This window comes from Micromonospora sp. RTGN7 (genome assembly GCF_033804645.1).
Lineage (GTDB): Bacteria > Actinomycetota > Actinomycetes > Mycobacteriales > Micromonosporaceae > Micromonospora.
This window is the reverse complement of sequence record NZ_JAPZLF010000016.1, coordinates 1-57671: the sequence shown is the minus strand read 5'-3', so window position 1 is coordinate 57671 and position 57671 is coordinate 1. Positions and strand designations below refer to the sequence as shown.

General features: G+C 73.0%; 47 protein-coding genes and 1 riboswitch. Of the genes, 17 read left to right on the top strand and 30 right to left on the bottom strand.

Annotation, left to right across the window (positions count from 1 at the left end):
* Window positions 1-102 precede the first annotated feature (102 nt).
* Window positions 103-591: an SsrA-binding protein SmpB gene (smpB, locus tag SNR22_RS21845; protein ID WP_320068494.1), complete on the top strand. Its 489-nt coding sequence runs from the start codon at window positions 103-105 to the stop codon at window positions 589-591.
* Between the two features lie 191 nt (window positions 592-782).
* Here smpB and SNR22_RS21840 read toward each other — a convergent pair whose 3' ends face one another.
* Window positions 783-1982, bottom strand: coding sequence for an RtcB family protein (locus SNR22_RS21840; protein ID WP_320068493.1), 1200 nt, complete (start codon window positions 1980-1982; stop codon window positions 783-785).
* A 177-nt stretch (window positions 1983-2159) separates the two neighbouring features.
* A riboswitch (S-adenosyl-L-homocysteine riboswitch) is annotated at window positions 2160-2234 on the top strand.
* A gap of 15 nt (window positions 2235-2249) precedes the next feature.
* On the opposite strand from SNR22_RS21840, the gene metH reads away from it, so the two are divergent.
* Window positions 2250-5855: a methionine synthase gene (gene metH / locus SNR22_RS21835; RefSeq protein ID WP_413775682.1), complete on the top strand. Its 3606-nt coding sequence runs from the start codon at window positions 2250-2252 to the stop codon at window positions 5853-5855.
* Here metH and SNR22_RS21830 read toward each other — a convergent pair.
* From SNR22_RS21830 to SNR22_RS21805, 6 genes are all read right to left on the bottom strand, one after another.
* Complete coding sequence (locus SNR22_RS21830) at window positions 5843-6229, bottom strand: hypothetical protein (protein WP_320068492.1); 387 nt, start codon at window positions 6227-6229, stop codon at window positions 5843-5845. The genes metH and SNR22_RS21830 overlap by 13 nt on opposite strands.
* Before the next feature lie 92 nt (window positions 6230-6321).
* Entirely contained in the window at window positions 6322-7182 is an 861-nt protein-coding gene (locus SNR22_RS21825; protein ID WP_320068491.1) for a M15 family metallopeptidase, read from the bottom strand.
* Between the two features lie 46 nt (window positions 7183-7228).
* Window positions 7229-8044: a peptidylprolyl isomerase gene (locus SNR22_RS21820; RefSeq protein ID WP_320068490.1), complete on the bottom strand. Its 816-nt coding sequence runs from the start codon at window positions 8042-8044 to the stop codon at window positions 7229-7231.
* Window positions 8045-8185: 141 nt separating this feature from the next.
* A complete protein-coding gene (locus tag SNR22_RS21815; protein ID WP_320068489.1) occupies window positions 8186-9421 on the bottom strand; it encodes a D-alanyl-D-alanine carboxypeptidase family protein in 1236 nt (411 codons plus the stop codon).
* A 127-nt stretch (window positions 9422-9548) separates the two neighbouring features.
* Window positions 9549-9974 (bottom strand): protein phosphatase, encoded by a 426-nt coding sequence (locus SNR22_RS21810; RefSeq protein ID WP_320068488.1) that lies wholly within the window; start codon window positions 9972-9974, stop codon window positions 9549-9551.
* A 97-nt stretch (window positions 9975-10071) separates the two neighbouring features.
* On the bottom strand, window positions 10072-10671 hold the full coding sequence (locus SNR22_RS21805) for a hypothetical protein (protein WP_320068487.1): 600 nt from the start codon (window positions 10669-10671) through the stop codon (window positions 10072-10074).
* A gap of 492 nt (window positions 10672-11163) precedes the next feature.
* Here SNR22_RS21805 and SNR22_RS21800 point away from each other — a divergent pair, with 492 nt between their 5' ends.
* The 3 genes from SNR22_RS21800 (at window position 11164) to SNR22_RS21790 (ending at window position 14143) form a co-directional block, all read left to right on the top strand.
* On the top strand, window positions 11164-11556 hold the full coding sequence (locus SNR22_RS21800) for a hypothetical protein (protein ID WP_320068486.1): 393 nt from the start codon (window positions 11164-11166) through the stop codon (window positions 11554-11556).
* Entirely contained in the window at window positions 11553-12215 is a 663-nt protein-coding gene (locus tag SNR22_RS21795; RefSeq protein ID WP_320068485.1) for a nucleotidyl transferase AbiEii/AbiGii toxin family protein, read from the top strand. The genes SNR22_RS21800 and SNR22_RS21795 overlap by 4 nt, the downstream gene beginning before the upstream one ends.
* A gap of 134 nt (window positions 12216-12349) precedes the next feature.
* The gene (locus tag SNR22_RS21790) at window positions 12350-14143 is read left to right on the top strand and encodes a bifunctional metallophosphatase/5'-nucleotidase (RefSeq protein ID WP_320068484.1); all 1794 of its coding nucleotides are present in this window, start codon (window positions 12350-12352) and stop codon (window positions 14141-14143) included.
* Window positions 14144-14162: 19 nt separating this feature from the next.
* Here SNR22_RS21790 and SNR22_RS21785 read toward each other — a convergent pair whose 3' ends face one another.
* Window positions 14163-15326, bottom strand: a complete 1164-nt coding sequence (locus tag SNR22_RS21785) for a geranylgeranyl reductase family protein (protein WP_320068483.1) — start codon at window positions 15324-15326, stop codon at window positions 14163-14165.
* Between the two features lie 152 nt (window positions 15327-15478).
* Between SNR22_RS21785 and SNR22_RS21780 the strand changes: the two genes are divergently transcribed.
* Together SNR22_RS21780 and SNR22_RS21775 are read left to right on the top strand one after the other, a co-directional pair.
* On the top strand, window positions 15479-15715 hold the full coding sequence (locus SNR22_RS21780; RefSeq protein WP_320068482.1) for a hypothetical protein: 237 nt from the start codon (window positions 15479-15481) through the stop codon (window positions 15713-15715).
* Between the two features lie 85 nt (window positions 15716-15800).
* Window positions 15801-17294, top strand: coding sequence for an MFS transporter (locus tag SNR22_RS21775; RefSeq protein WP_320068481.1), 1494 nt, complete (start codon window positions 15801-15803; stop codon window positions 17292-17294).
* A gap of 59 nt (window positions 17295-17353) precedes the next feature.
* Here the strand turns inward: SNR22_RS21775 and SNR22_RS21770 are convergent, their stop codons facing one another.
* The 3 genes from SNR22_RS21770 to SNR22_RS21760 all read right to left on the bottom strand — a co-directional run bounded on the left by SNR22_RS21770 (window position 17354) and on the right by SNR22_RS21760 (window position 21132).
* Window positions 17354-17989: a hypothetical protein gene (locus tag SNR22_RS21770; protein WP_320068480.1), complete on the bottom strand. Its 636-nt coding sequence runs from the start codon at window positions 17987-17989 to the stop codon at window positions 17354-17356.
* Between the two features lie 13 nt (window positions 17990-18002).
* A complete protein-coding gene (locus tag SNR22_RS21765) occupies window positions 18003-19724 on the bottom strand; it encodes a DUF4012 domain-containing protein (protein WP_320068479.1) in 1722 nt (573 codons plus the stop codon).
* Window positions 19725-19878: 154 nt separating this feature from the next.
* On the bottom strand, window positions 19879-21132 hold the full coding sequence (locus SNR22_RS21760) for a glycosyltransferase family 4 protein (protein WP_320068478.1): 1254 nt from the start codon (window positions 21130-21132) through the stop codon (window positions 19879-19881).
* Window positions 21133-21324: 192 nt separating this feature from the next.
* Between SNR22_RS21760 and SNR22_RS21755 the strand changes: the two genes are divergently transcribed.
* Entirely contained in the window at window positions 21325-21879 is a 555-nt protein-coding gene (locus SNR22_RS21755; protein ID WP_320068477.1) for a low molecular weight phosphatase family protein, read from the top strand.
* Here SNR22_RS21755 and SNR22_RS21750 read toward each other — a convergent pair.
* The 10 genes from SNR22_RS21750 to SNR22_RS21705 form a co-directional block, all read right to left on the bottom strand.
* Entirely contained in the window at window positions 21860-23332 is a 1473-nt protein-coding gene (locus SNR22_RS21750; RefSeq protein WP_320068476.1) for a polysaccharide biosynthesis tyrosine autokinase, read from the bottom strand. The two genes, SNR22_RS21755 and SNR22_RS21750, sit on opposite strands and share 20 nt — an antisense overlap.
* Window positions 23333-23789: 457 nt before the next feature.
* Window positions 23790-23996: a hypothetical protein gene (locus tag SNR22_RS21745; protein ID WP_320068475.1), complete on the bottom strand. Its 207-nt coding sequence runs from the start codon at window positions 23994-23996 to the stop codon at window positions 23790-23792.
* Between the two features lie 202 nt (window positions 23997-24198).
* Window positions 24199-24552: a DUF1622 domain-containing protein gene (locus SNR22_RS21740; protein ID WP_320068474.1), complete on the bottom strand. Its 354-nt coding sequence runs from the start codon at window positions 24550-24552 to the stop codon at window positions 24199-24201.
* Window positions 24553-24590: 38 nt separating this feature from the next.
* Entirely contained in the window at window positions 24591-25178 is a 588-nt protein-coding gene (locus SNR22_RS21735; RefSeq protein ID WP_320068473.1) for a TMEM165/GDT1 family protein, read from the bottom strand.
* Between the two features lie 212 nt (window positions 25179-25390).
* On the bottom strand, window positions 25391-26356 hold the full coding sequence (gene egtD, locus SNR22_RS21730; RefSeq protein ID WP_320068472.1) for an L-histidine N(alpha)-methyltransferase: 966 nt from the start codon (window positions 26354-26356) through the stop codon (window positions 25391-25393).
* A 19-nt stretch (window positions 26357-26375) separates the two neighbouring features.
* Window positions 26376-27158, bottom strand: coding sequence for an ergothioneine biosynthesis protein EgtC (egtC, locus tag SNR22_RS21725; RefSeq protein ID WP_320068568.1), 783 nt, complete (start codon window positions 27156-27158; stop codon window positions 26376-26378).
* 64 nt (window positions 27159-27222) lie between these two features.
* Complete coding sequence (egtB, locus tag SNR22_RS21720; protein ID WP_320068471.1) at window positions 27223-28554, bottom strand: ergothioneine biosynthesis protein EgtB; 1332 nt, start codon at window positions 28552-28554, stop codon at window positions 27223-27225.
* On the bottom strand, window positions 28554-29783 hold the full coding sequence (egtA, locus tag SNR22_RS21715; protein ID WP_320068470.1) for an ergothioneine biosynthesis glutamate--cysteine ligase EgtA: 1230 nt from the start codon (window positions 29781-29783) through the stop codon (window positions 28554-28556). The genes egtB and egtA overlap by 1 nt, the downstream gene beginning before the upstream one ends.
* Before the next feature lie 215 nt (window positions 29784-29998).
* Window positions 29999-30889: a hypothetical protein gene (locus SNR22_RS21710; protein ID WP_320068469.1), complete on the bottom strand. Its 891-nt coding sequence runs from the start codon at window positions 30887-30889 to the stop codon at window positions 29999-30001.
* Complete coding sequence (locus tag SNR22_RS21705) at window positions 30886-31533, bottom strand: RNA polymerase sigma factor (RefSeq protein WP_320068468.1); 648 nt, start codon at window positions 31531-31533, stop codon at window positions 30886-30888. Before SNR22_RS21705 ends, SNR22_RS21710 begins: the two co-directional genes overlap by 4 nt.
* A gap of 544 nt (window positions 31534-32077) precedes the next feature.
* On the opposite strand from SNR22_RS21705, the gene SNR22_RS21700 reads away from it, so the two are divergent.
* Both SNR22_RS21700 and SNR22_RS21695 read left to right on the top strand, forming a co-directional pair.
* Window positions 32078-33481, top strand: a complete 1404-nt coding sequence (locus SNR22_RS21700) for a serine/threonine-protein kinase (RefSeq protein WP_320068467.1) — start codon at window positions 32078-32080, stop codon at window positions 33479-33481.
* 157 nt (window positions 33482-33638) lie between these two features.
* On the top strand, window positions 33639-34901 hold the full coding sequence (locus SNR22_RS21695; protein ID WP_320068466.1) for a nucleotide sugar dehydrogenase: 1263 nt from the start codon (window positions 33639-33641) through the stop codon (window positions 34899-34901).
* A 50-nt stretch (window positions 34902-34951) separates the two neighbouring features.
* On the opposite strand, the gene SNR22_RS21690 is transcribed toward SNR22_RS21695, so the two are convergent.
* The 4 genes from SNR22_RS21690 to SNR22_RS21675 form a co-directional block, all read right to left on the bottom strand.
* The gene (locus SNR22_RS21690; RefSeq protein ID WP_320068465.1) at window positions 34952-37435 is read right to left on the bottom strand and encodes an ABC transporter permease; all 2484 of its coding nucleotides are present in this window, start codon (window positions 37433-37435) and stop codon (window positions 34952-34954) included.
* The gene (locus SNR22_RS21685) at window positions 37432-38217 is read right to left on the bottom strand and encodes an ABC transporter ATP-binding protein (protein WP_320068464.1); all 786 of its coding nucleotides are present in this window, start codon (window positions 38215-38217) and stop codon (window positions 37432-37434) included. The genes SNR22_RS21690 and SNR22_RS21685 overlap by 4 nt, the downstream gene beginning before the upstream one ends.
* A 147-nt stretch (window positions 38218-38364) precedes the next feature.
* Window positions 38365-39030 carry a response regulator transcription factor gene (locus tag SNR22_RS21680; protein ID WP_320068463.1) on the bottom strand — a complete coding sequence of 222 codons (666 nt, stop codon included), beginning with the start codon at window positions 39028-39030 and terminating at the stop codon, window positions 38365-38367.
* Window positions 39027-40256 (bottom strand): sensor histidine kinase, encoded by a 1230-nt coding sequence (locus SNR22_RS21675; protein ID WP_320068462.1) that lies wholly within the window; start codon window positions 40254-40256, stop codon window positions 39027-39029. The genes SNR22_RS21680 and SNR22_RS21675 overlap by 4 nt, the downstream gene beginning before the upstream one ends.
* A 372-nt stretch (window positions 40257-40628) precedes the next feature.
* Between SNR22_RS21675 and SNR22_RS21670 the strand changes: the two genes are divergently transcribed.
* Window positions 40629-41630: a hypothetical protein gene (locus SNR22_RS21670; RefSeq protein ID WP_320068461.1), complete on the top strand. Its 1002-nt coding sequence runs from the start codon at window positions 40629-40631 to the stop codon at window positions 41628-41630.
* 278 nt (window positions 41631-41908) lie between these two features.
* On the opposite strand, the gene SNR22_RS21665 is transcribed toward SNR22_RS21670, so the two are convergent.
* Window positions 41909-42376: a DUF1203 domain-containing protein gene (locus SNR22_RS21665; RefSeq protein WP_320068460.1), complete on the bottom strand. Its 468-nt coding sequence runs from the start codon at window positions 42374-42376 to the stop codon at window positions 41909-41911.
* A gap of 299 nt (window positions 42377-42675) precedes the next feature.
* On the opposite strand from SNR22_RS21665, the gene SNR22_RS21660 reads away from it, so the two are divergent.
* A complete protein-coding gene (locus tag SNR22_RS21660; protein ID WP_320068459.1) occupies window positions 42676-45687 on the top strand; it encodes a carbohydrate binding domain-containing protein in 3012 nt (1003 codons plus the stop codon).
* 47 nt (window positions 45688-45734) lie between these two features.
* Here the strand turns inward: SNR22_RS21660 and SNR22_RS21655 are convergent, their stop codons facing one another.
* The 3 genes from SNR22_RS21655 to SNR22_RS21645 form a co-directional block, all read right to left on the bottom strand.
* Window positions 45735-47336 (bottom strand): asparagine synthetase B family protein, encoded by a 1602-nt coding sequence (locus tag SNR22_RS21655; RefSeq protein WP_320068458.1) that lies wholly within the window; start codon window positions 47334-47336, stop codon window positions 45735-45737.
* Window positions 47337-47339: 3 nt separating this feature from the next.
* Window positions 47340-48308 carry a hypothetical protein gene (locus tag SNR22_RS21650; protein WP_320068457.1) on the bottom strand — a complete coding sequence of 323 codons (969 nt, stop codon included), beginning with the start codon at window positions 48306-48308 and terminating at the stop codon, window positions 47340-47342.
* Between the two features lie 752 nt (window positions 48309-49060).
* On the bottom strand, window positions 49061-50668 hold the full coding sequence (locus SNR22_RS21645; protein WP_320068456.1) for a cellulose binding domain-containing protein: 1608 nt from the start codon (window positions 50666-50668) through the stop codon (window positions 49061-49063).
* Window positions 50669-51242: 574 nt separating this feature from the next.
* On the opposite strand from SNR22_RS21645, the gene SNR22_RS21640 reads away from it, so the two are divergent.
* The 3 genes from SNR22_RS21640 to SNR22_RS21630 all read left to right on the top strand — a co-directional run bounded on the left by SNR22_RS21640 (window position 51243) and on the right by SNR22_RS21630 (window position 53841).
* Window positions 51243-52967, top strand: a complete 1725-nt coding sequence (locus SNR22_RS21640; protein ID WP_413775681.1) for a DEAD/DEAH box helicase — start codon at window positions 51243-51245, stop codon at window positions 52965-52967.
* Window positions 52968-53031: 64 nt separating this feature from the next.
* Window positions 53032-53343, top strand: a complete 312-nt coding sequence (locus tag SNR22_RS21635; protein ID WP_320068567.1) for a hypothetical protein — start codon at window positions 53032-53034, stop codon at window positions 53341-53343.
* Between the two features lie 150 nt (window positions 53344-53493).
* Window positions 53494-53841, top strand: coding sequence for an Lsr2 family protein (locus tag SNR22_RS21630; RefSeq protein WP_320068455.1), 348 nt, complete (start codon window positions 53494-53496; stop codon window positions 53839-53841).
* A 696-nt stretch (window positions 53842-54537) separates the two neighbouring features.
* On the opposite strand, the gene SNR22_RS21625 is transcribed toward SNR22_RS21630, so the two are convergent.
* Window positions 54538-55431, bottom strand: a complete 894-nt coding sequence (locus tag SNR22_RS21625) for a DUF2726 domain-containing protein (RefSeq protein WP_320068454.1) — start codon at window positions 55429-55431, stop codon at window positions 54538-54540.
* A gap of 195 nt (window positions 55432-55626) precedes the next feature.
* On the opposite strand from SNR22_RS21625, the gene SNR22_RS21620 reads away from it, so the two are divergent.
* Together SNR22_RS21620 and SNR22_RS21615 are read left to right on the top strand one after the other, a co-directional pair.
* A complete protein-coding gene (locus SNR22_RS21620; protein ID WP_320068453.1) occupies window positions 55627-56769 on the top strand; it encodes a DICT sensory domain-containing protein in 1143 nt (380 codons plus the stop codon).
* Between the two features lie 215 nt (window positions 56770-56984).
* Complete coding sequence (locus SNR22_RS21615; RefSeq protein WP_320068452.1) at window positions 56985-57542, top strand: DoxX family membrane protein; 558 nt, start codon at window positions 56985-56987, stop codon at window positions 57540-57542.
* Window positions 57543-57671: the final 129 nt, after the last annotated feature.

Genomic DNA, 57671 nt, shown 5'->3' with positions numbered 1-57671 from the left:
GCCCGGCCGGCCGGGCCGCCGGCCGGGGAAAAACGGGGCCCGGGGCCGGGGCCGACTGCTAACCTCTCGCGTTGACGCGGAACCAGCACCGGGAGGCCGACCGTGCCCAGGGAGACCGGACGCACCCTCGTCGCGTCGAACAAGAAGGCGCGCCACGACTACGACATCCTCAAGACGTACGAGGCGGGGCTGGTGCTCGCCGGCACCGAGGTGAAGTCGCTGCGGGCCGGGCGGGTCTCGCTCGTCGACGCCTTCGCCCAGGAACGCGACGGCGAACTGCTCCTCTACGGCCTGCACATCGCCGAGTACGCCTTCGGCACCTGGACGAACCACCAACCCCGCCGGACCCGCAAGCTGCTGCTGCGCCGGATCGAGATCGACCGGATTCTCGACCGGCTGCGCGACGGCGGCCTGACCCTCGTGCCGCTGTCGCTGTACTTCTCCAACGGCTGGGCCAAGGTCGAGCTGGGCCTGGCCAAGGGCCGCAGGTCGTACGACAAGCGGCAGGTGATCGCCGAGCGGGACGCCGACCGGGAGATCGCCCGGGAGTTGGGTCGCCGGCTCAAGGGCGCCCGCGCCCGCCGCGCCTGACCCCGCGCCCGACGCCTCCTCCCCGGCCCCCACCGAGGGTGATGCCGGGCTTCCCATGATCCACTTTGCGCCACGATGCCCGACCAGAGGTACCCACCGGCCCCAGCACAAAACGGCATCTCTTCCGGTACGCGCTGTGCGGGCGACACCGCCATCCCTTCGGTGGTGTCAAGGCACCGGGGCGGTGCTTGTCAACCCTTCACGCAGACCACCTGCTTGAGGTGGGCGACCACCTCGACCAGGTCCTCCTGCTGGGCCATCACCTGCCTGATGTCCTTGTACGCGGCGGGAATCTCATCGACCACCCCGGCGTCCTTGCGGCACTCCACCCCGGCGGTCTGCCGCACCAGGTCGGCCGTGTTGTACGTCCGCTTCGCCTGCCCACGCGACATCCGCCGCCCGGCCCCGTGCGAGGCCGAGCAGTACGCGTCGGGGTTCCCCTTGCCGCGCACGATGTAGGACCCGGTGCCCATCGAGCCGGGGATGATGCCGAGGTCCCCGGCGCCGGCCCGGATCGCGCCCTTGCGGGTGACCAGCACGTCCAGCCCGTCGTACGTCTCCTCCGCCACGTAGTTGTGGTGGCAGCTGATCGGCTCGTCGAAGCCGACCTGCGGGAACTCGTCGCGAACCACGTTGCAGAGCAGTGCCAGCATCACCGCACGATTGCGGCGGGCGTACTCCTGCGCCCACCACAGGTCCCGCCGGTACGCCTCCATCTCCGGCGTGCCGGCGAGAAAGACCGCCAGGTCCCGGTCGGGCAGCCCGGCGTTGTGCGGCAGCCCTCGCGCGATGCCGATGTGCCGCTCCGCCAACTCCTTGCCGATGTTGCGCGAACCGGAGTGCAGCATCAGCCAGACCCGGCCGGCCTCGGGGCCGCCCTGCTCCAGGCAGACCTCGATGAAGTGGTTGCCACCGCCGAGGGTGCCCAGCTGCCGCTGGGCCCGGGTCTCCAGCTGGGCCACCCGCTTGTCGAGGGCGCCGAAGCGCTCCCAGAAGTCGGCCCAGCCGCGCTGCTCCAGCCCTCGCACCCGGCGCGGGTCGACCGGGTCGGCGCGCTTGGCGAAGCCGACCGGGATGGTGGCCTCGATCGCGGAGCGCAGCCCGGCGAGGTCGTCGGGCAGGTCGGCCGCGGTGAGCGAGGTCCGCACGGCCGACATGCCGCAGCCGATGTCCACCCCGACGGCCGCCGGGGAGACCGCCTGGCGCATCGCGATCACCGAGCCGACGGTGGCGCCCTTGCCGAAGTGGACATCGGGCATGACGGCGACGCCCTCGACCCACGGCAGGGCGCCGATGTTGCGCAGCTGCTGGGCGGCCTGCGGCTCGATGGCGTACGGGTCGGTCCAGACCCGGACCGGCGCCCGGGTGCCCGGAAGCGGGGTGAAGGACATGGGGGTTCTCCTCGGTGGGAGCGGGCCCGGTTTGGGCCCTGGAGAGCCCACCGAACGTAGGTGAGCGGCCCGACGCCCGCAACGGATATCGGGCTGCGGCCGGGTGCGCCGTCCATACTTCGGGCGGGTCGGCCAAGTGCGGAGAGCGACCGCCGCCAATCCGGTATCGTCGGCAACCGGAACGAGAGGCGCTGCGACGGGTACGGCCCGCCACGCTCGTCCCGGAACAACCGACAAGGGCGCCTCCGAGACATCGGAGGTGTCGGGATGGGCTTGTCATCCACTGATGTCGATGCAGCATCGGTGCTGCGTCGACTGCTGGGCGAGCGGATCGCGGTGCTCGACGGGGCGTGGGGCACGATGCTCCAGGACGCCCGGCTCGCCCCCGCCGACTACCGCGGCGACCTGATCGGCGCCGACCACCCGTACGACGTGACGGGCGATCCCGACCTGCTCAACCTGACCCGACCGGACCTCGTCCGGGACGTGCACCGGCAGTACCTGGCCGCGGGCGCCGACATCACCACGACCAACACGTTCACGGCCACCAGCATCGGCCAGGCCGACTACGGGCTCCAGGCACTGGTACGCGACATGAACGTGCGCGGCGCGCAGCTGGCCCGGGAGGCGGCCGACGAGGCGGGCGGACGGCTCGTCGCCGGCTCCGTCGGCCCCCTGAACGTCACCCTGTCGCTGTCGCCACGGGTCGACGACCCGGCGTACCGGACGGTCAGCTTCGACGAGGTCAAGGCCGCGTACGCGGAGCAGATCGAGGCACTGGCCTCCGGCGGCGTGGACCTGCTGCTCGTCGAGACGATCTTCGACACGCTCAACGCGAAGGCCGCGATCGCGGCCGCCCGGGAGGTGGCGCCGCAGCTGCCGCTCTGGATCTCGGTGACGATCGTGGACCTGAGCGGCCGCACCCTGTCCGGGCAGACCGTCGAGGCGTTCTGGCGCTCGGTCGAACACGCCGAGCCGCTGGTCGTCGGCGTGAACTGCTCGCTGGGCGCGGCGGAGCTGCGACCGCACGTGGCGGAGCTGTCCCGCCTCGCCGGCACGTACGTCGCCGCGCACCCGAACGCCGGGCTGCCCAACGCGTTCGGCGGCTACGACCAGACGCCGGAGCAGACCGCCGAGCTGCTCGCGGAGTTCGCCGCCTCGGGGCTGGTCAACATCGTCGGCGGCTGCTGCGGCACCACCCCGGCGCACATCGCCGACATCGCGGCGGCGGTGCGGGGCGGTGCGCCGCGCCGCGTGCCGCAGCCGGTGCCGGCGACCCGGTTCAGCGGGCTGGAGCCGTTCACGATCGGGCCCGACACCGGGTTCGTGCTGATCGGCGAACGGACGAACGTGACCGGCTCGGCGAAGTTCCGTCGGCTGATCGAGGCCGAGAACCACCAGGCGGCGGTCGACGTGGCGGTGGAGCAGGTACGCGGCGGCGCGAACCTGCTGGACGTGAACATGGACGCCGACCTGCTCGACAGCGAACGGGCGATGACCACCTTCCTGAACCTCGTCGCGACCGAGCCCGAGGTGGCTCGGATCCCGATCATGATCGACAGTTCGCGGTGGAGCGTGCTGGAGGCCGGCCTGCGCTGCGTGCAGGGCAAGGGGGTGGTCAACTCGATCAGCCTCAAGGAGGGCGAGGAGCCGTTCCTGGAGCAGGCCAGCGTCATCCGCGGCTACGGCGCCGGCGTGGTCGTCATGGCGTTCGACGAGCGCGGCCAGGCCGACACCGTCGACCGGAAGGTGTCCATCTGCGGTCGCGCGTACGACCTGCTGGTGCACCGGGCCGGGTTCGCGCCGGAGGACATCATCTTTGACCCGAACGTGCTGGCCGTGGCCACGGGCATCGCCGAGCACAACGGCTACGCGAAGGCGTTCCTCGAGGCACTGCCGTTGATCAAGCAGCGCTGCCCGGGCGCGCGCACCAGCGGGGGCATCTCGAACCTGTCGTTCGCCTTCCGGGGCAACGACGTGGTGCGCGAGGCGATGCACTCGGCGTTCCTGTTCTACGCCGTGCGCGCCGGGCTGGACATGGGCATCGTCAACGCCGGTCAGCTCGCCGTCTACCAGGACATCCCCGCCGACCTGCTGGAGCTGGTCGAGGACGTGATCTTCGACCGGCGGCCCGACGCCACCGACCGGCTGGTGACCTTCGCGTCGACGGTCACCGGCTCGGCCACCCGCCGCGAGGTCGACCTGGCCTGGCGCGACGCCCCGGTCGCCGAGCGCCTGACGTACGCGCTGGTGCACGGCATCGTCGACCACGTCGAGGCCGACACCGAGGAGGCGCGGCAACTGCTCGACCGGCCCCTGGACGTCATCGAGGGCCCGCTGATGGACGGCATGAAGGTCGTCGGCGACCTGTTCGGCGCCGGGAAGATGTTCCTGCCGCAGGTGGTCAAGAGCGCCCGGGTGATGAAGCGGTCGGTCGCCTACCTGGAGCCGTTCATGGCCGGGGAGAGGGCCGCCGGGCAGGGCCGGGGCAAGGTCGTCCTCGCCACGGTGAAGGGCGACGTGCACGACATCGGCAAGAACATCGTCGGGGTGGTCCTCGGCTGCAACAACTACGAGGTCGTCGACCTGGGCGTCATGGTCCCCGCCGCCAGGATCCTGGACACGGCCGTCGCGGAGGGCGCCTGCGCCGTCGGCCTCTCCGGGCTGATCACCCCGTCGCTGGACGAGATGGTCGCCGTCGCCACCGAGATGCGGCACCGGGGGCTGCGGCTGCCGCTGCTCATCGGCGGGGCGACCACGTCACGACAGCACACGGCGGTGCGGATCGCCCCCGCGTACGAGGGGCCGACCGTGCACGTGCTCGACGCGTCGCGGGTGGTCGGCGTGGTGTCCGACCTGCTCGACCCGGGTCGCGCGCAGGCCCTCGACGTTGCCAACCGCGCCGACCAGCAGCGGCTGCGCGAGCAGCACGCCGACCGGCGCTCCCGGCCGCTGCTCACCCTCGCCCAGGCCCGCGCCAACCGCGAGCGGGTCGACTTCGCCGACCTGCCCGTGCCCGCCTTCACCGGCGTGCACACCGTCGAGCCGACCCTCGCCGAGCTGCGGGGAATGATCGACTGGCAGTTCCTCTTCCTGGCCTGGGAGCTGAAGGGGAAGTTCCCGGCGATCCTGCGCCAGCCCGTCGCCCGCGAGCTCTACGACGACGCCACCGAGATGCTCGACAAGATCATTGCCGACGGGTCGCTGCGGGCGCGCGGCGTCCACGGCTTCTGGCCCACGCACGCCGAGGGTGACGACATCGTCATCGACGTCGACGGCGGGGTGCGCCTGCCGATGCTGCGCCAGCAGACCGCGAAGCCGGAGGGGCGCGCCAACCGGTGCCTCGCCGACTACGTCGCGCCGGCCGGCGACCACCTCGGCGGCTTCGCCGTCGCCGTGCACGGTGCCGAGGAGCTGGCCGCCCGGTACGAGGCCGAGCACGACGACTATCGCGCGATCATGGTCAAGGCCCTCGCGGACCGGCTCGCCGAGGCGTCCGCCGAGCACCTGCACCTGCGGGTGCGGCGCGCCTGGTTCGAGCCCGACGCCGACCCCGCCGTGGAGGACCTGCACGCCGAGCGGTTCCGCGGCATCCGCCCCGCGCTCGGCTACCCGGCCAGCCCAGACCACAGCGAGAAGAGGGAGCTGTTCGCGCTCCTCGACGCCGGGGCGGTCGGGCTCGGCCTGACGGAGTCGTACGCGATGACCCCGGCCGCGGCCGTCAGCGGCCTGATCTTCGCCCACCCCGACGCGCGCTACTTCACCGTCGGGCGGATCGGGCGCGACCAGACGGAGGAGTACGCGGCCCGGCGCGGCATGCCCCTCGCCGAGGTCGAACGGTGGCTGCGGCCGAACCTCGCCTACGAGGCCTGAACGCGGGCCGGCCGCACGGTGAGGAAGGGGAAGCGGGCGGCGAGGTCCGCCAGCGGCACGCCGCCGCGCCATACGTCCACGACCTGCACGACGGGCAGCAGGTCGCAGGCGTCGCCGTGGGCCTCGACCCGCCCGCCCTCCGAAAGGTTGATCATGAAGTAGCGGGCGTCGGAGCCGAGGCGCACGTGGACCGAGCCCCGGTCGCACGCCATCGCTGCCTGCGTGTACCGGCTGCGGCCGCTGTCTCCGGCGCTCAGCCGACCCACGTCGAGCCCGTGGCGGGCCGCCGTCGCCGCCAGCGCGGAGGCGAGCCCGCCCTGCTCCACCAGGTCCGGGTAGAGGCGTACACCCAACGCCGTCGACACGTCGCTCATCACTGACCACACTTCCTTGTGACGGAACCAGCAGCGCGGACGTTACCGCCTTGTTAACGACGGATCTACCCTGGTGGCCGCGCCCCCGTGGCTCAGATCGACGAGCGGGCCACCGGGACGTCGAAGTACGTGTCGGGGTACGGCTCGTCGACGTACCGGTAGTGCCACCACTCGCGCGGGTAGTTGGCGAAGCCGTTCTCGGTCATCAGCCGCTTCAGCAGCTCGCGGTTGCGCTGGGCGGTCTCGGTGATCCGGCGGTCGGCGGTGTGGGCGCGCGGGTCGAAGCAGTCGTAGCCGGTGCCCATGTCGACGCCGTTGTCCGCGAAGCGTTCGCCCGCCGGGGCGGTGCACGACACCAGGCGCTCGCCGGGGACGAACGGGCGCTGGGTGGGCGGCGGGTCGGCGACCAGGGTCAGGTCCACGGTGCTGCCCCGGCTGTGGGCGGTGGGCGCGCCGAGGTAGCCCTCGTCGAACAGCCTGGACTTCGCCACGGCGGGGTAGAACTCGGCCTTCATCCGCTCCTCGCCGGGGCGCTTCCCCCAGGCCACGAAGTCGTCCACGGCCGGCTGGGGGCGGTAGCAGTCGTACACTTTCAGGCGGTGCCCGCTGCCGCGGGCGTCCTCCTGCACCCGGCGCAGCGCCTCGGCGGCGGGCCGGGTGAGCAGGCACAGCGGCTCCCGGTAGCCGGCGATCGGCCGGCCGACGAAGTTGTGCGCGGTGGCGTACCGGATGTCGGCGTCGATCGTCGGATCCACGTCGGCGAGGTCGACGAACCCGGCCGGGGCCCGCGCCTGCGCGGGCGTCGCGGTGGGCGTGACCGGGGTCGGGGCCGGGGTCGGCGACGCCGCGCGCTCCGACGCCGGGCAGGCGGCCAGCAACGCGACGAGCGACACGGCGGCGGCGAGGGCGGCGGGCCACCCTGCCCGGCCCACCCGCCCCCGCCGCCGCCTCATCGGTCCTGTCTATCAGGGTTCGTCCCGGCGCGGCCGGCCCTCCGGCTCAGTGCCCGCGCTTCGCCTTGCGGATCTCCACCGGCAGGGCGGGCGCCCCGTCGACCGGGGCCGGGTCCTCGGCCGTGGGGGCGATACCGCCGGCCGCGATCCGGTCCAGGGTGGCCAGGCCGGCGGCGTCCACCTCGCCGAAGACGGTGTAGTTGGGGCGCAGCGCAGAATTGGCGTACACCAGGAAGAACTGGCTGCCGTTGGTGTCCGGGCCGGCGTTGGCCATCGCCAGCAGGCCCCGGGCGTAGACCCGGCGCACACCGGTGGGGTCCGTCGGGGCGGGCGGCAGGTCCGTGGGCAGCTCGTCGGCGTACCGGTAACCCGGCCCGCCCTCGCCCGTGCCCGACGGGTCGCCGCACTGGAGCACGCTCAGCGTCGGGTAGGCGGTCAGCCGGTGGCACGACGTGCGGTCGTAGAAGCGGTGCCGGGTCAGGTGCAGGAAGCTCTGCACCGTGCAGGGGGCCTGCTCGCGGTCGAGGGTCAGCCCGATCGGGCCCTGGTTCGTGTGCAGGGTGACCCGGACCGTGCCGTGGCCCGGCGTCCGGCGCGGGTCCGGCGGCAACGGCACCGGCCGGGCGGCCGGCTCGTCCGGGGTCTCGGTGTACGCGCACGGGCCGGGGGTCGTCCCCGGTGACACGGCGGGGGCCATGACCGGGCCGGCCGGAGCGGCGACAGCGGCGACAGCGACGACGCCGTTGCCGCCGACCAGGGCGGTGGCGAGCAGCGCGATGCCGGTGAGGCGGGACAGCGTCCGCGACCGGTAGGAACGGATCGGGTACGGCGGGGCCGGCCGCCGACGGGGTGACCTCGACACGGGGCGTCCTCCTGGGTGCGTGACTCCAGAAAGATCGCAGTCTATGGTTCGCGGTGCCCTCCTGTCGACGGCGACACCCGCCCACGGGACACGACGGAGCCCGGGCTGCTGCCGGCCAGCCGGTTGACTCCTCCTGATCCGTCAGGCCCGGCGGTGCCTACGGCGCAGGAACACGGCGGTGAGCAGGGCGACCACCACGACGACGAGCACCGCCGCGACCGGCCACGGAACGACCCAGCCGGCGCGGGCGGCCCGGTGGGCGGCCGCCGCGCGGGGCTCGGGGGTGACCGCCGGGCCGACCGACACCGACGCCGTCGGCGCGCCGTTGGTGGTCGTCTCTCCCGGGGAGACGAGGCGGCCGACAACGGCGTCCCGGGGCAGCGAGAAGCCCCAGTCCAGCAGGGTGGCACCCTGTTCCCAGCCGCGCATCGGACTCGGCTCGGCCCCGAGCAACGTGACCACCAGCCGGCGTCCGCCGCGCTGCGCCGCGCCGACGTACGTGTGCCGGGCGTAGTCGGTGAAGCCGGTCTTGCCGCCCAGCGCCCCCGGGTAGCGGTAGATGAGCTGGTTCTCGTTCTGAATCTGGAAGCCCTTCTTCCGCAGGGCCGGCTGGGCGGGAATCCGGGCACTCTCGGTCAGCGCGAGCCGGCGGAAGGTGGGGTCCGCGAAACAGACCCGGGCGATCAGCGCCAGGTCGTACGCGCTGGTGAACTGGCCCGGCCCGTCGAGCCCGGACGGCGTGACCGCGTGGGTCTGGAGCGCGCCGAGGCGCTGGGCCTCGCCGTTCATCGCCCGCACCCCGCCGGCCACGCCGTCGGTGCCGCCGACGAGGCGGGCCAGCACGTTGGCCGCCTCGTTGCCCGACTGCAGGAGCAGTCCCAGGAAGACGGTCTCGACGGTGTACCGGCCGCCCTCCAACAGACCGACGGCCGAGCTGCCGGGGGCGATGTCGAGGTCCTCGTGGGTCACCGTCACCACCTGCTTCGGGTCCAGCCTCGGCAGAGCGGTCGCCGTCAGCAGGAGCTTCTGCACGCTGGCCGGGGTGGCGTACTCGTGCGGGCCGCAGCCGCCGAGCACCTCACCGGTGTCCAGGTCGGCGACCAGCCAGGAGGTGGCGGTGACCGCCGGCGGGCCGGCCGTGCCGGCCGGCGCGACGAGCCCCCGCGTGGCCAGTGCGGCGCCACCCACCGTCTGCTGCTGCGGCACCGCCTGCGGCGGCGTGGGCCGCGGGGAGCGCGACACCTTCGGCGCCTGCGCCTTCGGGCAGGGCACCGTCGCCGCGGCCCGGCTGGCCGGCGCGGCGGTGGCCGGGACAGCCGGCCCGGCGCCGAACAGGAGGAGGACGACCGCGACGGCGGCCGGCACCGGGGCTCTCATGCCCAGCACCCTAATGCCCCGTCCGTCGGCGTCCGCCGGGGCGGTGACACGCCGGGCGGGGGAAACCGCGCCGGCTTGGCCGTCCCTGCACTGATCGTCGCGTCCGTCTCCTCCATCCGGGGTGCGGTCAGCGGCGTACCCGTCGCACCCACCGCCGCTGCCAGGGCGTCTCCACCGCCCGTGGGTGGTAGTGCTCCCGTACCCAGGCGACCGCGTCCGCAGCCGGCAGCCCGTCGAGCACGGCCAGCGCGGCCAACGCGGTGCCGGTCCGCCCGATCCCGCCCGCGCAGGCCACCTCGACCCGCTCTCCGGCGTACGCCCGGCGCAGCGCCTCGCCCAGCGCGTCCAGCGCGTCCGCCCGGTCCACCGGCAGCAGGAAGTCCGGCCAGCGGACGCGCCGGTGCGTCCAGGCCGGCGCGGGCCCGGGCGCCAGCAGCAGCGCGAAGTCGGCGGGCGAGGCCGGATCGTCACCGACCCTGCGTCCGCGCACCAACGCCCCGCCCGGCAGTACGACCACCCCGGGGCTTCCCGCCCACCCAGTCTTCTCACCCATCCGCCCATTCTCCAACCGGGACGCCGGGACACGGGTACGCCGCTGGCCGGGTCCCCGTCGTCGGGGACCCGGCCAGTGCTGTTCGGTTGGTCGGGGGTCAGCTGTTCCAGTGCTCGGCGACGAGGTCGGCGGCGAACTGCTCCCACTGGGCGTACGCGTCAGGGTACGCCGAGACCTGCACGGTCTGAGCGGCCTCGGTCAGCGGCATGTCCTGCCACCCGTCGACCTGCTTGAGGCCCTTGAGGAACGCCAGCGTCGAGTACTCCGCGTCGGTGATCTGCTCCACGGTGCCCCACCCACTGGACGGGCGCTGCTGGAACAGGCCCTGCGAGTCGTGGTCGTTACGGTCACCCAGGTGACCCAGGTTCTCCAACTTCGACTCCTGCAAGGCGGTACCGATGGAGATCACCGCGGCCCGCTCGTCCAGGCCGGCCTTCTTCGTCGCGGCGATGATCGCCGCCACGTTCCCCGTCTGCTCACTGTCCAGCGAGATCGTCGACTGCTCACCCTGCACACCGTGCGGAATGAGCTTGCCGGTGTCCACGGCCGGCTTGTCGGCCTGCGCCGCGACCGCCACCGGCGCCGCCTCGACAGCAGGACCGGCAGTGGTGGAGTGGTTCATCGGGCCGGCGGCGAGACCACCGGCGAACGCCAGACCAGCAATACCCAACACGCTCTTACGCAGCATCGTGTTCATCAGAAAAGCTCCATTCGGGGGTTCGACACCCACCACCCCGGGGGGGACCAGGGTCAAGCAGGTGTGAGCACCACGACCGGCGCCCAGAAGAAACAATCAGGGGGGAGAGAAACCCGGGGAGGCTCGAACGGCTCGTCGCCCGGACCATGTGTAACGACCGGCGCCCGCCCCGCATTCCACTGCCGGGCCACTACCGGGGCCCTTACGGGCTCCCGGCCGGGCCGGCCTCGGCGGGGGCGTCCTACTCGATCGTCTGCCAGGTATAACGACCCGGCCCCGCCCACGATTCCGCCCCCAGGATGTCCCCGGTCACCCGCAGAACCGGACATTCGGCACAACCAGCCCCATCCGTCACCGAGGATCCGGACGTACGGGACGCCCGATCGGGGCCAACCGAAGCGGTGCGGGCTGGGGTACCACCCCCGGCGGGTCGACCCGGATCGAACCGCCGGCAACGTCCGCGCAGCCCCGACCAGGCGTTACCCTGGCACCATGCAGGGCGTAGTCTCCCCCACCTCGACCGGCCTGGCCTTCCTGGCCCGACCCGGCCGACCCGCCGTCGTCACCGCGACCCTGACCGAGCTGAGCGGCCCCACCCGGGGGCTCGTCGAGCTGCCCGTGCGGTTGATGTGGAACACCGAGCGCACCTTCGACCTCGGTGACCCGGACGACCTGCTCTGGATGTACGAGAACGTGCTCCGCGAGACCACCCGCGCCGCCGACCTGCGCGAGCTGGTCAACGGCCGCCTGCTGCGCCAGGTCTGGTGCCTGCTCAACCTGCCCCGGGGCGTCCGCGACGCGTGGGAACACCGCCACCGGGTGCTGCGCGGCGACCCCGCCTCGTGGCGAAGCCGGCGCAGCGAGCCGGCCCTGCCGACGGCGTGAGCGACCCCGTCGCGCCGGACGAGTTCTACCGCGAGGTCGCCCGGGTGGCGCTGTCGGTCGCCGGCCGGCACCGGTTCGTGCTCGGCGGGGGCGTCGCGTGGGCGGCGCACGGGCTGCTCTCCCGCCCGACGGAGGACGTGGACCTCTTCGCCGACGTCGAGGGGGCGGCCGCGGCCGCGGCGACCGGGGTACGAACGGCGTTGGAGCGCGCCGGCTTCGAGGTGACCGACGCGGACCCGGACAGCGACCTCGGGGAGCTGTTCGCCGGGTTCGACCGGGACATGAAGGACTTCGTGGTGAGCCGGGGACCGCGACAGATCCGGCTGAGCCTGGGCCGGCTCGACCGGTACCGCAGCCCGGTGGTGATGGACCTCGGGCCGGTGATGGACGTGCGGGACCTGGTGGCGAACAAGACGGCCGCGCTGGTCAACCGGCGGGAGGTCCGGGACTTCATCGACGTGGGCGCCGTCATTGAGCACTATCCCGTGGCGGAGTTGCTCGACCTGGCCCGACAGTTGGATCCCGCGCTGGACCCGGAGGACGTGCGGGCCGCGGGTCGCTACCTGGACCGGCTGCCCGACCGGCGGTTCGCCCGGTACGGGCTGGACGCGGCGCAGGTGGCCCGGCTGCGGGCCAGATTGGCCGGCTGGCCCCGCTGAGGCCCTGGTGAGGCCCCTCTGGTGAGGCCCTGGTGCGCCTGGCACGTCTCGGGCTGCTGTGGCAGGAGGGACGAGGGCTCGTTATGGTGCGCGAGGGCGCCTCACGAGGCGCTTCCCCCATCGAAAGGCACCTCATGACCTCCTCCTCCGGCGCGTCGCGCCGCCAGGTGCTGGCCGTCGCGGCCGCCGCCGCGACCGCACCCCTGATCGCGGGCGCACCCGCGCAGGCGGCCGGGTCCAAGGGCCCGAAGACCTGGGACCTGACGATCCTGGGCACCTCGGACACCCACGGTAACGTCTACAACTGGGACTACTACTCCGACGCCGAGTACGACGACAGCAAGCACAACGACGTCGGCGTCGCGAAGCTGGCCACCCTGGTCAACCAGATCCGCGCGGAGCGCCGGGGCCGGGCGACGCTGGTTCTCGACGCCGGTGACACCATCCAGGGCACTCCGCTGGCCACCTACTACGCCAAGCAGGAGCCGATCACCGCCACCGGTGAGACGCACCCGATGGCCAACGCGATGAACATCCTGAAGTACGACGCGGTGACGCTGGGCAACCACGAGTTCAACTACGGCCTGCCGCTGCTGGCGAAGTGGATCGGGCAGCTCGGCTTCCCGGCCCTCGCCGCGAACGCGGTCAACGAGGCGACCGGTAAGCCGGCGTACCTGCCGTACGTGATCAAGGAGGTCCGGCTCGGCGGGCACGGTGCGCCGAAGCTGAAGGTCGGCATTCTCGGCCTGACCAACCCGGGTGTGGCGATCTGGGACAAGTCCAACGTCGAGGGCAAGCTGGTCTTCGCCGACATGGTGGCCACCGCCGCCAGGTGGGTGCCGGTGATGCGGGCGCGCGGCGCCGACGTCGTCGTCGTCTCCGCGCACGGCGGGGACAGCGGCACCTCCAGCTACGGCCCGGAGCTGCCGAACGAGAACCCCTGCACGATGATCGCCGAGCGGGTCCCGGGCATCGACGCGATCCTCTTCGGCCACGCGCACAACGAGGTCGTCGAGAGGTTCGTGACGAACACGCGGACCGGCGCGCAGGTGCTGCTTACCGAGCCGTCCAAGTGGGGCCAGCGCCTCACCCGGATGGACTTCGCCCTCACCCGGGAGCGGGGCCGCTGGAATATCGTCGGCAAGCACGCCACCATGCTGAACACCAACACCGTGGTCGAGGACCCGGCGATCCTCGCGGCCGTGCGCGGCCAGCACGGCAAGACCGTCACGTACGTCAACACGGTGGTCGCCCAGTCGACCGTGGAGTTGTCGGCGGCCGAGTCACGGTACCGGGACACCCCGATCCTGGACTTCATCAACCACGTCCAGACCGAGGTGGTCACGGCGGCGATGGCCGGCACGGCGTACGCGGGGCTGCCGGTGCTGTCGATCGCGGCGCCGTTCAGCCGCACCGCGGTCTTCCCCGCCGGTGACGTGCGCATCCGCGACGTCGCCGGGCTCTACGTCTTCGACAACACCCTCGAGGCCGTGGTGCTCACCGGCGCCGAGGTGCGGACCTACCTGGAGTACTCGGCGAAGTACTTCACCACCCTCGCCGTCGGCGCCCCGGTCGACCCGGCCACGATCAGTGACCCGGCCGTCCCGGACTACAACTACGACGTCTTCTCCGGCATCGACTACGACATCGACGTCAGCAGGCCGGTCGGCCAGCGGATCACCCGCCTGGTGCGGCCCGGCACCGACACCCCGGTCGCCGGCGACGCGCAGTTCGTGGTCGCGGTGAACAACTACCGGCGCAGCGGCGGCGGCAACTTCCCCGGGATCGTGAAGACCCAGGTCTACAACGCACAGCAGGAGATCCGCCAGCTCCTGATCGACTGGGCGAAGGACCGGGGCACCATCGACCCGGCCGACTTCTCCGTGCCGAACTGGAAGCTGGTCCGCGCGGGCGTGCCGGTCTTCTGACCCGGCGCGGAGCCGACGCTCACCGGGAGCCGACCGGTGTCGGGCGGACCTGGCGGGCTGGCGGGAGCCGGTCCAGCAGTGCCAGCGCCGCCCGCACCGGCGCCCGGTTCAGCGTCTCGTCGAAGCTCGCCCGCCCCTGGCAGAACCGGACGAACATCCGCCACCCGGGCGGGGTGGCCAGCAGGGCGTGGAAGACGTCCGGCCGGCGGGAGAAGACCTCCAGCAGCCGGTGTCCGGCCCGCATCGACGGGACCAGGTCCCGCTCCACGGCGCGCTGGTAGCCGGCCAGGTCGCCGTGGGCGACGGCCGCACCGGCGAGCGCGCCGGAGCGCAGCGCGTAGCTGATCCCCTCCCGACTCCACGGCTCCAGCAGGCCGGCCGCGTCCCCGGCGACCAGCACCCGGCCGTGGCGCAGCGGCGAGTCGTCCGCGCGGCAGCGGGTCAGGTGCCCGGAGTCGTGCTCCGGGGTCACCCCGGTCAGCCCGAGCCGGTCGACGAAGTCGCGCAGGTACTCCCGGGTCCGCTCCCCCTCGCCCCGGCCGGCGATCACCCCCACGGTGAGCCGGTCGCCCTTGGGGAAGACCCACGCGTACGAGCCGGGGACCGCGCCCCAGTCCAGCAGCAGCCGCCCGCGCCAACGGCGCTGCTCCGCCTCGGGCACCGTCAGCTCCAACTCCAGGCCGAGGTCGACCTGTCGGTACCGGACGCCGGCGTGTCTGGCGGTCACCCCGGACGAGCCGTCGGCACCGATCACCGCGCGGGCATGCACGGTGTCACCGTCGGCGAGCCGCAGGCGTACCCGATCGGGGTCCTGCTCCAGGGCGCGGACCGCGACCCGCTCGCGAACCTCGGCCCCGGCGGCGACCGCGGCAGCGCGCAGCCGGTCGTCGAACTCGTCGCGGCGCACCATCGCGATGAGTGGGCCGTCGGGGTTGTGGCGGGTGAACTCACGCCGCCCGTCCCGGGTGAAGGTCACCCGGTCCACCTGGTCGTGCGCCGGCACGTCGATCCGGTCGCCGATTGCGGCCAGGGAGGTGCCGATCAGGCCACCACCGCAGGTCTTGTACCGGGGGTGAGCGGCGCGCTCGACGACCAGGGTGCGCAGCCCGGCGCGGGCCGCTACGTGGGCGGCGGAGAGCCCGGCGGGGCCTCCACCGACGACAGCGAGATCCCAGATGATCACGGATGCAGCCTAGGGCACCGGCCCACGGGCGGCCCGGCGGCGCAGCGGGCGCGGCTCGCGCGGAAGCGTCCATCCGACGGGCATCAACGGCGGGGCTGCGGGTACCCGGAGCGCAGTCCGCCCCCTCACGGGGGCCACGTCGAGGAGGAACCATGCAGCAGGTACGGCTGTCGGACGTCGAGGAACGGGTATACCAGGCGGTGGCCACGCTGGAGGCCCGGGGGCAGGTTCCCTACCCCGACCTGATCGCCCAGGAGTCGGGGTTGCCGCAGGACGCGATCCACGCGCCGCTGCACATGCTGACCGAGAAGAACCTCCTGCACCGGGAGGACTCCCCCATGGCAGGGCTGGACTTCGGCCCGCGCTGGTGTGCCCGCCAGATGGCGTGAACGGGCACCGGGGTGGCGGTTTGCCCTCCGGCGCCCCGGGTAGCGATCGGGAATGCGTGATCGACGGCCGGCGGAGGGCCCCGCCATGAGCGCCGCACGGCCGGACCGGCCGACGGACGAGGGCGAGCGCGCCGACCGCATCGACGACCGCCGACGCTGGCAGGCCCTCGGAGTCGGGCTGGTCGCCTCCTTCATGACGCTGCTCGACGTGAGCATCGTCAACGTCGCCGTACCCTCCATCGACCGGGCGCTCGGCGCGAGCCCGAGCGACCTCCAGTGGGTCCTGTCCGGGTACGCGCTCACCTTCGGCCTGGTCCTGGTGCCCGCCGGGCGGTTCGGCGACGCCCGCGGGCGGCGCAACGCCTTCGTCCTCGGGATCGCCCTGTTCACCCTGACCAGCGCGCTGGCGGGCCTGGCCCGCTCGCCGGAGTGGCTGATCGCCGCCCGGCTGTTGCAGGGCGCCGCCGCCGGCATCGTCAATCCCCAGGTGAGCGGCCTGATCCAGCAACTGTTCCGGGGGCCGGAGCGGGCCCGGCCGTTCGGCCTGCTCGGCACGACCATCGGCATCTCCACCGCGATCGGGCCGCTGCTCGGCGGGTTACTTATCCAGGCCGGCGGCGAGCAGCACGGCTGGCGGTGGGTCTTCTTCGTCAACGTACCGGTGGGCATCGTCGCGATGGCGCTCGGCTGGCGGCTGCTGCCGGCCACGCCGACCGGTGGGCGCCGCCGGGACCGCCTCGACCCGGTCGGGGTGCTGCTGCTCGGCGTCGGTGTGGTGCTCCTGCTGCTGCCGCTGGTGCAGCGGGAGCAGTGGCACAGCCCGTGGAAGTGGGCGCTGGTCCCGGCCGGCCTGGCCGTGCTCGCCGGCTTCGGCCTCTGGGAACGCCGGTACGCCCGCACGCGGACGCCGCTGTTCGACCTTCGGCTGTTCGGGTTCCGCTCGTACACGCTGGGGTCGCTGATCGCGCTGGTCTACTTCGGCGGCTTCACCGCGATCTTCTTCATCTTCACCCTGTACCTGCAGAACGGCCTCGGTTACAGCGCGCTGCTCGCCGGGCTGGCGATCACGCCGTTCGCCCTCGGCTCGGCCGCCGCGTCCGCGCTGGGCGGTCGGATCGTCAACCGGTATGGCCGTCCGCTGGTCGCCGTGGGCCTGCTCGTCGTGGTGCTCGGCCTGGGCGCGGTGGTGTTCGTGCTCCGCGGCGACCCGCACGGCTCGGTGCCCCTGGTCACGGCGGTGCCGCTGCTGGTCGCCGGGGTGGGCAGCGGCCTGGTCATCGCCCCGAACCAGACCCTCACCCTGTCCCAGGTGCCGGTGGCGCAGGCGGGCAGCGGCGCGGGGATGCTCCAGACCGGTCAGCGGATCGGCTCCGCCGCCGGCATCGCCGCCGTCGGGTCGGTCTTCTTCTCGTCGCTGGCGGACACGGACGGAAACTGGTCGGCGGCGTTCCGGCACTCGTTGCTGCTGGCCACCGGCATCGTCGCGCTCGCCCTGGTCGCCGCCCTGGTCGACATCGGGCGCAGTCGCCGCGATCGGCAGGCCCCCGCACCGACGGCCGACGACGGTGCCCGCCGGTGAACAACCCGGCGGGCACCGTCACTGGTAGGTAGCTCGGGCACGGCCCGGCTCAGGATTTGTCAGTTCGTCCCCGCGTCCAGGCGGCGACGACGCCAGGCCAGCCCGGCGAGCGTCAGCACCACACCGACGCCGAGCAGACCGCCACCGACGGTGAGCGACGTGCCGATGATGCTGTCACCGGTCACCGGCAGCCGGCTGGGCGTGGGCTGGGAACGCGGGAGCACGGTGAGGGTCGCGCTGGCCGTCCTGCCGGTGGTGAGGCCGACGGCCGTGAAGGTGAGCCGGCCGGTGACGCTCGGGGTGTAGGGGACGGAGAACCGTCCCGCCGCATCTGCCTGCACCGTGAACAGCAACGGCGCCGCCGCCTGGTATGCCACCGGTGCCATCGCGACGGTGCTGCCGTCGCCGCGGCGGGCCGGCGCCTGGTTACGCTGGCCGATGGCGAGTGGCGCCGACGACACGGCGTGCTGGACCGCCTCGTTCAGCCCGAACCCGGCCCCGGTCAGGGTGGCGGTCTCACCGATGATGATCGTCGACGGATTCACCGTCAGCACGGGTGGCTGCGGCGGGTACGCCGTCGGTTGTGAGTTCGGCTGCGACGGTGTCGGCTGCGGCTGCGCCGCCCCCGCCCCTGTCGGCGCGGCCACGACGGCGAGGCCGACCGTGAGCGCCATGATGATGCGGGTTAGCCGCATGATTGGTTCCCTCCTACTGATCACAATGTGGTGCGGACTTAATCTGGGTGGTCCACGGGGTGGCGGTCGGGGTGAGCCAGAGGTCGCCGTCACCGCTGCCGGTCTTGCCGGTCAGCACGTCGACCTCGAGGGTTCGGGTGGCGCCGGGGCGCACCTCGACGGTGGCGATGACGGCCTGCCGTCGCCGTTCGGTTCCGCTGCCGACCCGCAGCGCGACGCCGTCGAGCCGGCTGGTGAGCACCGCACCGCCGGCCGGGCTGTAGACGGAGACCAGCGTGCGGGCGGTGTACGGGTCTCCGGCCAGCCCCAGACCGAGGACGGACGGGGAAAGCCCACGCGCGGGCGCGGTCGAGTGCAGCGTGAACCGCAGCAGCAGCAGCCGGCGGCCGTCGGGGCGGCACTCCCCGACGGTCAGCGTCGCCGACGGCCGCAGGTAGTAGCCGAGCTTCGCGCCGCTACCGTCGTTGAGGAACACGCCGACGGTGGGCACCTTCTCCTGGTCGGGGAGGGAGCCGCCCAACCGGTTGCCGACGATGACCCGCTGCTCGGCCTGGTGGGCGCTCCAGAACAGGATCCGTCGTTCGCCGATGGCGCGGTCCAGTGCGGACAGGAACGCCCGGGGGTTCACGTCGCGGGTGAAGAAGGCGCTGAAGACCGCCGAGGCCGAGGCCGCGAAGAACTCGTCCTGCCCCTTCTGGTCCAGCCGCTGGTACGTGTCGGAGAGCAGGGTGCGCACGACCTTGTCGCTGACCAGGGTGGTGTGGCCCGGCACGGTCACCGGTCCGGTGGCCCTGAGCAGGTACGACAGGACCACCGGGTCGACCGCGAGCACGCCGTCGACGGTCGTGCCGCTGCGTTCGGTGTACATCTGCCGAAACAGCGCCGCGGCGGTCGGGAAGTCCGGGGTCAGATTGACGTCCGCCGGGTACGTGCCGACCAGGTCGGTGTAGAGGTTGCGCACCTCGGGGCTCAGCTTCGAGGCCAGGTCGAACTGGCCGAGCCCGCCGACGGAGCTCTGCTCACCCATCCGGAGCACGCCTGCCTCGGCCTCGATCACCGCGTAGGCGCCGAACATGCCCCCGGTGGCGCGCAGCTCAGCGGGGTTCTGCGACACCATCAGGTACCTACGCGCTCCGTCCGCGCCGAGCAGGGTCGGCAGCAGGCGGGCGGCCTGGTCGGCACCCCCGGTCAGCGTGGCCAGTTGGTCGATCTCGGCACGCAGGTCGGTCACGGCCTGCCGGACCTGGCCGACCAGGCCGGTGGTGGGGACGGCGGCGATCCGGTCGCGGGCCCGTCGAACGACCTCGTCGGTCTCGGTGAGCTGGGACGAGACGGTCCGGAGCCGGGCGACGTCCAGCCGCCCCTTGCCGGGCAGGAGGGTGGAGAGGTCGGCGCGCAGCAGGGTGGGAAACGCGTCCCGCGCGAGTTCGTCGATCGCCACCGCGACCTGGCGCACCGCGCCGAGGTCGTCCCCGGCGTACGGGGCGTGCTGGCCGACCCGCCAGCCCGGGTCGCCGGTCGCGGCGCGGGCCTCGCCGGCCTGCTCCTGAAGGGCCGCGAGGGTCCGTCGCGCCCGGTCGACGTCGGAGCCCATCACCTCGGCGCTGAGTTGTTGCGCCAGCCCGGCGGCGTTGAGCAGGTGGGCCCGCGCCTGCCAGCCGCGGTAACCCACCCAGCCGCCGCCGAGCAGGACGAGCGAGCCGACGATCAGCCCGGCGAGCAGGGTGCGACGCACCCGCGCCCGAATGCGTCGTCGGGACCTGCGCCCTCGACGTCGCTCCCGCACTCCTTCGTTCACACCCGCTCCCGCCGGAAACCAGAAATAATGATGATTAGTCACTTTATAGCACGTTTTGCGCGGGTGCATGGCTATATGGCGTTTATTGGGCTCAATGTCCGGTACCGGTAGCCCTCTCCGCGACATCCGGTGGGCGTCGGCGGGCGGCCACCTCGTGGAGCAGGCGCTCGACCCGGTCCACCCCGCCGCGCAGCGACATGTCCCGCAGGTAGGTCTCCCGGCCACGCCGGCCCATCTCGAGCCGGGCCGGCGGTGGAATGGTGGCGGCCAGCCAGAAACGGTCGGCCAGGGTGGCCCAGTCCCCGGGCGGGCAGGACAGCCCGGCCCGGGCCCGTTCCACGATCTCCACGGTGTCGCCTCCGGCGGAGGCCACCACCGGCGAGGCGCAGCTGAAGGCGGCCTGGAGCTTGGCGGGAACCGTCCCGCGCAACTCCGGCAGGTCGCGCAGCATCACGAGCTGGTAGTCGGCCGCCGCGTACAGGTCGGCCATCTCCAGCGGCGACCGCCGGGCGACGAACCGAACGTTGCCGGCACCCAACTCCGCGGCGAGGCCGCGTACCCGCGGCTCGTCCGGGCCCGAGCCGACCAGGACCAGGTCCATCGTGCCCTGCAACGGTGCGGCGGCCCGGACGGCCGTCTCCAGGCCCTGCCGGGAACCGATGGTGCCGGCATGCATCACCGCGCAGCGGCCGTCGCCCCGGACGAGCCGGCGGGCCTCCCTGGTCGGCTCCGCGGGACGGAAGAGCCGCTCGTCGGTCCAGTTGAGCACCAGCCGCACCCGGTCCGGCTCGGCGCCACCGGCGACCACCAGGTCACCCAGGGCGGGGGCGGCGACCGCGACCAGGTCGGCGCAGCGGTAGAGCCGACGGGTGGCGGCGGCGAGCCGGGCCGCCCAGGGGCTCGGCGCTTCCGCCGACCCGGGCAGGTCCGGATGCACGTCCTGGACGTGCAGCAACGTCGGGACCGCGCCGAGCAGACGCAGCAGCCCGACCGCCGCGAAGGTCGTCGGCGGCAGTTGGTGGACGTAGAGCGCGTCGACACCGGCCAGATGCCCCCGGCCGATTGTCCCGACGCTCGCGGCGAAGGAGATCCAGCTCGCCATCCGGGCACGGACGGAGGCGTCACCGCCGCTCCAGCGCGGCACCCGCCGTACGGTCAACCGCTCACTGCGGCTCTCGTAACGCCACCGCTGCCGCCAGCCCGGATAGCCGTGGCCGCCCGGGTAGTCGGGGAAGCCAGTCAGCACCCGGACCTCGTGGCCGCGGGCGGCCAGCTCCTCGGCGAGGCTGCCGGGGATGAACGCCGGCTCCGGCGGGAAGTGGTACGCCAGGATGCCGATCCTCATCGACCCTCCCCACCTTGACGATCACCGTTCGGCGCGGCGAGGGGACTTTCTGTGGCAAATGCCACGTACGATGCCGGCAACCCGCCGTCCACCGGCGTCGCCCCGGCCGGCAGCGGTCCGGCGGCGCCGGCCCGGCCCGGCGCCCGGACGGGACCGGGTCGACGCGCCACCCGACCGCTGGGAGAGTCTCCGATGGCCGACCGAATCCTGTTCGTCTGCCACGCCAACCTGTGCCGCTCACCGATGGCCGAGTACCTGGCCGGCTGGCTCCTGGCGAAGCTGCCGGTCGAGGTCGCCAGCGCCGGCACGGCCGCCGTGGAGGGCCGGCCGATGCACCCGTACGCCGCGCAGGTGGTCGCCGGGACCGGGCGTGACCCGGCGGCGTTCCGTAGCCGGGCGCTGACCGCCGGCCGGTTGACCGACGCCGCCCTGGTGCTGACCGCGACCCGGCACCAGCGGGCCGCCTGCGTGTCGTTGGCCCCCGCCGCCCTGCACCGCACCTTCACCCTGCGCCAGTTCGGTCGGCTCGCGGAGCTGGCCGACGCCCCGGACACCACGGACGCCGGGGCGCTGCGGGCGGCGGTGCGGGCCGCCGCCCAGACCCGGGGGCGGATGCAGCCGACCGCCGCGGCCGACGACGACCTCGTCGACCCGATCGGCGGCACGCCGGCGGATTTCCGGCGCTGCGCGCAGGAGATCGAGCGGTCGCTGACACCGGTCGCCGCGCTCATCGAGGCAGCCGGGTGAGTTCCTGCGTCGGGTCGGCGGCCTGCTCGGGAGCAAAGAACCCGTTGGCCCGCTCGGTGGTCGGGGTGCCGGCCCGCTCCGCCGGAGCAGCCGGCGGCACGGCGGGCGTGTCGACCCGGTAGCTCTCGTAACGGTCGACGTCGGCGCGGCCGAGCTTCCCCATGTTGAGCACACACCCGAGCAGCCGGACGGAGACCGACTGGAGCGACTGCGCGGCGGCGGCGACCTGGCCACGATCGGTGCGACCGTACCGACTGACCAGCAGCGCCCCGTCGGCCTGGACGGCGACGACCACGCCGTCGGTGACGTTGCGCAACGGGGCGGTGTCGATCACGACGATGTCCGCCGACTCGCGCAACACCAGCAGCAGGTCGGCCATCGCCTTGGAGCCGAGCAGCTCGCTGGGGTTCGGCGGGATCGAGCCGGCGGGGAGCACCAGCAGGGACTTGTCGCCCCACCGCTGCACCACGTCTCCCACGTTGACGTCGCCGAGCAACACGTCGGTCAGCCCGACGCTCGACTCCAGACCCAGGTACTCGGCCACCTTCGGCCGACGGAGGTCGGCGTCGACCAGCGCGACCCGCCAGCCGGCCTCGGCGAGCGCGATGGCCAGATTGCAGGAGAGGGTGGTCTTTCCCTCCCCCTTCAGCGCGCTGGTCACCGCAATGACCCGGGCCGGCTCGTGGACGTCGACGAAGCGCAGGTTCGTCCGGAGCTTGCGGACCGCCTCGGCGCGCGCCGAGTTGGCCGCCGCACCGACGATCAGCGGCGCCGCGCGCGCGGCGGGGTCGAAGGGGATCTCGCCGAGCAGCGGGCTGCCGGTGGCACGCTGAAGGCCGACGGTGTCCCGCAGCCGCGTGTCGAGCCGGGTACGGAGCACGGCCAGACCGAGGCCGGCGAGCAGGCCGACGAGGGCGCCGATGGCGAGGTTGAGCCCCGGCTTGGGTGACACCGGGGTGGAACCGACCCGGGGCCCGCTGATCACCTCCACCTTGATCGGGGCGGTCCGCCCCTCGACGGGGGTCTCCACGGCCCGGACCAGCTCGACGAACTGCGCGGAGACCGCCTCGGTCAGCCGCAGCGCCCGGGCCGCGTCGGTGTCGGTGACGGTGCCGCGCAGCAGGACGGTGTCGGGGACGGTGCTGGCGTTGATCCGGGACTGCACCTCCTCCGCGGTGAGCCCGAGCGGGGTCTTCGCCACGACGCTCTGCGCCAGCCGGTCGCTCTCCAACAGGTCGGTGTAGGACTTGACGCGCTGCTGCATGAAGATGCTGCCCTGGTACGCCTCGCTGACCCCCTGGTTGGGGATGGTGACGAAGTAGGTCACCGAGGCGACGTACCGGGGCTTCGTCTGGACCGTGACCAGCGCGGCCACGCCCAGACTCACCATGACGGCGAGCAGGACCACCCACCAGCTGCGTCGGACGGCCCGGAGGTAATCGCGAACGTCCATCAGCCGGGAAGCCCCCGTCCGGTCCGTGCGGTCGACTTGTCAAGCACAAGAGCTCCTCAGCAGTCACGGGGCGGTCACCGGCTCCGACAGCTCCACCCAGCGCATTCGGTTTTCACCGACTGTAGAGGATGTAAGCGGTCGAAATACGCCAAACGGCCCATTCACGAAGGCACCGCCGTTAATAGGGCAGGTCATCGCCGAATGCGTTCGGAACAACTGCCCCGGGCCCCCCGAGGTGACGTGCGACGCGGCGGACGATCACCGCGCGACGCTCCACTGCCCGACCGACCGGCCGGGGTCCGCAGAGCAGCGCCGCCGCTGACCACAACCAGCCCCAGCCCCGGCCCCGGCCCCGGCCCCGGCCCCGGTGATCATGGAGTTAGCGGCGCCCACCTCGGCGTGTCGTGGCGCTAACTCCATGATCACCGGGGCCGGGGCCCGCCCCGCCCGGTTGCGGTCAGCGGCGGCGCTTTTCCCGCTCGCCCTCGTCCGACTGCTCGGTCTCCTCGGTGAGCGCGTCGGTGACCGGCTCGGTGAGGTCGTCGCCCGGGACGGCCACCTGCTCGGCCAGGTCCTGCTCGTCGGGGCGTCCGCCGGGCTGGGGCTGGGGCGCGGTGGCGCCGCCGGCGAAACCGTACTCGTTGGGCTCGTCGTGCCGACTCATGTCGCTATCCTCCCGCTATTTCCGGATTCGTCTCTCGTCGCCCACCGTAAGGCGTGATCGCCTCCCGCGCAGCGCGGTGCGGAAGAGTCGACGCGGTGTCCCCGGCCTGGCGGTGCCGTGCCGGCGGTCAGCGTCCTCCACAGCACGGTGCGCAGCACGACGATCGCGGCGGCCCCGCCAGCCCTGTGCGGGAACCAACCAGTCACCGCCCCGGGTGCACCTGTCGCTGCTCCTGGGCGATCTCGCGGCGCAGGAAGAAGTTCAGCGCGGTCCGGATGGCGGCGACGGCCGCGAGCTTGCCGAGCTGGTCGAAGGTCGGCGACACGGCGGTACGCAGGATGTCGGCGGCGAGCTGGAACTCCAGCCCGAGGATGAGGAATCGGCCGAGGGAGAGCCGGATGGGAGTAAAGACGGCGGCGCTGCGGTGACGCAGTCCCTCGACCACGAACCGCAGCGCCGCCCAGACCGCGCCAACGAAGATCACCAATGCGCCGATGACCTCCACCACGGCGACCAGCACCTGGTCGACGTGCCGCAGGATCTCGTCCCACCTCACCCCGGGCCGTTACCCGCCCCGGCGGGCGGTAGTCGGGCTCAGGCGAGTTCGGCGAGGGCCTCGAAGATCAGCCAGAGACCGCAGATGGCGAAGAGCACCGCCGCGCCGTACCGGATGGCACGCTCGGGCAGGTGCCGGCCGAGCATCCGGCCGACGACGATGGCCAGGGCATCCGCGGCCACCATGCCGATCGTCGAGCCGAGCCAGGTGCCGAACCAGCCGTACTTGGTGGCCAGGGTGATGGTGGCCAGCATCGTCTTGTCGCCCAGCTCGGCGATGAAGAACGCGATGCCGACGGCGACGATGGCGGACTTGTTGCTGAGCTCCGCCTTACGCTTCTCCTCCTCGGTGAGCCTGTCCCCGCGAAGCGTCCAGGCGCCGAAACCCAGGAACGCGATGCCGGCGATGAGCGAGATCCAGTCGGTGGGCAGGGCGGCGCCAAGGCCGTAACCGATGGCCACCGAGGCCAGGTGGACGAGGGCGGTGGCGATCGTGATGCCGATCAGCACCGGCAGCGTCTTGAACCGCGTGGCGAACGTCAGCGCCATCAGCTGGGACTTGTCGCCCAACTCCGCGACGAAGATGACGCCGAAGCTGACGACCAGCGCGACGAAGAAACCTTCCATGACACCCTTCCCGATGGTGCCGGGCCGGGGTATGGGGCGCCCTCGACCCGGCCGTTGTGCACAGCCTGAGTCGAAGGTCTCGCCCGCCTCACCTCACGGTGAGGCCGCGTGGCCGGATGCGGAACGCACCAGTGTGTCGACCACGACATTGGGGGCTACTCCCCTTCGCCCCGGTAGCTTAACCGGCCCCTCCGCTCGGGTGCCGGGCGGGCTCAGTCGGCGCGGGCCAGCGTGACACCGAAGAGGCCGTCGGCGTCGGTCCAGAACTCGTGGGCGGTGAAGCCCGCTACCGTCAACTCCGTTGCGATCCGCTCCGGGCGGAACTTCGCCGACACCTCGGTACGCAGCTCCTCCCCCGGGGCGAACTCCACGTCCAGGTCGAGCACCCGGACGCGCACCCGTCGCTCGGCGCGCAGCCGCATCTCGATCCACTCCTGCTCCACGTCCCAGAGCGCGACGTGGGTGAACGCCTCCGGATCGAAGTCGGCGCCCAACTCCCGGTTGACCACCCGCAGCACGTTGCGGTTGAACTCGGCGGTCACCCCGGCCGTGTCGTCGTAGGCGGGGACGATCACCGCCGGGTCCTTCACCAGGTCGGTGCCGATCAGCAGCCAGTCGCCGGGTTCCAGAGCTGCGCGCATGTCGGCGAGGAAGTCGGCCCGCTCGGCGGGAAGCAGGTTGCCGATCGTCCCGCCGAGGAAGATCACCAGCCGACGCCCGCCGGCGGGCAACCGGTCGAGGTGACGGGTGAAGTCACCGACGATGCCGCGTACCCGCAGCCCCGGGTAGTCGGCGGCGAGCTGCGCGGTGGACTGCCGCAGGGCGCTGACCGAGACGTCCAACGGCACGAAGGTGCCCAGGCCGCCGCGCCGGGTGAAGGCGTCCAACAGCAGCCGGGTCTTCTCCGACGAGCCGGAGCCCAACTCGATCAGGGTCTTCGCCCCGGTCAGCTCGGCGATCTCGCCGGCCCGTTCGGCCAGCACCGACCGCTCCGCCCGCGTCGGGTAGTACTCCGGCAGGCGGGTGATCTCCTCGAACAGCTCACTGCCCCGGGCGTCGTAGAACCACTTGGGCGGCAGCCACTTCGGCGTCGCGGCCAGCCCGGTGCGGACGTCGTCCCGCAGGCCCCGGCCAAGGTCCTGCTCCTCCAGACAGATCTCCAGCGGTTCCGCGCTCATCAGGTGTCCCCTCCCTCGCTCACGTCGTTCCCACCCGTCGGCCGGGCGTCACCTCTCCGTCGGCCAGCGCGCCGATCCGCGCCCCCGCGGCCGTGGCCACCACCAGCCGCCCCTCCGGCACCGCCTGCCAGCCGGAGTCGTCGTCGTGCGGTTCCGAGGCCACCAGCACCGCGCCGGGGGTCTGCCGGACCGACAACGCGTGCCCGGCGACGCTGGCCACGACGGTGTGCCCGTCGGTCAGCAGCAGGTTGAGCCGCGACCCGGGCGCCGCCGCCGCGACCCGCGTCACCGTGGCGGCGACCGCCCGCGCCGGATCGTCGCCGGCGCGCAGCCGATGGCGCACCAGCGCCCAGAGCAGCGCGGCGTCGGTCGGCGCGTCGAGGGTGAGCAGGTCGCGTACGGGTAGCCGCCCGGCCATCCCGGCCACCGAATCGGGCCAGCCGCGGACCACCCCGTTGTGGCTGAACAGCCACGGCCCCTCGGCGAACGGCGCGGCGGCGGTGTTGAGCACCGGCATGCCGACGGTGGCCGACCGGACGGCGGCCAGCACCGCGCCGCTGGTGGTCGTCGCGGCCAACTCCGGCAGCGTCACGTCGCTCCACATCGGCGTGCCCCGCCGGTACCGGACCGGCTCGCCACCGCCGGTCGGGTACCAGCCGACGCCGAAGCCGTCGGCGTTGATCGTCCCGCCGCCGCGCATGTCCCGCGGTGCCCAGGACTGTCGCGCCAGCGAGTACGGCGGGTCGTACAGCAGGGTACGCAGGGTCACCGGCGTCCCGACGTACGCGAGGTGCCGGCACATCAGGCGGCCCCGCCGCCGGACGGCCACCGGGGCACGAAGCGCGCGACGACCCCCGGGTGCGGCGTCACCGGGGCGACTCGTCCGGCCGGGCGTCGCGGGCGCAGCGGAAGCCGCTGAAGATCTGCCGCCGGATCGGGTAGTCCCAGTTGCGGAACGTGCCCCGGCAGGCGGCCCGGTCGGTGCCGAAGGACCCGCCGCGCAGCACCCGGTGGTCGTCGCCGAAGAACACCTCCGAGTACTCCCGGTAGGGGAAAGCGGTGAAACCGGGGTGGCCCCGGAACGTGCTGGCCGTCCACTCCCACACGTCGCCGACGAGCTGGTGCACCCCCAGCGCGGACGCGCCGGCCGGGTACGCCCCCACCGGGGCCGGCCACAGGTGCCGCTGGCCGAGGTTGGCGTGCTCGGCGGTCGGGTCCTCGTCGCCCCAGGGGTAACGGCGGGACCGGCCGGTCGCCGGGTCCCAGCGGGCGGCCTTCTCCCACTCGGCCTCGGTGGGCAGCCGCTTGCCGGCCCACGCCGCGTACGCCTGGGCCTCGTACCAGCAGACGTGCACCACCGGCTCGTCGGCGCGCACCGGCGACCACCGGCCGAACCGCTGGTACGCCCACCCGCCGCCGTCGCGCCGCCAGTGCAACGGCGCGGTGAGCCCGGCCTCGGTGCGGTGCCGCCAACCGGCCTCGCCCCACCAGCGCGGGTCGGCGTACCCGCCGTCGGCGATGAACTCGGCGTACCGGCCGTTGGTGACCGGGGCGGCGTCGATGACGTACGCGGGCAGCCGCACGGTGCGGGCGGGCCGCTCGTTGTCCAGCGCCCACGCGTCGGTGGAGGTGCCCATGGTGAACTCGCCGGCCGGGACGAGGACCTCGTCGACGACCCGGGCGCGGGGCTCGGGCGGGGGCGGGGCGTGCAGCACCGGCGGGCCGGCCCGCAACTGGTGGGTGGCGAGCATGGTCTCGTCATGCTGCTGCTCGTGCTGGACGATCATGCCGAAGGCGAACCCGTCGGCGACCAGCGGCCGGTCGGTGAACGGCACCCGGTCGAGCAGGTCGTGCACCTTGTCCCGCACGGTGGCGAGGTAGGCACGGGCCTCGGCCGGGGGCAGCAGCGGCAGCGCCGGGCGGTCCCTGCGGGGCTGCTTGAACGCGTCGTACAGGTCGTCGATGTCCCGGCGGACGGGCTCGCGCCCGCCGACGTCCCGGACCAGCCAGAGTTCCTCCTGGTTGCCGACGTGGGCCAGGTCCCACACCAGGGGGGACATCAGGGGAGAATGCTGGCGGGTCAGGTCGTCGTCGTCGACCGCCTCGGTGAGCAGGGTGGTCCGCGCGCGGGTGCGCTCCAACTCGGCGGCGATCCGGCCGCGTAGCTGCTCCGCGCCGAGGTCGTGGACGGTCGTCACTACTGTCCCCTCTCCGCGGCGGCCAACCGCCGCCGTAGTCCACGGGTCGTCTCGTCGCGCAGTGGGCCCGGCAGGTCGAGTCGCGGCAGGGCCGCCAACGCGAGGTCGAGCAGGTCGGCGGCGGCCCGCGCCAGCGCCGGGTCGGCCAGCCCGTGCCGGGCCGCGGCGTGCCACCGGTCGGCCACCGGCGCGGCGACCGTCGCGGCCCGGGTCACCGTGGCGGGGTCGGCGAAGAGCGCGGCCAGCACTGCCAGCGGAAGCCGCCAGTCCGGCCCCGGCTGGGCGTCCAGGTAGCGGATCTCCAGGTAGCCCCGGGGCCGCACCACCGGGAACAGGGTGCTCAGGTGGTAGTCCAGGTCGTCGGTGGTGGGTGGGCGGGGCAGCGCGCCGGCGAGCCAGTCGCCGAAGGTCACCCCGGCCGGCGGCGTCCAGTCCGCGGCGTCGTCACGCAGGCAGAGCAGCGGCGCGGCCATCGCGTACGCCGTCCAGGCCGCTACCGGGTCCGCGTCGGGCCGGGCCGGGGACCAGACCGGCCGGGTACGGGCCGGGTCGATACCCAGCCAGGCTGCCATCCGCGCGGACGCCCACCCGGTGCGCCGCCCGGCATGTCGCCCGGCGGTGGCGAACGCGGCGAGCAGCGGCGGGCCGACGGCGTGCGCCGCCGCCCAGCGGGCCGCCACCTGGGCCGACTCGCCCGCGTCGAGGCAGACCTGGAGGCCGGCGGTGCTGTACATCATGGTCCGGCCGGCCGCCCCGCGTCGGTCGAACACGCACCGCATGGCGAGATAGCGCGGCGTCTCCACGACGGGGCGCGGTGCCCGGAAGGGGTCGATGCCGGTGCGGCCGAGCACCAGGCCAGCGGCCCGGAGCAGGTCGGTGACCTGGGCGATGTCGGCGTCGGTGGCCTCGATCAGCGCAACGACGCAGCGTCGCGGCGGGGTGGATATCTCCAGTTGGCCGCCGGGCTCGACGGTCACGACGCTGCCGTGCCGCAGCGGTGCGGCGGGGCTGGAGTCGTCGATCGTACGGGGGCTGTGTGGCCCCAGCGCCGACAGCAGCCGCTCCCGGTCGACGGGGAGGGCGGGGTCGGCGGCGTCGTGCACGGTCCATTCCAGTTCGACGCCGGTATGGACGGGCGGGCCGGTCTTGAAGCAGATCCGGGCGATGTGGCGGGCCGCGTCGGCGGCCTCCCGCAGCGTGTTGCGATCCAGCTCCGGCGATGTCACCACGAGACGAATTCCTCCCCTCGCTGGGCAGACGACCACGCCGACGGCGGCCGTTCGCGACCGGTCCGGGGCATCCGCGGTGTACCCATCCTCTGTCTAGCAGACGAGATCCGCTCGTCTTGGCGTAACAGGTGTTTCGTGGTGGGCGGTGCCCGGCACGGACCGCTCGCGGCGGGAGCACCCCGGTTCGACGTGACGGGACGTGGTCGTCTCCGCCGTTAGGCCGCGGGCGTGGCGCCGACCGCGTCCGGGTTCTCGCCGGCCGTCTTGTCCGCGTCGGGCGGGAGGGGACGGGATGGACGGGGCGTGGGCGTGCGGTCGGGTCCGGTCTCGGACACCAGTGCCCGGCAGAAGTTCTTCACCTGGGCGACCCCGCCCGCCGCGGCGACCAGGGGGGCGAAACCGGGCCTGGTCAGCGCCCGTTCCCGCTGGGCGGCCGGCTTGGTCAGGTACGCCCGGCACAGCCCGGGCAGTTGGGCGCCGCCGCCCGAGCGCCCCGGCCCGGTAGGCGTCGGTGTGGCGGGCCCGGAGGGTGCGTTCGGACTGGCCTCGCCCGTCGTGGCGGCGTCGCCGCTGGGGGTGGCAATGCCGCTGGAGGTGGGGCCGGGGCCCGTGGGGCCGCTCCCGGTGGGGGCGGGGCGGGTGGGGGCGGGATGGGTCGGGGCGGTGACCGGCGCCGGTCCCTCCTTCCGATCGAGGGTGGCCGCCGCGAACGCGACACCGGCGGTGGCCGTGACGGCCAGCGCCCCGATCCAGGCCACCGCACCGACGGTGAGCCGGCGTCGACGGGGCGCCCGCGCCGAGGCCCGCGCCGGGACGGCACGGGCGGCACGGAAGGCAGCGAGCGCCGCCTCCTCGCCGGCGAGTTCGCCGGGCCGGGCCGGACCCGCGGCGGCGGTGAGCAGGCGGACCAGTGGATCGGCGGCCGACGCCCCGTCGGGTCGGCCGGGGCCGACGAAGTCCCGGCCCGCGGCGGCGTCGGCTTCCCGAGCAGCCGCTGCCGGGCCGGGAACGGTGGCAGCCCGACCGGCGGGGGCCGCGTCGAGGAGCCGGTCGGACTCGGTGCGGCCGGCGGGACGCTCGGGGCCCTCGGGTTGGCGCAATCTCATCGGACTCCCCTCACATCGCCCTCGGCCGGCGCGGCGTCCTGGGCGCCCGACGTCGGCCAATTCGGGCGGGAACGGGGCGAGGTGGCGAGCTGCGCGACGGTCGGGGCGGGGTCGTGACGTTGCATGATGGCGGCGAGCCGGCGCAGGCCACGGTGGGCGGCGGTGCGCACCGCGCCGGCCCGGCGGCCCAGCACCCGGCCTGCGGTCTCGGCGTCGAGGCCGATCACCGCGCGCAGCAGCACCGCCTCGGCCTCCCGGGGCGGCAGAGTGGCGATCAGCGCCAGCGCTGCCTCGGTGCCGAGGATCTCCCCGGCCCGCTCGGCCGTGTCGGCGTCGCCGGCCAGGTCGCTGAGCTCCTGCACCGGCACCGGCAGCGAGGGCCGACGGCGCTGGCGGCGCAGATGGTCCATGGCTCGGTTCCGGGCGATGGTGACGGTCCAGGCCCGGAACTCACCGCTGGTGAAGGTGGGCAGGTCGCGGGAGATCTGTAACCACGTCTCGGAGGCGACGTCCTCCGCCTCCGTCCCGACCAGGGCCGTCAGGTACCGCAGCAGGCCGGGCTGGAGGCTGCGGTAGAGGAAGCGGAAGGCCTCCTCATCGCCGGACTGCGCCGCGACGACCGCCTCGTTCAGCTCACCGGCCATGGCTGCGCCGTGCCCGCTGCCCGGTCGGGGACCGACGCGCGCCGACCGCGGCGCACCCGACGCCGGTCCGGTCCGGCGGCGGGACTTCCTTCCGCACCATCAGCCCCCCGCTGGCCCGATCACGCCCGAAACCGTACTCGGACGGTACGCCCTGACTCACCACGAGGCACGACCGCCGGGGGTCGTTGCGCACCGGTTGTCCCGGGCCGGACCGGGTCGTGCCGACGCCAGGGGTGAAGGGGCTGGGCGGACGGATCAACGGCGCGGCAAAAAGTGAGAATTATCAACTGGTGAAAACGGTGCGTCGAAGTATGGCAATCGAGCCACTCAGCGCCCGGCCGATCGGCATCGAACCCTTGACCCCAGGTGTCCCAGGATCCGCAGGCCACGCTCCCCTCGGCGGGATCTTGTGACCGGGCGTCGCGAATCGATCACCGAATATCCGCTTCGGGGGCCCGTCCGCCGCCCCGCCGCCCGGGGCGGTCCGGCCGGCGCGACCGGCTCACGAGAAGTACTCCGAGCCGGCTCTGGGTACGGTAGTGCCGTGTTGTCTTCAGGAGTCGTACTCAGCGGTCGGTACCGCCTGGACGACCGTGTCGCCACCGGCGGCATGGGTGACGTCTGGCGTGCCACGGACCAGATCCTCGGCCGCCAGGTCGCGGTGAAGGTCCTGCTGCCGGCGCTGGTCTCCGACCCCGACTTCATCGCCCGGTTCCGGACCGAGGCGCGGATCATGGCGGCGCTGCGACACCCGGGCATCGTGCAGGTCTACGACTGCGGCGAGGACGACCTGCCCAACGGCGGGCGGGCCGACTACCTGGTCATGGAGTTCGTCGAGGGGCAACCACTGTCCCGGCGGATCGAGGCGGCCAGGCAGCTCGACGTCGCCGAGACCATGTCGATCGTCGCCCAGGCGGCCCAAGCGCTGCACGCGGCGCACCTCGGCGGCATCGTGCACCGCGACGTCAAGCCGAGCAACCTGCTGGTGCAGGAGGACGGCACCGTCGTGCTGGTCGACTTCGGGGTGGCCCGGTCGACCAACGTCACGAGCATCACCAGTGCCAACGCAGTGCCGGGCACCGCGCTCTACATGGCCCCCGAGCAGGCGGCCGGCCGGCCGGTCTCCGGGGCCACCGACATCTACGCGCTCGGCGCGGTGGCGTACTGCTGCCTGACCGGCGGGCCGCCGTTCACCGGGGACAATCCGTTGCAGGTGGCCGTCCGGCACCTCGACGACGAGCCGCCGGAGCTGCCGCAGGAGATCCCGACGCCGGTGCGGGAGCTGGTGGGTCGGGCCCTGGCGAAGGACCCGGCCGAGCGGTTCGCCACCGGTGCGGCGATGGCCGACGCCGCGCGGGCCGCCGTCTCGGACAGTTCAGCGCCCACCAGCACCGTGCCGATCGCGCTGCGCGGGGCCACCGGGGCCGCCGTCGGCACGGGCGCCAGCGGCACCACCCGCAACGACCTGCAGCCGGTGCGCCCGACCGCCTCGCGCGCCACGTCCACCCTCAGTGGCCGACGCCGCGGCACCCTGGTCGGCGCGCTGGTGGCCGTGCTGGTGGCGCTGGTCGCGCTCGGCGCGGCCCTGGGGGCCGCCAAGAACCCGGACGCGCCCGCGACCAAGTTCCAGCCGACCGCCCCGGCGGCCGTGCCGACCCAGCAGGGCGACGACTCGGATGCCACCGAGGAGACCAAGGTCGAGCCGGGCCGCACGAACCGGCCGGGTTCGGGGCGCACCTCCGCGCCGGCCAGCCCGACGGCGACCCCACAGCCGAGCGGATCGGCCATGCCGTCCCCGTCCGGCGCGCCCGCGACGACCACCGCGCCGGTGATTCCGCCGCCCACAACGAGCGCACCGGCGATTCCGCCGCCCACGACGAGCGCACCGGCGATTCCGCCGCCCACCACGGCCAGCACCCCGGCCGACCCACCCGCCGAGAACAACTGACCGCGCCTGCGCCGACCGACCCCGCCCCGGATCGACCGATCCGGGGCGGGGTCGCGGCTTTCCCACCGGCCCCGTCATCCCCAAATCGGACTTTAAACGCAGATGCTCCCTTACCCTGACGAGGATGAACGTTCCGTCGTCTACCGCGGGAGCACGGGTGAGCGCTGAGAAGTTGGTCGTCATCGGCCAGGGATACGTGGGTCTGCCGCTGGCCATGCGGGCCGTCGAGGCGGGGCTGGACGTCGTCGGCCTCGACGTCGACGCCGACCGGGTCAAGCGGCTCGCCTCCGGCGAGTCGTTCGTCGAGGACATTCCGACCGACCGGCTCGGCCGGGCGCTGGGCAGCGGGCGGTACCACCCGAGCACGGAGTACACCGACGCCGAGGGCTTCGACGTCTGCGTGATCACCGTGCCCACCCCGCTGCGCGACGGCGCCCCCGACCTGAGCTTCGTCGAGCAGGCCGGGGTGGGCATCGGCCCGTACGTGCGGCCGGGCTGCGCGGTGATCCTCGAGTCGACCACCTACCCCGGCACCACCGAGGAGCTGCTCCGGCCGCTGCTGGAGTCGGCCAGCGGGCTGACCAGTCCCGGCGACTTCCACCTCGGTTACAGCCCCGAGCGGATCGACCCCGGCAACCCGGAGTGGAAACTGGAGAACACCCCGAAGGTGGTCTCCGGCGTGGACGCGGAGTCCCTGGACCGGGTCGACGCGTTCTACCGCCGGCTGGTCGAGCGGACCGTGCCGGTGGACTCCACCCGGGTCGCCGAGCTGACCAAGCTGATCGAGAACACCTTCCGCCAGGTCAACATCGCCCTGATCAACGAGCTGACGATGCTCAGCCACCACCTCGACATCGACGTCTGGCAGGCGATCGAGGCGGCCGAGACCAAGCCGTTCGGGTTCATGCCGTTCCGCCCCGGCCCGGGCGTCGGCGGGCACTGCCTGCCGATCGACCCGTGTTACCTGTCCTGGCAGGTCAAGCGGAGGCTGGGCCGGCAGTTCCGGTTCATCGAGCTGGCCAACGACGTCAACCACGAGATGCCCGAGCACGTCACCCAGCGGATCATGGGCGGGCTGAACCGGGCCGGTCGGGCGGTCAGCGGGGCCCGGCTGCTGCTGCTCGGGCTGGCGTACAAGAAAAACACCGGCGACATGCGGGACTCCCCCGCCGTCGACGTGGCCCGGCGCCTGCAGGCCCTCGGCGCGCAGGTGCGGGCGATCGAGCCGTACGCCGAGGCGCACCACGTCCCCGCCGGGGTGACCGTGGTCAAGCTGACCGAGCGCGAGATCGTCGAGGCAGACGCGGTGGTCGTGGTGACCGACCACGACTGCCTCGACTACGAGCTGGTGGTGCGGCACGCCCGATACGTCTTCGACACCCGCAACCGGTGCCACGGCCCGATGGTCGAGCGCCTCTGACGGAGGCACGGCAAGGGAGGGGCCCCCGGAGATCGGGGCCCCTCCCTTGCTCACTCCGCGCCCAGGGACTCCACGATCGGGCGGGCCAGGGCCCGGCGGGCGGGCAGCACCGACGCGGCGAGCGCGGCGAGCACCGCCACCGCGAGGATCAGCCCGAGCTGCCCCCACGGCAGGACCAGCGTGAAGTTGCCGCCGAGGCGGGCGACCACGGCCATCGCCCCGGCGCTGACCCCGATGCCGAGGCCCACCCCGAGCACCGCGCCGACCAGCGCCATCAGCACCGCCTCCACGGCGAGCATGGCCCGCATCCGGCCCCGGGTCAGCCCGACCGCGCGCAGCACGGCGTTCTCCCGGGTCCGCTCCAGCACCGACAGGCTCAGCGTGTTGGCCACCCCGACCAGCGCGATCACCACGGCCAGGCCGAGCAGCGCAGTGACGAACGCCAGCAGCATGTCGACCGTGCCGGTGAGCATCTTCTTGTACGCCGCCTGGTCCATCAGGTTCACCGTCGGGTATCGGGTCACCACCGACTCGACGGCTTCCCGAGCCCGCTCGGCGGACACCCCGGCGGCCGGGTCGACCTCGACGAGGTAGCCACGCTCGGCCGGGAAGAGGCGGGTGAAGTCGGCGTCGACCACATCGATCACGTGCCCGGCCGGGACGGGGCTGCCAGCCAGCAGCGGGCCGTCGGCGGCGACGACGGCGGCCACGGTGAACGGCCGCCCGGCCAGGGTGACGCTGTCGCCCACCGCCCAGCCCTCCGCCCGGGCCAGCTCCCGGTGCACCAGCACCCGGCCCGGTCCGAGCCGGGCCACGTCGCCGGAGTCCACACCGGTCAGGGTGCGCCCGATCAGCGCCGGGTGGGCGGCGCGCAGCTCGATCCCACCGCTGACCCGGCTGCGCTGCTCGTGCACGACGCCCAGCTCGGCGCGGGCGGTCAATTCGCCCGCGAGGGTCGGCGGCAGCTCCCCGCCGACGCCGGTGACCAGGAAGTCGACCCCGATCTGTTGGTCGACGGCCTGCTCGATGCCGGTCTTGACGCTGCGCGCGCCGACCACGAACGCGGACACCAGTCCGATGCCGATGACCAGGGCGGTGGCGGTGGCAGCGATCCGGCGCGGGTTGCGCACGGCGTTCGCCACAGCCAGCCCGGCGGCCGCCCCGAACAGCCGGCGGGCCGGCCAGCCCAACACCCGCACCAGCGCCGGCACCAGCACCGGGCCGAACAGCACGATGCCGAGGAAGGTGAGCACCCCGCCGGCCGCAACCAGCGGCACCTGGCCGACGATCCCCGCCGCCACCAGCGCGGCAACCCCCGAGCCGAAGACCAGTGCGCCGGCGGCCAGCCGGACCCGGCCGGCCCGGCGGGTGGGTTGCACCGCCGCATCGGTGAGCGCGGCCACCGGCGCGACCCGGGTCCCCTGCCAGGCCGGTACGGCGGCGGCCCCGACGGTGAGGGCGGTGCCCAGCAGCAGACAGGTCAGCACTGTCGACGCGGTGACGGCGAGCTCGCCGCCGGAGACGGGCACGTCGAACGCGGACATCAGCGCGTTCATCCCGACGGCGAGGCCGGTGCCGGCCGCCACGCCGAGCGCCGAGGCGGCCAGCCCGGTCACTGCCGCCTCCAGCAGCGCAGCCCGGAACACCTGACCCCGGGTCGCGCCGACCAGCCGCAGCAGCGCGGTCCGCCGGGTGCGCTGGGCGAGCACGATGGCGAAGGTGTTGGCGATGACGAACCCGGCCACGACGACGGCCACCGCCGCGAAGGTGAGCAGGAACAGGTTGAACTGCTCCAGGTCCCGAACCGCCTCGTCGACGGCGTCGTCGAGGATCGCCTGCCGAGGCTTTACCGTCGCACCCGCGCCGGTCACCGCCGCCACCCGCCGCACCAGCTCCGCCACCGGGACGCCGGGCGCGGCGGCGACCATGATCCGCCCGTAGCCCGTCTCCGCGACGACGGCGAGGGCGTCGGGCCCGGCCAGGCCGATGAACGGCCCGCCGACGTCCCGGGAGGTGCCGGCCACGTCGACCGTGCCGACCAGGGTGTACGGGCGGGCCGCTCCCCCGCTGCCGCCCACGCTCACCGGTGACCCGAGGGTGAACTTCTCCCGCGCCGCAGTCGGCGCGTCGAGGACCAGCTCGCCGGTGCGCTGCGGGAGCCGCCCGGCCACCACGTCGTACGACGCCAGGGCCGGGTCGGTGGGGATCGCGGCGAGGACAGCGAAGCCGAGCACGGGCCGGCCGTCGGAGCCGACCACTCCGGCGGTGCCGGTCAGCTCCCCGTCGGCGGCGCGCACCCCGTCGACCGCGCGCACCCGCTCGACCAGCGCGGGCGGGATCGGGGTCTTGTCGGCGTACACGGCGAGGTCGGTGTGCCGGTCGAAGACACCGGCTCGGTCGTACGCGCCCTGCCGCACGCCGTCGGCGAAGATCAGGGTGCCGGCGATGAAGGCGACGCCGAGCACCACGGCCAGCGAGGAGAGCAGCAGCCGCAACGCGTCGGCGCGCATGGTGCGCAGGGTCAGCCGGATCATCGACGGGCCCCCGTCGGGCCGGCCGGGGCCGGGTCGAGGTGGGCGAGGGCGTCGAGGACCGCCTCGGCGCTCGGCGCGGCCAGCTCGCGGACCAGCCGGCCGTCGGCGAGGAACACCACCCGGTCGGCGTGGCTCGCGGCGACCGGGTCGTGGGTCACCATCACGACGCTCTGGCCGAGGGTGTCGACGGCCTCGCGGAGCAGCCGCAGCACCTCCGCGCCGGAGCGGGAGTCGAGGTTGCCGGTCGGCTCGTCGGCGAAGATCACCCACGGCTTGGTGATCAGGGCGCGGGCGACGGCGACGCGCTGCTGCTGGCCGCCGGAGAGCTCGGCGGGGCGGTGCCGCAGCCGGTCGGTCAGCCCGACCGCCGCGACCACCTGACTCAGCCAGCCCGGGTCGGGGCGGCGGCCGGCGATGGCCAGCGGCAGCACGATGTTCTCCTCGGCCGTCAGCGCGGGCAGCAGGTTGAACTTCTGGAACACGAAGCCGACCCGGTCGCGGCGCAGCAGGGTCAGCCGCTTGTCGTCGAGCCGACCGGTGTCGGCGTCGCCGATGCGCACCGTCCCGGCGCTGGGCCGGTCGAGGCCGGCGAGGCAGTGCATGAGGGTGGACTTGCCGGAGCCGGAGGGGCCCATGATGGCGGTGAACCGGCCGGCGGCGAAGTCCACGTCGACGCCGTCGAGGGCGACGACCCGCGCCGGGCCAGCGCCGTACTCCCTGCGCAGGCCCCGGGCGGTGACCGCGACGCCGGCGGCGGCGAACGCGAGAGATGGTACGGACACGTGGTGCTCCCCGTGGAGACGCTGGCTGGACGTCTCCGACGCTATGGGCGACGCCGGCGCGCCCGCGTCCACCCGCGCGCTCGACCCCCGTGCGCCGCAGGTCACCCCCGACGGGGTGGTCCCGTACATCTCAGGTCGTGCCCGCCGTCAGCCGCCGGGGGTGACCAGGCCGCTCTCGTACGCCAGCACCACGGCCTGGACCCGGTCGCGGAGCCGGAGCTTGGCCAGGATCCGTCCGACGTGGGTCTTCACGGTCGCCTCGGCGACGTGCACCCGGGCGGCGATCTCGGCGTTGGACAGCCCCTGCGCCACCAGCAGCAGGATCTCCCGTTCCCGCTCGGTGAGCTGGGCCAGCCGGGGATTGCCGGTGGGACCGGGGCCGAGCTGCCCGGCGAACCGGTCCAGCAGCCGGCGGGTGATCGACGGGGCGACCACCGCATCGCCCTCGGCCACCACCCGGATCGCGGCCAGCAACTCCTCCGGGGGCGCGTTCTTCAGCAGGAAGCCGCTCGCCCCGGCCCGGAGCGCGGCGAACGCGTCGGCCTCGGTGTCGAAGGTCGTCAGGACCAGCACCCGGGGCAGGTCATCGGGGCGGCCGGCGCAGATCTGTCGGGTCGCCTCGACGCCGTCCATGGTCGGCATCCGGATGTCCATCACCACCACGTCGGCCTCGACCCGGTCGAGCAGCCGCAGCGCGTCCGCACCGTCGATCGCCTCACCGACCACGGTCAGGTCCGGCTGGGAGCCCAGCACCATCCGGAATCCCGCCCGCACCAGCGCCTGGTCGTCCACGATCACCACGCGGACCGTCATGCCGTCACCTCCGTCACGGTGCTCGACGGTAGCGGCAGCCGCACCTCGACCTGCCACCCCCCGGCCAGCCTGGGCCCGGCGGTGAGGCTGCCGTCGTACACCGTCACCCGTTCGCGCATGCCGACCAGGCCGTGGCCGCCGGAGGGCGCGGGCCGGACGACGGGCCGGCCGCGACCGTCGTCGGCGGCCCGGACCACGACGGCGCCGGGCGGGTGGTCCAGGCCCAGCGTGACCGTCGCGCCGACCCCGGCGTGCTTGAGGGCGTTGGTCAGCGCCTCCTGCACCACCCGGTACACGGTCAGCTCCAGGCCGGACGACAGCGCCGAGGGCTCGCCGGTGACCGTCCAGTCGACGCGCAGCCCGGCGGCGCGGAACCGGTCCAGCAGGTCGGGCAGCCCCACCAGCGCCGGTCGCCGGTGCACGGGTTCCGCGGACAGGCCCGGGGGCCCCGGGCCGGCGGGCCCGGCCGCCGGGTCGGGCGCGCTCGGCTCCCGCAGTATGCCCACCAGGCGGCGCATCTCCTCCAGTGCCTGCCGGCCGGTGTCGGCGACCACCTTCACCGCCTCCCGGGCGGTCTCCGGGTCCCGGTCGAACATGTACCGCGCCCCGTCTGCCTGCACGATCATCACGGCCATGCTGTGCGCCACCACGTCGTGCAGCTCCCGGGCGATCCGGGTGCGTTCCTCGGCCACCGCCGCCCGCGACTCGGCCTCCCGCTCGCGTTCCAGGGTGGTGGCCCGCTCCTCCAGGCTGAACACGTAGAGCCGGCGGGTACGCACGTTGAGCCCCATCAGCCAGACCGCGCCGGTGACCAGGGCGAACCAGATCGCCGTGGCCCACCAGGCGGCCGTGCCCCGCATCTGGAACGCGCCCAGCGCCACCCCAACGGCGGCGACGATCCCGGCGATGATGCCGTCGCGCAGCCGCTCGGCGTACTTCACGACGCTGTACAGGGCGATCAGCACGGCGACGTCGAAGGCCAACGGTCCCCAGCCGGCGACCACCTGGACCAGGGCGAGCACGGCGATGGCCGCCGTCACCGCCGACGGGTGGGTACGCCGGAACAGCAGCGCCACGGCCATCGCCGCGCCGACTCCGGTGGCCCACCACCCGCCGGGCTGGTTGACCGCGCTGACGAGGCCGAACAGCACCACGAAGCCGGAGACCGCCACGTCGAAGGCCACGCTGCGCAGCGGCCAGCCGAACAGGATCCGCCTCACGGTCACCCAGCGTACGGGCCGGCGTGCGGTCCGGGCCGGGCCGGGCGGTGCCGGGCGGCGGGGCGCACCCGGCTCCCGGTGGGCCCGTCGGGTGGGGACGCGAACGGGCAGGCGTACAGGAGCGCCGCGGGCAGCCGTTGATACACGATCGCGCGTGACTAATTGATTCATGTTCCGCCGTATCCGGGAATTACCACCTCCCCGGCAAACACGGACACCCTTTGAGTAATCGCCATTCTTACATGTTTCATTGATCGTGGCCATTGCCCTACAGTAATCGAGCCGGGTGGACGGGAACACCGGAAGCACTCGGGACCTCCACCGCACCGTCGAAAGGGAATCAGCATGAGAATCGCACGCACACGTCCACGTCCGCGCGTGGCGCAGCTACTGTTCGGTGCCGTACTGACCGCCATCATGGCGTTCTCCGTGGGCGGCACCGCCGCAGTCGCGGCGGACGCTGGCAGCGGCGTGTCCGCCAACGCCCGTACCGACGTCTACATCCGGGACATCGCGAGCGACACCGGCTACGAGCCGCACGGTGCCATCTACTCGTCGTTCTTCAACAGCCCGGACATCAAGATCTGCCCCACCGCGGTGGAGTGCGCCTCGTCGACGAATCCGGTGGTCGGCTCGACGAGTTACATTTTCGTGAAGCTGAACAACCCCGGCCAGTACGGTTCCGGAATCAGCAGCGGAACGCTGAAGGCGTATTACACCACCTCCGGCGGTGCCGCGAACTGGCCGGCCCACTGGACGCCGATCGGCTCGAAGCCGCTGGTGGTCGCCGCAGGGGTCACCACGACGTCGATCGCGTGGAACAACGTGCCCTCCATCGGGCATTTCTGCCTCCTGCTGCGTTGGGAGTCGCCGACCGACCCGATGCTGTTCGAGGGCACGGCGACGTCCATCAACACGCAGTACAACAACAATATCGCCTGGAAGAACGCCAACACCGTCCCGGCGGCCACCCCCGGCTCGGTCTCGGTCCGGCCGTACGCCCTGGCGAACGGCCTGGCCGTGCCGGCCAAGTTCGACCTCGCGTTCCGGCCGCTGGGCGAGGCGGTGCCGGGTGCCAAGATCGTCGCCGACCTCGGCCCCGAAATGTTCCAGCGCTGGCGGGCCGCGGGTGCGCCGGGTGAGGGCATCCGGGTCGTCGGCAACACCTCGATCCAGATCGTCGACCCGTACAGGGCGCAGATCAGGGACCTGCTGATCAACCCGAACGAGCGGCCCGTGCTGTCGCTCAGCTTCTCGGTGGACCAGATCCTGCAGAGGCCGTACGTGCTCCAGGTCGTCCAGGTCGGCCCGGCCAAGGAGCTCGGTGAGAAGTACGACGTGGGCGGGGTGGACTACACCTTCGATCCCAAGCAGCGCTGACGAGGGGGACGGTGGGCCGGGCGCCGGGGATCGCATCCCACGGCACCCGGCCCACCGGCATGCCGCCGCCCACCTGTCCGCCCCACCCCACGCCGGCCACTACGCGCCGAGGACGGATCCTGGAGGGGAAACGGCCCACCCGGGGGCCGAAATCTTCCAAGATCTACGGGGTGACCGGGAGGCGGTACGTGCGGTCCGTGACCGACCAGCGGGTGTGGTCCTGCCGGACGTCGTTGAGCAGCTCCAGCAGCCATCGACCGTTGTCCACCACGGCGGAGTCAGCCGGGTCGGTCCACGGTGAACATGAAGCATCCGTACGCCACGTTGCGGCTGTGCAGTCGTTCCACCGCCGGGTCGGTCAGCAGTTCGGCGATCACCGCCTCGGGGTCGGCGCCGTCGTGCACCCGGGCGTCGTGGATCCACCCCCGCCGGTCGTACGCGCGTAGCACCTGCGCCCGCCCGCGCCAGGCCGGCGGGTACCCCGCCGACGGGCCGGCGCACGGGCCGGCGTGGGCGAAGACCGGGCCGACCTCCCGGTACGGGCCCGCCGGTATCGGCGGGGCGTAGCCGAAAAGCATGATCTCCTCGCCCGTGGTGGCGTCGCGCAGGCAGCAGCGCAGCGGTTCACCGCCGGTGGCGGTCGAACGGTGCGGCGGCAGGCCGGAGGCGTCCCGGCCGGCGGCGCGGACGGCGGCGGGGACCTCGGGCGGCAGTGCCCGGACCCGGAAGTTGGGGGTCGTCGTCATGCGGTCAGCCTGCGCGCTGAGCGGCCGGGACGCTGGCGGGAATCGGTTGTCGCGCTCGCGTGGCAGGCCGCGCCGGCAGGGTGTTTTCCCGCCTGTTGTGAACATCTGGTGTCGGGAGGTTGATGGTGGTAACTTTCTCGACACTTGCAAAACCTTGCAGAAAGATCCGGCCATTCTTGACGTCATGCGTCAGATGGCTGTCCGGATCGGACAGCCCACCCCCGAACTGAGGGCTGTCCCGCAGGGGGTCCGTCCCCCGTCGGGCCCAGGCGCCGACATCTCACCCCCGAGGAGCCCCGATGGGCAGCAGCACCGGGCGACGACGACGGATGATCGGGGCCGCGACGGCCGCCGGTCTGGTCGTCGGGCTCGCCCCGCTCAGCATCGCCGCCGCCGCGAACACCGTGACCGTCTACTACCAGCCCCCCGCCGCGTGGACCGGCACCGTGAACCTCCACTTTGCCCCCGACGGCGGCGCGTGGACGGCCGTGCCTGGCGTACCGATGGAGCCGGCCTGCACGGGCTGGCGCAAGCGGACCGTCGACGCCGGATCCGCCGCCGGCCTCCAGGCGGTCTTCAACAACAACGCGGGGACCTGGGACAACAACAACGGCCGCAACTACCACCTCGGCACCGGTGCGGTGACCGTCTCCGGCGGCGTGGTCGGCACGGGCGACCCCTGCGCCGGCACCCCGCCCTCGCCCACCCCCTCGCCCACCCCGCCGACCGGCCGGACGGCCGACGTCTGGTACCACGTCGCCACCCGGGGCTGGACCGCGGCGAACATCCACTACCAGCCCGCCGGCGGAGCCTGGACCGCCGTGCCCGGGGTGCCGATGGAGGCCGGCTGCACCGGATGGGCCCGCCGGGTGGTCGACCTGGGCGCCGCCACGACGATGAAGGCGGCGTTCAACAACGGCGCCGGGAACTGGGACAACAACAACGGCGCGGACTACGCCATCGGGGTCGGGGTGACCACGGTCAAGGGCGGGGTGGTGACGCCCGGCGCGAGCGCGCCGTGCGCGCCGGAGACGCCGGACACCACCGCGCCGTCCACCCCGACCGGGCTGGGCGCGACCGCGAACGGGGTGCGGGTGGCGGTGTCCTGGGCGGCGTCCACCGACGACCGCGCGGTCACCGGGTACCGGCTCACCCGCACCGGCGGGCCGGAGGGCACGGTCACGATGACCACCGCCACCACCAGCCACCTCGACGGCGCGCTGACCGCGAACACCCGCTACGAGTACACCGTGCGGGCGTACGACGCGGCTGGCAACACCTCACCGGCCAGCACCCCGGCGGCGACGACCACCGGCGCCGCCCCGCCCCCGGCGACGGCCGGCAGCCCGCTCGGCGGCGACCCCCGCGAGGACAGCGTCTACTTCGTGATGACCGCCCGGTTCGCCGACGGCGACAACGCCAACAACCGGGGCGGCAGCCAGCACGTCAGGTCCGGCAACGCGGCCAACAACGACCCGATGTTCCGGGGCGACTTCAAGGGCCTGATCGACAAACTGGACTACATCAAGGGGCTCGGCTTCTCCGCCCTGTGGATCACCCCGGTGGTGCTGAACCGGTCCGACTACGACTTCCACGGCTACCACGGCTGGGACTTCTACCGCGTCGACCCGCGCCTGGAGAGCCCCGGCGCGAGCTACCAGGACCTGATCAACACCGCGCACGGCAAGGGCATCAAGATCTTCCAGGACGTGGTCTACAACCACAGCTCCCGCTGGGGTGCCAAGGGCCTGTTCACCCCCACCGTGTACGGCGTCCGCGACGAGCAGTGGAAGTGGATGTACAGCAAGCAGGAGCCGGGCCGCGGGTACGACCCGATGGTGGAGCACGCAGGCACCGATCCGGAGCTGACCCCGGCGCAGAACGCCCTGGCCAAGGGGCGCGCGTACAACGGGGACGTGTGGTCGACGGCCGCGCCGGCCGGCAACCAGTGCCCGCGCTGGGGCACCCCGAACGGGACCAGCCCCGAGGGCTTCAAACTCTACGAGTGCCAGTGGCCGGCCCCCACCAACAAGCTCTTCCCGGCCGACCTGTACCACCAGTGCTGGATCGGCAACTGGGAGGGCGAGGACGCCCGGAGCTGCTGGCTGCACGAGGACCTGGCCGACTTCAACACCGAGAACTCCACCGTGCAGCAGTACCTGATCGACGCGTACAACCGGTACATCGACATGGGGGTGGACGGCTTCCGGATCGACACGGCCGTGCACATTCCCCGGGTCACCTGGAACCGTCGCTTCCTGCCCGCCATCCAGCAGCACGCCCTGGCCAAGCACGGCGAGAAGGGCAAGGACTTCTACGTCTTCGGCGAGGTCGCCGCGTTCGTCAACGACAAGTGGAACCGGGGCTCGGTCAACCACTCGGCGCAGTTCTTCACCTGGAAGGAGCGCAAGGAGTACAGCCCCGACGACGTCAGGGCCGCTATCGAGCAGTTCGACTACGAGCAGCTCGCCGGCCCGGGCGGCCAGCCCACCACCGACAACGCGTTCCTGCGCGGGAACACCTACCACGCCCCGGACCACTCGAAGTTCTCCGGCATGAACGTCATCGACATGCGGATGCACATGAACTTCGGCGACGCCAACAACGCGTACGGCAACGGCAAGGACTCCGACGACAGCTACAACGACGCCACCTACAACGTCGTCTACGTCGACAGCCACGACTACGGGCCGAACAAGTCGAACACCAGGTACACCGGAGGCACCGACGCCTGGGCCGAGAACATGAGCCTGATGTGGACGTTCCGGGGCATCCCGACCCTCTACTACGGCTCGGAGATCGAGTTCCAGAAGGGCGCGAAGATCGACTGCGGGCCGACCTGTCCCCTCGCCACCACCGGCCGGGCCTACTACGGCGACCACGTTCAGGGCACGGTCACCGCGTCGGACTTCGGCAAGGTCAGCTCCGCCACCGGGCCGGTGGCCACCACGCTCAGTCAGCCGCTGGTCAAGCACGTGCAGCGGCTCAACCTGATCCGCCGGGCGGTGCCGGCCCTGCAGAAGGGGCAGTACTCGACCGAGGGGATCAGCGGTTCGATGGCCTACAAGCGTCGGTTCACCTCCGGCGCGGTGGACAGCTTCGCGCTGGTGACGGTCTCCGGCAGCGCGACGTTCACCGGGGTTCCCAACGGCCGGTACGTCGACGCGGTCACCGGCGACGTGCAGACGGTCACCAACGGGACGCTGACCGCGACCGCGACCGGCAAGGGCAATCTGCGGGTGTACGTGCTTGACCTGCCGGGCAACCCGGCACCGGGGAAGATCGGCGAGACCAGCTCCTACCTGCGGTGACCGATGGCGGGGCGGCCGGGCCGGCCGCCCCGCCACCGGCTCAGCGCTCAGCCGACCGGCGTACGTCGCGTGGCGCGCGGGCCGACCAGCCGGCGAACCACCGGCGCGGCGTTCCACTTCGCCGCCCCGACCAGGTCCCGGGCGTGCTCCAGCATCGTGTAGTCCGGCCTGGCCAGCCCGTCGGCGATGGCCCGGTCAAGGTCGTTGCCGCACCGGCTGAGCACGCTGTCGAAGTCCCGCCGGACGGGTTCGAGCAGGTGGTAGCCGAACGAGCGGTGCAGCCGGGCGAACAGCGGCTTGTAGAGCCGGGCCCGCTCGTGCAGCCCCGACGAGTACGACATCGGGTTCTTCGGCCGGCGCAGCACGTAGTCGGGCAGCACGTCGGCGAAGGCCCGCCGCACGATCCACTTCTCCCGCCCCTCGCGCAGCTTCAGCTCCAGCGGCAGCCGCATCGCCAGCTCCACCACGCTGAGGTCGAGGAACGGCACCCGCGCCTCGACCCCGTGGCCCATGCTGGCCCGGTCCACCCGCTGCAACTCCGTACGGCACAGGTTGCGGATCCGGTGCAGGAACAGCCGGCGGGCCCGCTCGGGGCCGACCTGGTGGTACATCGGGTAACCGCCGAACAGCTCGTCGGAGCCGTCCCCGGTGAGCACCACCCGCACGCCCAGCTCGCGGAGCCGACGGAAGATCGGCACCGAGACCACCGCGTTGATGATGTCCCCGTACTCGGTCAGCTCCGAGATCCGGATGGCCTCCCGCACATCGGCGAGCCGGACGTCGCGGGGGCGTAGCTCGACCACCTCGTGCGGCACCCCCAGGTCGGCGGCGAGCCGCCGGGCGTACGCCACGTCCGGGCTCTCCGGCACGCCGACGGTGACCGCCACGCAGTTCGGGTGCATCTGGTGGGCGTGCACCAGGGCCAGGGAGCTGTCCAGCCCGCCGGAGAGCACCACGCCGAGGGGCAGGTCGGTGTCCACCCGCATCCGGATGCTGTCGGTGAGGGCGGCACGGACGAGCAGGGCGGCCTCGTCCGGGTCGTCCACCATCGGCAGCCCCTCGCCGAGGGTCAGTAGGTCGACGTACGGGCGCAGCCGGACGTCGCCGCCCGGCTCGGCCCAGCCGTGGTGCCCCGGGGGCACCTCGCACACCGGCGCGCCGTGCCCGACCAGCGCCTTGACCTCGCTGGCCAGGTGCAGGCAGCCGGGCACCCGGGACCAGTACAGCGGCTTGACCCCGAGCGGATCGCGGGCCAGGTAGGCCCGCCCGGTGGCCCGCTCGACGACGACGAAGGCGTACTCGCCGCGCAGCCGCCGCACCGCGTCCTCGCCCCAGGTTAGGAACGCGGCGAGCAGCACCTCGATGTCGCTCTCACTGCGGAACGGGTGGCCGAGTCGCGTCAGCTCCGCGCGCAGCTCGTGGTGGTTGAAGACCTCGCCGTTGTGGCATAGCAGGAACCGCCCGTCAGCGGAGACCCAGGGCTGCACGGCCCGGTCCCGGTCGACGATCCGCAGCCGGCGGGTGCCGGCGAGCAGCCCGGCCTCCCGGCGGGTCTCGGTCACCTCGCCACGTGGGGCGAGAACTGCCAGCATCCGGCGGAAGGTGGCCGGGTCGGCCTCCGGGCCGATGCTCAACGCGATGCCGCACACGGCTCAGACCCCCATCTCGGCCTCGTACGACCGGCGGAACCGCTGCCCGGCGGCGGGCGCGAGGCACAGGTGCCAGGCCTGTCCCTCGTCGACCACGTTGACCTCCCCGGCCCGCTGCCGGGCGAGCAGCAGGCCGGCCAGGGCCTCCCGGGCCCCGAACCGCTCGAACCAGGCCAGCTCCACGTCGACGGCGTAGCCGAGACAGTGCCCGCTGGGCACCATCGCGGCGTAGCCGAGGCAACGTAGCTGGTGCTGATGCTCGGCGCTGCGGACCAGGCTGGTCACCCACAGCGGCGGGGTGCCGGGCGGGGTGATCCGGTTGAACTCGCGGCCGATGTCGTTGAGCAGGCCGACCACCTCGCGCCGGGCCCGGCGGAACTTCAGCCCGGCGGTGTGCGGCCGGGCCTGCGGCAGCAACCGGCGGGACACCGCCCGCACGCCCCGGCCGACGACGGTGGCGGGCTGCTCCTGGTACCGGAAGCGAAGCAGGTCGCGGCGGCGCAGCCACTCCAGGTCCACCAGGTCGGCGCTGGCGTTCACCTCCGCGTCGGTCATGAAGGTGGGCGCGTCGCGCCACCACAGCACGTCGATGCGGGAGAGCAGGTAGATCCGGATCAGGGCGGTGAGGTCGGCGGCGGAGCTGCGCGGGTTGGGCCGGTAGCGGGCCATCTCCAGCAGCAGCGTCTCCCGGGCGCCGATGAGGCCCTGCGGGGTGGCGTCGAGCACCGCGGCGATCGCCGGCTCGCGCAGCCGCTCGTCGAGCAGCACCTGTCGGGCCCCCGCCGACTCGGGTTCGGCCAGGGCGCCGACCTCGATCAGCAGCTCCGCCACGGCCGCCCGGTAGGCGACGAGGTCCGGGGCGGCGGGCGGGGCCGGTCGGCGGGCCACCCCCCGGGCCACCCCCCGGGCCGGCGTGGCGGACGCGACTGGCAGGCCGGGGCGGGGGCCGGTACGTCGACTGGGCACTCGCATGATCGGGTCCTCTCTCCCGGCACGACATCGTGTGGATTGACCTGATACACACCGTAATCACCAGAAGTGGGGCGAGCACGAACAATATTCCTATATCCTCCTAACGGCGGAGACCACCGCCCAACGGCGAGGACCGCCCGGACCGCCGGCAGCGGCGGTGCCGCCCCGGGCGACGCCGCCGCCCGGCTGCGTGCGACGGGCCCACCGGTCGGGCCGACCGCCGACGAGCACGAGCACGGGCCGCGCCAGTCAGGACGGGAAGAACCGGACTGGGGACAGGGCGTGGACACTCCCCCGGGCGACGCTGCTCTCCCGGATCGGGCTGGCGGCGTACGGCGGCGCCGAGCCGCCGGTGACCGCCGAGTTTGCTACCTGCGACTCAACCGCTGACCGAGGTGGAGCCGGTCGGCCGGGGGGGGTGCGGCACCCCGGCCGTCCGCCCGGGCCTCGATTCCCGGAGGAAGAGGCCCTTGTCCCAGTTTCGCCGAACTCAGCCGTTCGCGCAGCCCCCCTCCGCCGACCGTGGAGCCGGACCGCGCCCGAGAACGGAGAGTTTCGCGTATTGGTCCTGCGGCCCCCCAGCGGGGCCCGCGCGCACGAATCGGCCCGGGGCGCGGAGGCGGGCCCGCCCAGCCCGGGTCGGGCCAGGCTGCCGCGGCCGGCGGCGGAAACCGTCAGGTGTCCCCGGCCGGTTCGGCCGGGGACACCCGTGGCTGGTGCGGGCCTCCGTCAGGCCGCCCGCACCGGACATGTCAGCTCTTGGCGCAGGCGACGCCGTTGAGGCTGAAGGCCGTCGGGACACCGTTGGTCCCGGGAGTCGAGGTGGCGGAGAAGCCGAAGTTGACGCTGCCACCGGCGGCGATCGTGGGGTTCCACGACGCGTTTCGGACGGTGACCTGCTTCCCGGACTGGGTGGTCTCCCCGTTCCAGGTGTTGTTGATGGCCTGGGCACCGGGGAACGAGAAGGTCAACGCCCAACCGTTGACCGGGCTGCCGGCACCGTTACGGATGGTGACGTCGGCGTTGAAGGTGTTGCCCCAGTCGGACAACACATACCGCACCGTGCATGTGCTGGGCGGCGAGGTGGGCTGCGTCGTCGGGGACACCGTCGGAGAAGCCGTCGGGCTCGGGCCGGTCGGTGACACGGTCGGCCCGACCGTGGGGACCGTGCCGCCGCTCTTGGCGATCATCCGCTCTGAGTGGGCACGGAACACGGCCAACTCCGGATCGCCCTGGGTGACGCCGAACTTGCCGTCGATCTCGCGATCCGCATACCACCAGAACGCGCTGCCGTCGCCGCCGGCGGCCTCGAAGTCGGCGAAGAGCTCCCGCCACCATGCGGTCCGGTCGACGTCGTGCGTATTGAACTCGCCCATGAAGAAGGGCTTGCCGAGCAGGTTGTGTGAGTCTGAGATCCACCGCCGGACCAGCGCCTTGGTCTCGACGAGGTCCAGGTCGGCCCACGACTCGGTCGGGTAGGGATGGGCGGAGGTGAAGTCGATGTACGGAGACTGGTGGATGTACACGAACGGGTTGCCCTCGTCGCCGCCGAACCCGTACCGCGTCTCATGCGCCTCCAGGCCGGCGCCGAGCAGGTGGTGGGGGTCGATGCCCTTGACGAAGGCGCCCATCTCGTCGACCCAGGCCCGCAGGGTGGTGCCCGTGGTGTTCTCGTTCGGGGTCTGGTCCTGGTAGCGAGGCTCGTTCATCAACTCCCAGGCCAGGACCGTCGGTTCGTCCTTGTAGCTGACGCCGCTGTAGTGGTTGACGCGGTTCAGGACATGGCTGACGTAGTTCTTGTACGAGGTGAAGCAGCCGGGGCACTTGGACTTGTTGAAGAACTGACCGCGTCCGGGGTGACCGCCGGACAGGCCCTCCCACTGGAGGCGGCGGTCGATGCCGCCGTATGCCTCCCAGTAGTTCTCGAAGACCGGAACGAGCCGGATGTTGTGTGCCTTCGCCGACTGGATGACGTAGTCGAACAGCGCGAACTGCTGCTCGTTGTAGACGCCCTCGGCCGTCTCGAACCCGTGCCAGCTCTCCATGCTGAACAGCCAGGTCCGCACCACCGTGACCCGATCCGCGCTCATCCGGGCGAACTGGCCGTCGATGCGGGCCTTGTCCATGTACTGGGTCTCGGTGTCACCCGATCCGCTGCCATAGGTGAACAGGTCGTACGTGTTCGTCCCGGCGAAGTAGAACGCCTTGCCGTCAAGACAGAACCGGATACCGCACCGCTGGACGAAAGGTGACGCTGCGGCCTGCGCGCCGGGGCCCACAACGAACACGCCGATCGCGGCCAGCAGAACGCCGAGGAGCAGGCCTACGGACAGTCCGAGCCGGTATTTCTTCCTGGGCATGCTGAACTCCTAACCATTCGGGGGGACGCTGAACTTGTCGCGGCCAGCCCGGGCCGCTTCGGGCGATGACCACAGGGAGGGGATTCCCTGGGCCGGGGCTACGGCCCCGACCGCCCGAGCCAGGCGGCAGGGGTCGTTGCGCCGAAGAAGGAGCGATACGCGGCCGAGCCTGGCCCGAAAGCAAGACATCGATCGTGCTGGTTGCCCGATGGGCTCATCAAAGCACTGAACCGATTAAGTTACAAGAGTGTGAATCGAGGGCGCGATTTCGCCGCCTTCGGCGCGGCCGTGGCGTGCGCCCTACTGAGCCGCATCGTCGATGGTGCCGCTCCGGCTTCAGGGTGGTCCACCCGCTCGACCTGCCTGTTGATCAAGAGCACCCAGCCCCAGACACCGACCCCGTTCACCAGTGGCAGCGGACCAATGCTTCTCAACCGGTTCAGTTGTCCTCTCGGCAGCAGGGACGGCAGGCTGGTCGCGGCACACCGGCGCCGTCGCCCGCGCCACAGGCCCGAGGAAGCTGGTTGTGCCGGTCGCCCGAGCGCGCCTCGAGGGGTGATGAAAGGCTTGTGGCATGAGTTCCGCACCGACACCGATCGACCCTGCCGCCCCCGCCGGCACCGACGAGGCGACCGCCTTCACCGACCTCGGGTTGCGCGCCGAACTGCTCGGCGCCCTCTCCGCTCTCGGCTACGAGGAGCCGACCCCGATCCAGCGGGAGGCGATTCCTCCCCTGCTGGCCGGTCGGGACCTGCTGGGCCAGGCGGCCACCGGCACGGGCAAGACCGCCGCGTTCGCCCTGCCGCTGCTACACCACCTGCCTGACCGGCGACCCGGCGGCGACCCGGTGGCGCTGGTGCTGGTGCCCACCCGGGAACTGGCCGTGCAGGTCTCCGAGGCGTTCCACCGGTACGGCAAGGACCTGGGCACCCGGGTGCTGCCGATCTACGGCGGCCAGCCCATCGGCCGCCAGTTGCGCGCCCTGGACCTGGGCGTGGACGTGGTGGTGGCCACCCCGGGGCGGGCGCTGGATCACATCGCCCGGGGCACCCTGCGGCTGGGCGAGCTGGCGACGGTCGTGCTCGACGAGGCCGACGAGATGCTCGACATGGGCTTCGCCGAGGACATCGAGGCGATCCTGGAGCACGCCCCGGCGCAGCGGCAGACGGTGCTGTTCTCGGCGACCATGCCGTCGCGCATCGACGGGATGGCCCGCCAGCACCTGACCGACCCGGTGCGGATCCAGATCGGCCGGGAGCAGCAGGTGGCCGGCGAGGCGCCCCGGGTGCGGCAGAGCGCGTACATCGTCATGCGGGGACACAAACCGGCGGCGCTGGGCCGGGTGCTGGACGTGGAGTCACCGACCGCGGCGATCGTGTTCTGCCGCAGCCGCGAGGAGGTGGACCGGCTCACCGAGACGATGAACGGCCGGGGCTACCGGGCCGAGGCGCTGCACGGCGGGATGAGCCAGGAGCAGCGGGACCGGGTGATGGGGCGGCTGCGCGGCGGCACCGCCGACCTGCTGGTGGCCACCGACGTGGCGGCCCGGGGCCTGGACGTGGAGCAGCTCACCCACGTGGTCAACTACGACGTGCCGTCGGCGCCGGAGTCGTACGTGCACCGGATCGGCCGGGTTGGCCGGGCCGGCCGTGAGGGGGTGGCGATCACCCTGGCGGAGCCACGTGAGCACCGGATGCTCAAGACCATCGAGCGGGTCACCGGGCAGCGGATCGCCATCGACAAGATCCCCACCGTGGCCGACCTGCGCACCCGGCGGCTGGAGCTGACCCAGGCGGCGCTGCGGGAGTCGCTGCTGGAGGACGACCTGGACCCGTTCCGGGTGATCGTGGAGTCGCTGTCGGACGAGTTCGACCTGATGGAGGTCGCCCTCGCCGCGGTGAAGCTGGCCCACGAGGCCGCCTCGCCGGGCTCGGACGACGACGACGAGGAGATCCCGCAGGTCGCGGTCCGCCCGCAGCGGGAGACCCGCCCGGGGTACGAGGGTCGCGCAGGCGCCGGCAGCGGCGACCGTCGCCCGGCCCGTCCCCGCTCGGGGGGCACCACCCAGGTGTTCATCGGGTTGGGCCGGCGCGCCGGGGTGCGCCCGCAGGACCTGGTGGGCGCGATCACCGGGGAGACCGGGATCAGCGGCCGGGAGATCGGCTCGATCGAGATCGCCGACCGGTTCTCACTGGTGGAGGTGCCGAACGGGATGGCCGAAGAGGTAATCGCCGGGCTGCGCGGCAGCACCATCAAGGGCCGCAAGACGACGGTACGCCGCGACCGCGACCGCCCCTGACCGCCGCCGACGACGACGGCCGGCCCGCGCCCCTGCACGGCGGCGCGGGCCGGGCAGTCCGGCAATGACGGCCGCGACGGTCAGGGCCGCGAAGACCACCATCCGGCTCGCCGTCGTTGACGACCACCCCCTCTTCGTCCATGGCCTGGAGTTGCTCCTGCCGGCCATGACGGGCGGGCGGAGGTTGGTGGGCATGACCGGGGACGCCGTGGGGTTCCTGCCCCAGAGCAGCGAGCCCGAGGAACTGTTGCCGCCCCTGCTGGCGATCCTCGACGGCTGCGCCGTGCTGCCCGCACCGCTGCTGCGCCGGCTACGGGTGTCGAACCGGACCGAGCCGGCCGCGCCAGCGGGGCACGCCGGCCTGCTCGCCGACTGAGCGCCGCGCTGGCAAATTCCACCGATGCAACGGGATTCCATCGTAGGTAACTCCGACGCGCCGAAATACAAACGGGGCATATTCTTGCGGATTTGCCGGGCGATAGGTCAAACTCTAATCACACCCGCCCCACACGAGGAGTAATTGGCGATGGCCCGGAAAGTAATCACCGTTCTGACTGACGACCTCGACGGCGGGAAGGCGGATCGAACCGTCGAGTTCAGCCTAGACGGCGTGGCGTACACCATCGATGTCTCCGACGAGAACGCCGGCACCCTGCGCAACGCGCTCGACCCGTACATCAACGCCGGCCGGCGCATCGGTCGTGGACCGGTCGAGACTGGCCGGACCACCCGTCGCCCAGGCAGGCCACAGGTCTCCGGAATGGACCGCGAGCAGAACCGAGCCATCCGGGAATGGGCCACCAAGAACGGCTACGAGATTTCCGACCGCGGGCGCATCCCGGTGTCGGTCGTCGAGGCCTTCAAGAGCCGCTGAGTCAGTGACCTGGCCGTGATCCGGGTTCCCGCGTCACGCGTCCACTCGTCGTCGCCGCATGTCAGGCCGCTGCCCGCCGTCGGGCCGCCGGTTTGGCGACCAGCCGGGACAACGGGACCGGGCCGCCCGGGGCGAACCGCCCCGGGGCGGCCCGGGTAACGTCGTGGCGTCGCCGCGCCCGCTCAGTTGATCCGGCCCGTATACCCCGGGCGGGATCTGGTTCGACCACTTCCTCATCGGGATACGGTACGAGCCGCCACCGGCCCGGACCATGCACCAAGCGGTTTCGAAACTCCCGGCCGGCCGGGTTTCCGGAGCGCCGCCGTTCCGGCCGTCCTCGGTCGGCCACGAAGAACGCCGGCGCGTCCCACGGGGAGCCCGCGCCCCGAATTGCTCTCCGCCGTGATCCTCCGGCCGACTCGTGAGCCCGCCGGACCGATCAATTCGGGGTGGGCCCGCAGCGAGGAGCACCGGGCCCATCCGGCCGCATGTCGATTACCGACGATGCCCTTTCCGCACCGTCGCCCGCGTCGGTCGGCGCGGCGGGGAGGGCCCTGCCCATTCCCGTCCGACCACGGAGCCACGCCGGCAAAGGTTCGCCCGGGTACGAGGATTTACTGACGGGCGTTCAGCGCACCGCCAGCAAATTCCCAGGATCCGCAGGGCCACGCATCCCCCGGAGGGCCACCGAATGCGTCAGTCGGCGCACAGATGGTCGAAACCGAAGCCGCCCCGCATCTCGTCGCGGCGCTCCCGCAGCCGGCGGATGTCCCGGTCGAGCTGCTCGCGGGCCACCAGTTCCGGCTCGCCGCCGTCGAGGCCGCGCAGCCGCTCACCCACCGCCACGGCGGCGAGATCCTCGGCAAACCGCCGCGGCTCCACGCCGCAGGAGAAACGGTGCTCCCACACCTTCACCCGTTCCACCAGGCACCGGCCCGGGCTCACCTCGACCCAGCTCCAACCCTCGGCCGGGCCGTCCGCCCAGCTCACGTGCAGGCCCCGGACGATCGGGTCGACCAGCCGCCGGGAGACGTACGCCTCGACGGCGGCCATCCGGGCGAGGGCACCGAGGTCGTTGACGTGGCCGGTGCGCCCGTCCGGCAGCCGGCCGACGATGTCCCGGAAGACGACCGGGGTGGTCTCCCCCGGGTCGGTGTGCTCCGGATCCGGCCGCATGACCTCGGCGTACCCGCGCGCGTCGATGACGTACTCGACGATCCGCCGGCCGTGGCCGGCTGCGTGCAGGGTGGTCGAGGCGATCCGCAGCACCGCCAGGCCGACCGCCGCGCAGACCGCATTCTTCATCCGCTCGACACGCTGCTCCGCCGAGCCTGGCGACGTCGGCGGCCCGACCTCCACGGCGAACAGTGGGCGGCCGGTGGCGGCGGCGCACACCACGTGGTCGAAGCCCTCCCGACTCGCCGAACTCCACTGGTGACCGGTGATGCCGGGTGGGCGGCCGTGCAGCAGCTCACCGAGCCGCCGCGCGGGATACACCAGCTGACCGCCCCGGGCCAGGAGCGGGCCACGGCCGGCCGACGCCGCGACGGGGCGCAGCAGGGAGCCGTCGTCACTTACGGTGCTCGTCATCCGCCTGTCCATCCGTCGGGCCGTCGACCGGCCCGAGTCTAGGCCGTCGATCATGCCTCCCACGTCGCCGGTGCGGCCCGCGTCGGATCCTCGATCGGCCCGACCCGCTTCCGGGGCGGTCGATCTGGCTGCCCCGCCGCCCGGGTCGGAGGGCCGGCGGCTGCGGTCGAACATCCGATTCTCTAGGCTCACCGGGTGTTGCACAGTGGACGGATTCCGGAACTTCTGACCAAACGCAGTCTCGTCTCCGTCTCCCACGCCATCGAACGCGCCGCCCTGGCCACCGCCGAGGACGGGCCGCTGGTGGTGGTGGCGCTCTTCCAGCGGATGCCGTACCTGGACCGGGAGCGGTCCGTCTACGAGCGGATCGCCGCCTCGGGGGCGGTCACGGTGGTGGGCGTGGTCGGGCAGCACCCCGTGGGGCTTCCCGACGGCGTGCACGGGGTGGGCCTGGACGAGGACGAGGACCTGGCGCGGGAGTGGAGCGTGGTCGCCCTGACCCCCCGGTTCGGCGCGGCACTGGTGGCGTACGACCGGGCGGAGGTCGAGCCGGCGGTCACGCTGGAGTCCGGCCGCCTCTTCGACGGCCGCTGGGGGTTCCGCCGGGACGAGGCGCTGCACGAGGTCGTGCGGCTGCGCGACCGGCTCGCCGACCGGCTCCCCGACTCGGTCCGCGCCGCCGTGGACGACGTGCTCGCCCGGGTCTGCGACCTGCCCGCGACGCCCGGCGAGGCGCGCGGCGAGGCGGCGCTGCGGCTGATGTTCTCGCACGCCGAACGGGCCGCCCGGGCCCGTTGGACCGCCGGTCGTGAGCCGGGTGAGCGTGGCCGCGAGGCGGGGGCGGCCGAGGGCTCCACCCCGCTGCTCGACGAGCCGGGGATGCGGCGGTGGACGGGCGCGGAGGGGATCACCGCGTCGGGCACGCTGCCGGTGGCGTTGATCGGCATCCGGGTGGACGAGCCGCCCGGCTCGCCGGAGCGCTTCGGGCGGCGCAGCGCGGCCCGGGAGGCGCAGGCGGTGATCGGGGCGGTGACCGCGCCGCTGCGCCTGGTTGACCGGGCCGTGCGCCTGTCGGACCAGGAGTACCTGCTGATCCTGCCGGCGCTGACGGAGGAGCAGGCGGTGACGGTGGCGGGCCAGGTGCACGAGGCGGTCGCGGGCCTGGCCCGGTCGTACCCGTTCGTCGCGTTCGCCGTGCACGCGGCGGTCACCGTGACGGCCCGCCGGCCGCTGCCCGTGGCCGACGTCCGGCACGCCGTCGGGTGGGCCGTCCAGGAGGGCGTGCCGGTGGCCCGGCTGGCACCGGAGACGGCGGCGGCCGAGGTGCCGGTCGGTTAGCAGCCCGTCCGGACGGGCTGGACGCCAGTGGTCCATTCGGCGACCCCCGGGAGCGGCGGGTAAGGTCCCGGACCAAGCCATAACGGCTGGCCGTAGCGGGTGGACAGGGGCCGAAGGTCCCGGTCGGAAGCGGACCCAATGGCCCTGACCGGGACACCGGAGACGGGATCCAATAGAACTGCCACCGGGACGCGCGGTGCGAGGCACGGAAGGACGTGGACACCATGACCGCGACAATTGGGCGGACCACCGCCGGAACCACTGCTCCGGCGACCGAGACCACCCCGGAGCGAGCCACTCGGTACGTCCTCGCCGGAATCCGGATCGCCCTGGGCTGGATTTTCCTCTGGGCCTTCCTCGACAAGATGTTCGGCCTCGGCCACGCGACCCCGGCGAAGAACGCCTGGATCGACGGGGGCAGCCCCACCAAGGGCTTCCTGAGCTTCGGCGCGACCGGCCCGTTCAAGGGCTTCTACCAGGGGATTGCCGGCGCGGCCTGGGCGGACTGGCTCTTCATGATCGGCCTCGGCGCGATCGGCGTGGCTCTGCTGCTGGGCATCGGGATGCGGATCGCCGCCATCAGCGGCGGCCTGCTGATGGTGATGATGTGGACCGCCGTCCTTCCTCCCGCGAGCAACCCCTTCATGGACGACCACCTGATCTACGCCGCGGTGCTGGCGGTCCTCGCCCTGGTCGGCGCGGGCGACACCTTCGGCCTCGGCCGGGCCTGGAAGCGGCTGGCCATCGTCCAGCGGTTCCCCTGGCTGCAGTAATACGACAGGCACCACCTGCGGCGGGGGGGGGCACGTAACACGAGGCCCCCCCCCCCGTGGTGGCCCGGCGGGGGGGGCGCCCCGGGGGGCGGGGGAGCAAAGAACCCCATGAGAGGACCGGGCCCACCG

What these genes read in the sequence shown, in the direction of transcription:
- SNR22_RS21840 (WP_320068493.1), bottom strand. Translation starts at nt 1,982, where the DNA reads ATGTCCTTCACCCCGCTTCCGGGCACCCGGGCGCCGGTCCGGGTCTGG.
- metH (WP_413775682.1), top strand. Translation starts at nt 2,250, where the DNA reads ATGGGCTTGTCATCCACTGATGTCGATGCAGCATCGGTGCTGCGTCGA.
- SNR22_RS21830 (WP_320068492.1), bottom strand. Translation starts at nt 6,229, where the DNA reads ATGAGCGACGTGTCGACGGCGTTGGGTGTACGCCTCTACCCGGACCTG.
- SNR22_RS21825 (WP_320068491.1), bottom strand. Translation starts at nt 7,182, where the DNA reads ATGAGGCGGCGGCGGGGGCGGGTGGGCCGGGCAGGGTGGCCCGCCGCC.
- SNR22_RS21815 (WP_320068489.1), bottom strand. Translation starts at nt 9,421, where the DNA reads ATGAGAGCCCCGGTGCCGGCCGCCGTCGCGGTCGTCCTCCTCCTGTTC.
- SNR22_RS21810 (WP_320068488.1), bottom strand. Translation starts at nt 9,974, where the DNA reads ATGGGTGAGAAGACTGGGTGGGCGGGAAGCCCCGGGGTGGTCGTACTG.
- SNR22_RS21805 (WP_320068487.1), bottom strand. Translation starts at nt 10,671, where the DNA reads ATGAACACGATGCTGCGTAAGAGCGTGTTGGGTATTGCTGGTCTGGCG.
- SNR22_RS21800 (WP_320068486.1), top strand. Translation starts at nt 11,164, where the DNA reads ATGCAGGGCGTAGTCTCCCCCACCTCGACCGGCCTGGCCTTCCTGGCC.
- SNR22_RS21790 (WP_320068484.1), top strand. Translation starts at nt 12,350, where the DNA reads ATGACCTCCTCCTCCGGCGCGTCGCGCCGCCAGGTGCTGGCCGTCGCG.
- SNR22_RS21780 (WP_320068482.1), top strand. Translation starts at nt 15,479, where the DNA reads ATGCAGCAGGTACGGCTGTCGGACGTCGAGGAACGGGTATACCAGGCG.
- SNR22_RS21775 (WP_320068481.1), top strand. Translation starts at nt 15,801, where the DNA reads ATGAGCGCCGCACGGCCGGACCGGCCGACGGACGAGGGCGAGCGCGCC.
- SNR22_RS21770 (WP_320068480.1), bottom strand. Translation starts at nt 17,989, where the DNA reads ATGCGGCTAACCCGCATCATCATGGCGCTCACGGTCGGCCTCGCCGTC.
- SNR22_RS21760 (WP_320068478.1), bottom strand. Translation starts at nt 21,132, where the DNA reads ATGAGGATCGGCATCCTGGCGTACCACTTCCCGCCGGAGCCGGCGTTC.
- SNR22_RS21755 (WP_320068477.1), top strand. Translation starts at nt 21,325, where the DNA reads ATGGCCGACCGAATCCTGTTCGTCTGCCACGCCAACCTGTGCCGCTCA.
- SNR22_RS21750 (WP_320068476.1), bottom strand. Translation starts at nt 23,332, where the DNA reads ATGGACGTTCGCGATTACCTCCGGGCCGTCCGACGCAGCTGGTGGGTG.
- SNR22_RS21745 (WP_320068475.1), bottom strand. Translation starts at nt 23,996, where the DNA reads ATGAGTCGGCACGACGAGCCCAACGAGTACGGTTTCGCCGGCGGCGCC.
- SNR22_RS21735 (WP_320068473.1), bottom strand. Translation starts at nt 25,178, where the DNA reads ATGGAAGGTTTCTTCGTCGCGCTGGTCGTCAGCTTCGGCGTCATCTTC.
- egtD (WP_320068472.1), bottom strand. Translation starts at nt 26,356, where the DNA reads ATGAGCGCGGAACCGCTGGAGATCTGTCTGGAGGAGCAGGACCTTGGC.
- egtC (WP_320068568.1), bottom strand. Translation starts at nt 27,158, where the DNA reads ATGTGCCGGCACCTCGCGTACGTCGGGACGCCGGTGACCCTGCGTACC.
- SNR22_RS21710 (WP_320068469.1), bottom strand. Translation starts at nt 30,889, where the DNA reads ATGAGATTGCGCCAACCCGAGGGCCCCGAGCGTCCCGCCGGCCGCACC.
- SNR22_RS21705 (WP_320068468.1), bottom strand. Translation starts at nt 31,533, where the DNA reads ATGGCCGGTGAGCTGAACGAGGCGGTCGTCGCGGCGCAGTCCGGCGAT.
- SNR22_RS21690 (WP_320068465.1), bottom strand. Translation starts at nt 37,435, where the DNA reads ATGATCCGGCTGACCCTGCGCACCATGCGCGCCGACGCGTTGCGGCTG.
- SNR22_RS21680 (WP_320068463.1), bottom strand. Translation starts at nt 39,030, where the DNA reads ATGACGGTCCGCGTGGTGATCGTGGACGACCAGGCGCTGGTGCGGGCG.
- SNR22_RS21665 (WP_320068460.1), bottom strand. Translation starts at nt 42,376, where the DNA reads ATGACGACGACCCCCAACTTCCGGGTCCGGGCACTGCCGCCCGAGGTC.
- SNR22_RS21660 (WP_320068459.1), top strand. Translation starts at nt 42,676, where the DNA reads ATGGGCAGCAGCACCGGGCGACGACGACGGATGATCGGGGCCGCGACG.
- SNR22_RS21650 (WP_320068457.1), bottom strand. Translation starts at nt 48,308, where the DNA reads ATGCGAGTGCCCAGTCGACGTACCGGCCCCCGCCCCGGCCTGCCAGTC.
- SNR22_RS21645 (WP_320068456.1), bottom strand. Translation starts at nt 50,668, where the DNA reads ATGCCCAGGAAGAAATACCGGCTCGGACTGTCCGTAGGCCTGCTCCTC.
- SNR22_RS21640 (WP_413775681.1), top strand. Translation starts at nt 51,243, where the DNA reads ATGAGTTCCGCACCGACACCGATCGACCCTGCCGCCCCCGCCGGCACC.
- SNR22_RS21635 (WP_320068567.1), top strand. Translation starts at nt 53,032, where the DNA reads ATGACGGCCGCGACGGTCAGGGCCGCGAAGACCACCATCCGGCTCGCC.
- SNR22_RS21630 (WP_320068455.1), top strand. Translation starts at nt 53,494, where the DNA reads ATGGCCCGGAAAGTAATCACCGTTCTGACTGACGACCTCGACGGCGGG.
- SNR22_RS21625 (WP_320068454.1), bottom strand. Translation starts at nt 55,431, where the DNA reads ATGACGAGCACCGTAAGTGACGACGGCTCCCTGCTGCGCCCCGTCGCG.